Source organism: Megamonas hypermegale (assembly GCF_900187035.1).
Taxonomy (GTDB): Bacteria; Bacillota; Negativicutes; order Selenomonadales; family Selenomonadaceae; genus Megamonas; species Megamonas hypermegale.
This window is the reverse complement of sequence record NZ_LT906446.1, coordinates 1,153,427-1,211,097: the sequence shown is the minus strand read 5'-3', so window position 1 is coordinate 1,211,097 and position 57,671 is coordinate 1,153,427. Positions and strand designations below refer to the sequence as shown.

Below are 57,671 nucleotides of genomic sequence, written 5' to 3'. Positions count from 1 at the left end.
TATTCAGCCAGACATTCTCGTTTGCCGTACAGAACAAGAACTTTCTAAAGATATGAAAGAAAAATTAGCATTGTTCTGCGACGTAGATGCTGATGCTGTTATTCAGAATATGACAGCTTCTACAATTTATGAAGTACCTTTAATGATGCAAAAAGAAGGTCTTGATAAAATTGTTTTAGAAAAATTAGAAATGGATTATCGCCCAGCTCATATGGAAGAATGGGAACGCATGGTTCATCGCATTAAAAATCCACAATCTAAAGTTAAAATTGCCGTTGTTGGTAAATATGTAGAACTTCCAGATGCTTATATTTCTGTAACAGAAGCACTTCACCATGCAGGTATTGCAAATTCTACAGAAGTAAAAATCAAATGGGTTAACTCCGAAACATTAGAAAATGATGATGTAGACCTTTCTGAAGTATTTGCAGGTTGCAAAGGTATCCTCGTTCCAGGTGGTTTCGGCGACCGCGGTGTTGAAGGTAAAATCTTAGCAATTAAATACGCTCGTGAAAACAACATTCCATTCCTCGGACTTTGCCTCGGTATGCAGTGCGCAGTAATTGAATTTGCTCGTCACGTATGCGGCATGGAAGATGCACATAGTACAGAATTCAGCTCTGACACAACTCATCCAGTAATTGCACTCATGTCTTCTCAGCTTAAAGTTGTAGACAAAGGTGGCACAATGCGCCTTGGTTCATATCCTTGCCAAGTAACTCCAGGCACAAAAACATTTGAAGCATATGGCAGTGAACTCATTCATGAACGTCATCGTCATCGTTTCGAATTCAACAATGATTTCAAACAAGCACTTACAGATGGTGGCATGGTAATTGCTGGTGTTTGCCCAGATAATGGTTTAGTAGAAATCGTAGAAGTGCCAAATCATCCTTGGTTTGTAGCTTCTCAGTTCCATCCAGAACTTAAATCTCGTCCAAACAAACCACAGCCTTTATTCCGTGAATTTGTAAAAGCTGCTTTAAACTTAGGTAAATAATTAAGATTAAAATAAACAATTAGGGACTGTACTTATTTGTGTACAGTCCCATTTTTGACATACGAGTGAGAGGTTTTTATATATGAATATATTTTTTCCCGCATTAGCACAAGAGCCTATATTAAATGATATTTATAAGTATTTTGGGCAAAAAGACGGTCAAAATTATATTTACGGTATATCTGGTTCACAAAAACATGCAATAATAGCTGCATGTTATGATAAATATCCTAAAACAACTATTATTATTACACGAGATAGAGAGAGCATTGATGAATGGACAAGTGATTTGACATCACTTTTAGAAAATGTAGATGTTTTAGAATTGCCAGCACTTGATATGATGAATGTAACAGCAAGTGCTAAAAGTTTAGAACTTAAGGCACGGCGCATGCAAGTTTTGGGAAAATTAACGCGACAAGAAAAAGCTATAATTCTTGTTTCAGCGCAAGCTGCTATGCAAAAAGATATGTCGCGTCAGGATTTTGAAAATTCTAGCATTCAATTAGAAATTACAAAAGAATACAATTATGGCAAACTTTTAGAAGAATTAGTAGTTTTAGGTTATGAACATACAGATAGAGTAGAACAATTAGGTCAATTTAGTGCACGTGGTGGAATAGTGGATATTTATCCTATTAATTTAGAAAGACCACTACGTATAGAGTTTTTTGATAATGAAATAGAATCAATTCGTGAATTTGATATCGATACACAGCGTTCGTTAAAAAATATTGCTAAATGTGATATATTGCCACTTATGCGCACTGATTCATCAGGAACGCCAACATTATTTTTATCATATTTGCGAGAAAATTGTACAGTAATTCTGGATGAACCACTTCATTTAAAAGACACTGTTATGGCCAATATTAAAGAAAATCCAGAAATAAAAAATTCTGTATATGATTGGAATGATATATTAAAAGCATCACAAAAACATAATTTATTATTTATGTCGCTTATGATGCAACGTATTCCAGATACAGAAATGGAAAATCTTGTCAGTGTAGCAGTAAAATCAACAGCGCCATTTCAGCGTCAAATGAATTTATTGTGTGAAGAATTAAAAAATTGGTTGGAACAAAAAAGCAAAATTTTAATTTGCTTAGGTGATAGAGAAAAAATAAAATATTTACAAGATATATTAGAACAGAATAATATACCAGTATCGCATAGTGAAAATCCTACCAAATTATCAGATAAAATGGTAACCTTTATGGTGGGGTCAATTTTAAATGGGTTTGAATTTCCTCAATCACATTTAGTAGTAATTTCAGAAAAAGATATTTTAGGAAGACAAAAGAAAAAATTAAAACCACGCCAATCAAGTAAAAATACAGCTAAGATATCGCATTTTCGAGATATTAATATCGGTGATTATGTAGTGCATGTAAATCACGGTATTGGTAAATATATGGGCGTGGAAACTTTAACAATTAATAATGTTCATCGAGATTATTTGTATATAAAATACAGTGGTACTGATAAATTATTTGTGCCTACAGACCAAGTGCATTTAATACAAAAATACATTGGTGCTGAAGGAGAGGTACCACGCCTTTCTAAGATGAATAGTACTGCTTGGAAAAGAGCAAAGGCAAAAGCTAAAGCTTCAGTAGAAAATATCGCTAAAGATTTAATAGATTTATATGCACAACGAAAAAGTGGAAAAGGTTTTGCTTTTGCGGCTGATACACCATGGCAGAAAGAGTTTGAAGATGCTTTTCCATATGAAGAAACGCCAGACCAACTTAGAGCTATCCGCGAAATCAAAGAGGATATGGAAAAACCTGTTCCGATGGATAGATTACTTTGTGGTGATGTAGGTTTTGGAAAAACTGAAGTAGCTATTCGTGCGGCATTTAAAGCGGTGATGAGTGGAAAACAAGTTGCTGTACTCGTGCCGACGACTGTTTTAGTTCAACAGCATTATAAAACTTTTACTAACCGTTTTAAGGGCTTTGGGCCTAATGTTGGCATAATTTGTCGTTTTAATAGTCCGAAAGAACAGAAAAAAACATTAGAAGATTTGGCTATGGGTCAAATTGATGTACTAATCGGGACGCATGCTATTTTAAATGAGAAAAAAGTTAAATTTAAGGATTTAGGTCTTTTAATTGTCGATGAAGAACAACGCTTTGGCGTAAAACAGAAAGAAAAGATTAAACGCATTAGTAAAAATATTGATGTATTGTCTTTAAGTGCTACCCCAATTCCACGTACATTACATATGTCTTTAGTTGGGGCGCGTGATATGAGTATTATTGAAACACCACCACAAGAGCGTTTTCCTGTGCAGACTTATGTAATAGAAAATAATGATATGATTATTCGTGATGCTATAAAACGTGAAGTTCGCCGTGGAGGACAGGTATATTTTATTTATAATCGCATAGAAACTATTGAAAAAATGTATTTGCATTTATCTTCGATGTTGCCAGATGTAAAAATTGGTGTGGCACATGGTCAAATGAGTGAAGAAGAATTGGAACGTGCTATGCTTAATTTCTATGAAGGTAAATATGATGTGCTTGTTGCTACTAGTATTATTGAAAATGGTTTAGATGTGCCAAATGCCAATACTATCATCATTTACAATGCGGATAATTTTGGTTTGTCGCAATTATATCAGATGCGTGGTAGAGTAGGTCGTTCAAAACAAATGGCATTTGCCTATTTCATTTATCAAAAAGATAAAATTTTGTCAGAAACAGCTGAAAAGAGATTGCAGGCAATTAAAGAATTTGCTGAACTCGGTTCAGGTTTTAAAATTGCTATGCGCGATTTAGAAATTCGTGGAGCAGGCGATTTATTAGGGGCGCAACAACACGGACATATATCCAGTGTCGGTTTTGAAATGTATTGTCGTTTATTAGAAGAAGCTATAGAAACGATAAAAACAGGTAAACCACCAAAAGAAAAAGTTGAACCAGTTATAGAGCTTAAAATAGATGCATATCTTGATGGCGGTTATATAAGTGATGCTATGAATAAAATAGAAATATATCAGCGTATTGCTGCTATTAGAAATGAAGAACATGCTGTTCATTTAGAGGAAGAACTTATCGACCGTTTTGGTGAAATGACAGAACCTGTTAAAAAGTTGATGCAAATAGCGCGTATAAAAAATTATGCACGTGATTTAGGTATAAAATCTATCGCTGAAAAAACGGCATTTGTAGAATTTACAATGATTGATGCACCGAATATAAATCCACAAAATATAATTGAATTAAAAAACCATTTTGGCAGTTTAATGCGAATGTTGCCAGAACAAAATATCATACAGATAAAGATTACAAAGCTTAATAAAAATAAATTATTGCATGTAGTTACAAAAGCTTTAAAAATACTTGTAGGAAAGACTGATGACGAGGTAAACAAAACTAAAGGAGGAAAATAATAGATGAAAAAATATGAAGCAATTTATCAAGATTTATTGAATATGATTGAATCACATAAGATAAAAGCAGGTGAATTATTGCCGAGTGAATTTCATCTAAGAGATTATTATAAAGCTTCAAGAGATACAGTTAGAAAAGCTTTAATGATGTTATCGCAAAATGGGTATATTCAAAAATCACAGGGCAAAGGCTCTATTGTACTTGATATAACTCGTTTTAATTTTCCAGTATCAGGACTTATAAGTTTTAAAGAATTAGCTTCGACGATATCGGGCAAAGTAGAAACAATTGTGAATTGTTGTGAATGTATTGAACCTGACGAAGAGATAAAAAAATTATTGATGTTAAAAAATGATACGAAAGTTTGGTATATTGAACGTATTCGTCGTATAAATGGCGAAGCAGTTATTTTTGATACAGATATCTTAAATGCTGATATAGTACCATATATTAATGAACAAATAGCACAAAATTCTTTATATGATTATTTAGAACATGAATTAGAGCTTAAAATTGGTTATGCAAAAAAAGAAATAACGTGTCGACCAGTTACTTCAAAAGACCAAAAATTAATGGATTTAAAAAATTATGATATGATAGTGAATATAGCATCATTCGTATTTCTAGAAGATACGACATTGTTTCAGTATACGATTTCACGCCATAGACCGGATAAATTTCGCTTTAATGATTTTGCCCGTCGTACACATAATTGATTTTATTGATAATAAAAAAGACTGTACTTTTGAACTGCACCCCAAAAGTTGGACAAAAAAAACAACTTTTGGAGGTGCAGTTTTTTTATGACTAAATACTCAAATGAATTTAAAGTTAAAGCAATTAAAATGGTTTTAAAAGGAGATTCTATTTATCATGTAGCTAAAATTCTAAACATGCCAAACACAGCTTCTCTTTGCAGATGGATATTTCATTATGAAAATGGTGGCATCTCACAACTTCTTCATAAAAATCGTAAATATACTCCTATCTTTAAGCAAAAAGTTATTGAATATAAATGGCTACATCATTTATCATTAAATCAAACAGCAGCCAAATTTTCCATTCCTAATACTGGTACAATTTCTACATGGGAAAAGTTGTATAGTTCTTATGGATTTTCTGGTTTGCTTGCTAAGAAACGAGGTAGACCATCTATGAAAAAATCTAAATCTAAAAATAAGGTTAACAAACCTAAAAAAGAACTTTCTTATGTTGAACAATTAAAACAAGAAGTTTATCAATTAAGGATGGAAAATGACTTATTAAAAAAGTGGCATGCCTTAATGAAGCAATGGGAAAAGGAAGGAAGACATTAGTTTTAGTAATTGCTAAATTAAGGAAAAAATATACTCTAAAAGCCCTATTAAACTATACAAAATTAGCTAAAAGCACATATTATGATGCATTAAAAAAATTATCAAAAGAAGACAAATATAAAGGATTAAAAACATTAATTCATAATATTTGTAATAAAAATCATGGAAGATATGGATATAGAAGAGTAACTATGCAGTTGCATAAACAAGGAATAAAAGTCAATCATAAAGTATTTATGAGATTGATGAAAGAAGAAAATTTAACATGCAAGATAAGAGCAAAGAAATATAAATCGTATAGAGGGCAAGAAGGGAAAATAGCTAAAAATATATTAAATAGAAATTTCAAAGCATCAAAACCAAACGAAAAATGGGCAACAGATGTAACAGAATTTGCATTATGTAATGAAAAAATATATTTATCACCAATAATAGATTTATATAACGGAGAAATAATAAGTTATAAAATATCGAAAAGACCAATACTAAAGCAAGTATTAGATATGGTAAAAGATGCAACAAGAAAGATAAAAGAAACAAAAGGAATAATTCTACATTCAGACCAAGGATGGCAGTATCAGAATAGAAGATATCAGGAGTTATTAAAAGAAAAAGGCATTATCCAAAGCATGAGCCGAAAAGGAAATTGCTTAGATAATGCCGTAATAGAAAATTTCTTTGGTTTGCTAAAAAGCGAATTATTCTATTTAAAAAAATTTAAATCCGTTGAAGATTTTATAAAAGAGTTAAAATCTTATATAAAATATTATAATACAAAACGGATAAAGATAAAACTAAAAGGACTTAGTCCCGTAGAATACAGAACTAAGTCTCAATTAGTAGCTTAATTAATATGTCCAATATTTTGGGTGCATATCACTTTTTGTACAGCCTTTTTTGTTTGCTTATTTTATCCATTTACCGCATGGTGCGTTTGTGATGATATTATTGTTATCTACGACGAGTTGACCGCGTAAAAATGTCTTTATTGGCCAACCTTGAATTTCTCTGCCAGCAAAAGCGGTAAGTGGTTGTTTACTGTGCAGTTTATTGTTTTCAATGGTATCGATTTTTTGCATATCGACTACTACCATATCAGCGTCTTTGCCAACAGTAAGACTGCCTTTATCTTTTAATTTATAGATAGTAGCAGCATTTTTAGCTAAGACTTTGGCGATGAATGGCAATGTTATTTTGCCACGATTAACTTCGTTTAACATTAGTGGCAACATGGTTTCTACACCACACATGCCGGCAGGGATGGAAAAGAGAGGCCCTTGTTTTTCTGAAATCAAATGAGGTGCATGGTCAGAAGCCATGAAGTCAACTGTTCCATCGAATAAACCTTGCCACAATGCCAAGCGGTCTTCTTCGTGTTTTATTACAGGGTAAACTTTCATTATTGGACCGACTGTATCATAATCTTTGCTGGATAAGAATAGATATTGCGGGCAAGTTTCGGCCGTTATATGCACTCCTTCAGCTTTTGCCTTGCGGATTATATCAACGCCCATTTTTGAAGTTAAGTGCAAGATGTGCAGATGAGCACCAGTTGCTTTAGCAAGTAATGCCGCTGTTTGAATAGTCAATGCTTCAGCCAGTGCAGGGCGAGAGTCTACGAGTGCTTCATAATCTGTTCTGCCGGATTGTTTTAATTTATCTGTAAGTGTTTGGATTAATTCGTTGTTTTCGGCATGAATGGCAATTATCTTACCTGTTTTAGCCATTTCGGAAAAGAGCTCATAAACTTCGCCATCACCAGGTGGTAATACCACATCTGTATCTTTAGGGTCATAATTGTAAATCAATGCTTTTGTCTTAGCATTGATGGCATATCCCCAGAAAAATTTGACAGCACTTACACCAGAGGAGCAAAGAGCAGGCAATTCATCTAAATTTAATTTGCCTAAAGCTAAGCCCCAAATGCCGTAATCAGCATACGCTTTTTTGCTGAAATAATCAGCTTTCCACTGTAAATCTTTTGCAGATAATACAGATGGATTTGTATTTGGCATATCAAATACAGTCGTCACGCCACCAGCTATGGCTGCTTGTGTGCCAGTTATGAAATCTTCTTTTTGCGTCACTCCAGGGTCGCGAAAATGGCAATGCGTATCAATACAGCCTGGCAAAATATATTTGCCATTGACGTCAAAAATCTGTCTAGCTTCTTTATCATCAGTTGATATTTCAGCTATTTTTTCATCTTTTACGTAGATATTGCTGCGAAAAACTTCTGTATCGGTTACGACAAAGCCATTTTTTAAAGCTAAATCATACATAAATACATTCTCCTTATTGTGTAGATTATTATTAATGATATTGAAAATTTTATTTTGATTTTGTATTTTATCTTATTATGCCAAATAAAATTCATTTTGGCTATAAAAAAAGGAATACCCTCATCGAGTATTCCTTTTTGTAATTTATTACTGTGCTTTTGTTTTGATTTCTTCAAGTAAATTGTTTATGAATGTATCTGTATCCATTGTAACAGTTTCTTTTTCACGACGTTTGCGAACAGAAATGTTTTTGTTTTCTAATTCGTTTTCGCCGACAATTATGCTGTAAGGAACTTTTTTAACTTGAGCTTCACGGATTTTATAACCGATTTTTTCATTTCTATCATCAACTTCTACGCGGATGCCGAGGTCAAACATTTTGCGTTTGATTTCATAAGCATAATCTGTATATTTGTCGCTGATAGGTAAGATTTTAACCTGTACAGGAGCAAGCCAAGCAGGAAATGCACCAGCATAGTTTTCAATCAAGATACCGATAAAGCGTTCGATACTTCCGTATACAACGCGGTGAATCATTACAGGACGATGTTTTTGACCATCTTCACCGATGTATGTGAGGTCGAATTTTTCAGGCATGAGCATATCAAGCTGAATTGTACCGCATTGCCAAGTACGACCGATGGAGTCAGTTAAATGGAAGTCGATTTTTGGACCGTAGAAAGCGCCATCGCCTTCGTTGATAACGTATTTTAAGCCACGATGTTCAAGTGCGTTTTTAAGTGCATTTGTAGCGAGTTCCCAAACTTCATCAGAACCCATGGAATCATCTGGGCGTGTGCTGAGTTCAGCATGGTAAGTCAAACCGAATGTGCTGTAAACTTGGTCGAATAAGTCGATAGTTTTTTGAATTTCGCCTTCAATCTGGGAAGGAAGCATGAAGATATGAGCATCATCTTGAGTGAAGTTACGAACACGCATTAAGCCGTGTAAAGCACCGGATAATTCATGACGATGAACAAGACCGAGTTCGCCAAGACGAAGTGGTAAATCACGATAGCTGTGTTGCTGAGTGAGGTAAACGAGCATACCGCCTGGGCAGTTCATAGGTTTGATAGCGTAATCTTCACCATCGATTTTAGTGAAGTACATATTTTCTTTGTAGTGGTCCCAGTGACCAGAAGTTTCCCAAAGTTTGCGGTTCAAAATCATTGGAGTTTTAATTTCCTGATAACCGAATTTGCGATGAACTTCACGCCAATAGTTGATGAGTTCGTTTCTGATTACCATTCCGTTTGGATGGAAGAATGGGAAGCCAGGGCCTTCTTCATGTAAGCTGAATAAATCGAGTTCTTTACCAAGTTTACGGTGGTCACGTTTTGCAGCTTCTTCGAGCATTTTTAAATATGCGTCTAAATCTGCTTGTTTTTCAAATGCTGTACCGTAAATACGTTGGAGCATTTTATTTTTTTCATTGCCGCGCCAATAAGCACCAGCTACGGACTGTAATTTTAAAGCTTTTACTTTACCAGTAGAAACAACGTGTGGGCCAGCACAGAGGTCTGTGAAATCGCCTTGTGTGTACATTGTAATCATAGCGTCTTCTGGTAAATCGTTGATTAATTCAACTTTATAGATTTCACCTTGAGCGTTAAAGAAATCGAGTGCTTCTTGGCGAGTTACTTCTTTGCGCACGATTGGAAGATTTTCTTTAACGATTTTTTTCATTTCTTTTTCGATTTTAAGTAAATCTTCATTGTTAAGCTGATGGTCCATATCGAAATCATAGTAAAAACCATTATCGATAGCAGGGCCAATTGCTAATTTTACATTTTTATCGCCATAAAGACGTTTTACAGCTTGTGCCATGATATGAGCAGCACTATGGCGGAGTGCCCAGCGGCCGTCAGCGTCTTCAAAAGTCAAGATATCGATTTGATGGTCGCCATCGATAACAGTAGTTAAATCTCTAGTTTCACCATCAATTTTGCAAGCAAGAGCTTTTTTAGCTAAAGAATTGCTGAGATTTTTTACAAAATCAAGAACAGTAGTACCTTCTGCAACTTCGCGAACGGCACCGTCTTTTAATGTAATTTTTGCCATTATAAAATAACCTCCTAAAAATAAAAAAAGCCCCATCCCTAAAGGGACGAGACTGTTACTTCGCGGTTCCACCCTGTTTGTTATATAATATAACCAACTCGAAATGATAACGGATACTCTCCGGCAAAACTTACTATTATTTCAGCTTTGCAGTTTGAAAGTGGTAATTATAAAAGATAATTTAAGAAGCTCACAGCAAATGCTTCTCTCTCTGAAAACATGGCTTTTATAATCATGTCTTTCGCATTACTTTTTATTTATTGAACGTATCCTCATTATAATCAACAGAGTTAGTCATGTCAAGGAATTTTATCTATAATAATAGTAAATAATTGTGGTAGGAAGTGAATTATAAATGAATGAAAAACGAGCAAAACTTTTAACTATAAAAGATGATTTAAATATATTAGTGGACTTTTTAGCGAAGCGAGATATAGAAAGTTTGACTTCAAATGCTTTAGAAGAAAAATATAAGATTTCGCAAGTGGATTTATTGATTTTATTTGGCGGTTGCATACCAGAAGGCATTGAAGTTTTTCATGCGGCATATGAAAATAATTTTGCTAAAAATTATATGATTGTTGGCGGCGCAGGGCATACAACGGATATTTTGCGCAGTAAAATGCAATTGGTTTTACATGATTTTGATGTAGCGGATAAGAGCGAAGCGGAAATCATGATGATGTATTTAAAGCAAAAATACGATATGCAAGATGTGATTTTAGAAACGAAGTCGACTAATTGTGGCAATAATGTAATAAATGCACTTGATTTAGTGAAACAAATGCAGTTAAACGTTAAATCAATTGTATTTATACAAGATACTACGATGCAACACCGCATGGAAGCAGGTTTTAGAAAATATTTAAAAGATGATGTTAAATTGATTAATTTTGCGGGATATAAAGTGTATTTTACAATAAAAGATGACAAGCTCATGATTGAAGATAATGATTTATGGGGTATGTGGGATAAATATAAATACATGGAGCTATTATTAGGGGAGATACCGCGTTTAAGAGATGATATCAATGGATATGGGCCAAATGGAAAAAATTTTATAGCGCATGTAGATATACCGCTGAGAGTGGAACAGGCTTTTTTGAATTTAAAGCAACAGTTAAATGTGCAGATTAGAAAAGCAAATGAATTATTTGCCACTAAATAATTGAATATAACTAAAAAAGATAGTAACTATTTGATTGATAGCTACTATCTTTTAATTTTTTATTCGAGAATTTCGGTCAAAGCGTCGACTAATTCGTCATTTTCTTCGCGTGTTCTAACTGCAAAGCGAACGTAATTTTCATCAAGTCCAGGATAATTAGCACAGTTGCGAATTATGATATTGTATTTTAAGAGTTTTTCACGCAATTGAGTTGCTGTGAGCCCTGTTTTAGAGATATTGACGAGAATGAAATTTACAGTAGGTTCATAGACCTTTAATTTATCTAAAGTGGAAAGTTCCTCATAGAGATAATTTATTTCTGTGCGCGTATAAGTGCGACTGCGTCTTTGATATTTTTTATCATCGAGTGCAGCCATTCCTGCCGCTTGAGCAAGTGAATTTACATTCCAAATATCTTTAGCAGCGTAAAGTGGGTCTAAAACTTCGTGGTCAGTAGCGGCAAAGCCGAGGCGAAGTCCAGGAATGGCATAGAATTTTGTTAATGAATGAAGCACGAGCAAATTGTGATACTTTTCAACGAGTGGAAGTACAGAAAATGCTTCACTTGTCTTTATAAAATCCATGAAGGATTCATCGACAACGACAAAACAGCCATTGTTTTCAGCATGTTCGATTAAAAGCTCCATATCTTCTAGCATGTACAAAGTGCCAGTAGGATTGTTAGGATTGCCGATGAACAATAAATCATTGCCTTTGATATTGACGATTATATCGCGCATTGGTGAATTGAAATCGAGTTTTTCATCGAGCATAGCGTAGTGGATATCAGCACCGGCTGAACGAGCAGCGCGTTCATATTCACTAAAACCTGGTGATACAATCAATGCATTTTTAGGTTTTAAGATATGGCAAAGTGTGTAGATAATTTCTACAGCACCATTGCCGACGATGATTTTATCGCTAGCGATATTGTAGGTTTCGCCGATTTTTTTGCGTAAATCTTCAGCGTTAGGCTGGGGATAATGAATGATATTGTCTAAATCTGCTAAAATAGCATTTTTTATATTGCTAGATAGACCGTAAGGATTGATATTAGCGGAAAAATCCATTATTTCGTTTAAATTATTTTCGCGAATGACAGATTTTATATCACCGCCGTGTTCAAATTTTTGCATTAGTTATTCACCTTTTCTATAAAAATTCCGCCTGAAATCATATTTACTAAGTTTAAATAGTTTAAATTAAAGCAATCACTTAAAATTTTCTGGCGACATTCTTCTACTAATTCAGCATCTGTATCTTGGTTGAATAATACGCCGATAACTGTACCGCTATGAGCTACATTCACGCCGACTGCATCGTAATTTTCCGAGATAATCATGATGTCTTCTAATTGTCTTTTATAGAGAATTTTTTGATTGGCATAAGCGCTCATGGCAGCGGCACGCCCGATATATGATGTATTTTTTTCTTTGAAGCCTAAGCGCAATAAATCGAGTGCTTCAATAATTGTTTTTTCATTTTGTTGGTATAATTTTTTTAAACCGCGTCTTCTGTTAAATGAAAGCGTATCTATTTTACCACCGCAATCAAACATCAAGATTTTAAGCTTAGGAGCTAAACCGAAATGTTCTAATATATCGCCGTTTAAATGATTAAAGCGAACGATGCCCTTGCAAAATACGCCATCCGTTGGCTCAATGGATGTAGAAATTTTGGCGATTTCATCTTCTGTCAATTTTTTACCGCAAGAAAGTGCAGTCAATTGGCAGATTGCGGCGATATCGGCACTGCTAGAAGCCATGCCCTTGCCAGCGAGAAGCTGTGTCATCAAGCAAAATTTGTTAAATGATTTTACTTTTAAATAATCAAGTGTTTTAGTGCGTGCTAATTTAGCTTTGTAAGGCAGATAAGAAAAATAACTAGACATGCTAGCTTTAGCATACATATCAATGGGACAGGTAACTAAAAAAGGTACATCATTTATCATGCCTTGAACGAGTTCACCACAGGAACCAGGGATTTTTATACTGAAATTCATTAAATATTTTCTCCTAGATTAACCAATAATAAATTTATCTTCAGGGTAGCGGATTTTTGGTTTCTTTTTGCGGATAACGAGTGCCATGCCGAAAGAAATAATACCGATACGTCCCATGAGCATAACGAAAATAATGACAACACGACTTGAAGGCTTCATTTCATTAACTGTGCCAGTAGGAAGCCCTACAGTCGAGAACATGGATACAGCTTCAAAGAAGATTTTGCCAAGTGGGATATCTTCTGTTAAACATAAAAACATTGTAGTCAAAAAGACGACACTAGCACTGACAAAAAAGATGCTTAAAGCTCTAAATATGACGATTGGCGGAACGGTGCGTTCAAAGATTACAACATCATCACGACCACGGATTAAAGACCAGATAGCGGCGAAGATAACGGCAAGTGTAGTAGTCTTTATGCCGCCGCCAGTGGAAGCAGGTGAACCGCCAATGAACATCAGAAACATGATGAATAATAAAGTCGGTTCTGTCAGTGAATTCATGTCGAGCATGGAAAAACCAGAAGTACGGGACATGGAAGCCAAGAAAACACTAGCCATGACTTTTTCAAAAATATTGAATGGCGCTAAAGTGTTTTCATTATTGTACTCTAAGATAAAGGTAAAAACTGTACCCATTAAAATTAAAATAAAAGTTGTGGCTAAGACAATTTTTGTATTGATGCCGAATTTTTTCCAATAACGTTTTTGAAATATATCCAAAAGAACGGCAAAACCAAGCCCGCCACAGATTACTTCTAATAATAAAACAATATTAAAAATTGGATTTAAAATGTAATTAGAAATATTATTGCCGCCTAAAATATCAAAACCAGCATTACAAAAAGCCGATATAGCATGCCAAAAACCGTAATAAATAGCAGTAAAACCATAGTCAGACCAAAAGACCATAGTTAAAATAATTCCGCCGACAAATTCGAAGAAGAAAGTCATTTTTACGATGACTATTACAAGGCGAACAACTCCAGCTACAGACCAGCGTTGAAGCGATTCTTGAATTAATAATCTGTCGCGAAGTTGAATTCTCCTGCCCATGATTACGGCTAAAATAGTAGTGATTGTCATTATGCCAAGTGCGCCGATTTGCACTAATATAATGACTACAATTTGCCCGAAAGTGGAAAAATTATTGCCCATATCGAAAATGGAAAGCCCCGATACACAGACAGATGAAGCTGACATAAATAGAGCATCAATAAAAGTCAGTGAAGGTATTCCCTCCACAGAGATAGGAAGCATCAATAAAATAGTACCTATCAAGATGATTGTGCCATAACTAAGCAATACAATCTGATAGGGATTTAACTGTCGAAATAATTTCATCATAATAAATCAAACCAAAAAGAAATATTTAGCCTACGCCGATGCGTTCAGAAGGATAACCGATATGTGGTTTTTTCTTATTGCGCATAGCGATAGCCATCAAGAAAGTCAATACACCGACACGACCTATCAACATCAATAAAATTAAGACGAACTTGCCATAAATTGTCATCTCTGGCGTTATTCCCGTAGATAAACCAACCGTTGCGAGCGCAGAGGTTACTTCAAATAAAATGCGAATAAACGAGAAATCTTCTGTTAAACATAAATACATGGTAGCGACGACTACAAAAGAGGCAGCTATATAAAAAATCGTCAAAGATTTTATGATAAGGTCATATTCGATGCGTCTACTAAATAAAAGTACATCATCTTTTCCGCGAATAATGGAATTGACTGTAGAAACGATGATAGCGATAGTTGTCGTTTTGATACCACCACCGGTAGAACCAGGTGAAGCACCAAAGAACATTAAAATAATGATAAAAAATAAACTAGATTCATGTAATGCTCCAGTATCCATCAAGGTATATCCAGCTGTACGGGAAGTTGCAGACAAGAAAAATGCACCTAATGCTTTATGTCCTAAATCCCAATTGCCAATTGTATCAGTATTGCCGTATTCCAAGATGAATAAGACGACTGTACCGATTACGAGTAAAATGACTGTAGCTGTTAAGACGACTTTAGTATGCAACGAAAATTTTTCCCAACTGTGTTTAGTGAGAATTTCTTCTGTAACGTTATAGCCGATACCGCCTATTATGATTAAAAAAGCGATTGTAAGGCAAAATAATGGATTGGTATTATAATGGAAAATATTTGTTCCTCCAAAAATATCAAAACCAGCATTACAAAAAGCGGAAATCGAATGCCAAAAAGCCATATAAATTCCTTTAAGTCCATAATCAGGATATAGGCAAAATGATAATAATATACCACCGATAAATTCAATTGCCAATGTAGTCTTTACGAGCATTTTTATCAATTTAACGATGCCACCTAAGGTTAATTGATTTAAAGACTCTTGTGCTACTAAACGGCTGCGCAACTGAATGCGTCTGCCAATCAATACGGCTAAAACAGTAGTTATGGTCATGACACCAAAACCACCTATTTGAATTAAAATAATTATGATTGTTTGGCCAAAAGTAGAGAAATATGTACCTGTATCTACAACGATAAGGCCTGTAACGCATACAGCAGAAGTAGCGGTAAATAATGCATCTATAAAAGATAAACTACTACCAGTTTGTGAAGAAATAGGAAGCATTAATAGAAAAGCCCCGCATAAAATCAAGCTAGAAAAACTGATTGTTAAAACTTGATAAGGGCTTAAATTTAGTTTCATGATAATAAAGACCTCTAATTGTTATTTGCTAATTTGTTAATTTTAAAATCCAAAAAGCTACAGCACCGATAATACCACCAACAATAGAGCCGTTTAATCTAATCCAAATCATATCTGTTTCAACTTTGTTATAAACGAGTTCATTTAATTGTTTGTCTGAAAGCCCTTCAAGGAATTTACGAGCTAATTCTAAGATAACATCTTCACCTTTTAAGGCTGTGCGATGTAAAACGTCCATGATGAAACGATTGATTTTAGCTTTAAATTCATTGTTGGTATTTAATTTATCAATGCAATTATCAATTTCAGTAGAGAAAATTTCCTCTATAGCGAGATGAAGTTTATTGCTTTCATCGCTATTAGATAAGAGATAATCGCAGAAATTTTTAATGGAATTATAGAGAATTTTTTCTAATGTACCGCTGGTAACAAAATTATCACGCAGATTATTAAGGCTGTTTGTCCATTCTTCATTTTCATGGATTTGATGCAATAAATTATTGTATAAATCAACAAGAGATGAATAGAGTTCACTATCTTTTTGTGAAGCTTCTTCTAAAATTTTAAGTAAACGGCGATGTATTATTTGCGCTAATTCTTCTGGGTCAAGTGTATTAGTAGCTAAAGCGATAGAAAGCATGAAACTACTCACACCGCCTTTTGCGTATTGTCTTTGGTACGCTTCAATAAAGTTTAAAATACGCTTTTCTCCATCTTCATCAGTAAAATAATTGCGCAAGAGAGAAACTCCCTTATCGACAGCCATTTGACTGTTTTGTGTTGTTGTCAATACGTCAATTAATTTAGATGAAAGTTCAGACATGGATTCATTCATGACTGTTGTAGATAATTTAGAGCAGTTATTATGAGCAATGGCTTTTAAATCGAACTTGCGAATTTTTTCAACGATAAATTGCATTATCGTATGCACAAGGTATTTTTTATTTTCAGGTTGTCTAAGCCAGATAAGCCCTTTTGATAATAAATCAGCATTGCAAATGCGTTTGTAAATCTTTTTCTTAGATAAAAATTCTGTCTGCAACATTCTTATACAGGAGTTGATGAATTGCGCTCTGCGTCTTGGCAAAATAGCAGTATGGAATGGAAAGCCTAGAGGTTTTTTAAATAATGCTGTGACAGCAAACCAGTCAGCAATACCACCGACAAGAGCAGCTTCAGCACAAAACAATAAAAATTCTAAGACTAAATTATTAGGAAAGACAATGCGAAGTCCTAAGAATATTAAAAATAAGACAAAGACAATACATAAAACCTTGTCTGCTGTATTAAATTTATTCATATACCACACAGCCTTTCTACTACAAAGGATAATACGTATAATCCCATGCCAGCAATGGCGCCGACGATAGAACCGTTTATCCTAATCATCTGCAAATCATCACCGACGCGTTTTTCTACAAGTTCAACGAATTCGTCTTGTGAATATTTCATGAGTTCGCCTTTGAGATAATCGAGTACCCATTGTGAATTATTTTGAATGAAATCGCTTAATTTTTGCATAAACCATTCATTAAGGCGTTGTTGTTTTGCCTTATCTTGAGCTAAATCATCAATAGCATTATCGATGAAAGTATCGACCTTAGCTAAAAGGTCATTCTTATTTTGTTCGTTTTTACAGAAATTATCGATTAAGACAGTTAAATTATCGGTGAAATCAAATTTCTTGACGAAAAAATAATGTTCTAGTTGTGCAACTTTTAATTTGTAGCCATCTCGTTTACCGAGTAGTTCAATCTTATTAGAAAGCAAAGTCTTTAAGCGAGAGCGTTCAGCACTATCGTAATCAAGTAATTTATCACTGTAATCATTTACCAAATTCATGAGCTTATTAGTTAAGTTATCACTGGATAAGTTAATCATATCGAACATCAATTCACGCATGGATTTATCTTTTGTGTATTCTTTGCGAATGATGTCTACATTGCGTTCAATTAAATCAGTGACAAATTCAGATTTGATTAAATCAGGTGCAACAGTGCGAACTAATTTTATTAAGCTATCAAGCAGTTTATCCCCAGCTGGTGTGTTTAAGAAGTCGCAGAGAAATTGAACGAGAAATCTTGCCATATTGAAATTTTTGCGACGGCTTTTTAATGCTACAGCTAAGGATTTAGCGATTTTAGGTGTATCCAAAGTGCTGATGACTTGTAGTATTAATTCTCTTATAGCAAATTTTAATTTGCCACGACCACCTAATTTATTGGCATATTCTACAACCATAATAGCCATATCGTAATTTTTTAGATTGCTGATGATATATTGAGGATTTAAAAGGTCTTTGCCAATAAAGATAACAATTTCATCCATAATACGTTCGCGATTACGTGGTAGAATTTCTGTGCGATAGGAAATAAATCCTAACGGTTTACGAAATAGTGCTGTAACAGCAAACCAATCGGCTAAACCACCGATTACAGCAGCCAAAAAACCGTGATTTATGAGATTTCCCCAAAAGGAATCGAGTGAATATGTACTGATAAAGCCTATTGCCATCAGACATAAAACCAAAGTGGCTTGCGTTTTTCTTGACATAAAAACCCTCCTTTATAAATAATATAACGTTATTATACCGCAAAAATAGATAGCAGTGTATTTTTATTTAGAAGTGTTTTTATTTTATATTTAAATTTAAAGATATAATAAAATTAAAATATTAATCATAATATTATTATCATATCATAATGGATGATAGATTTTTAGTTAATAAGTTATAGAGTAATTTAAAATTATATGCCTTTTTGGTATAGCATAGAATAAAATATAAGTATTGGATATAATTAATTATTTTATTTATAATAAAAACTGTAAAAACAAATAAATGATGTATTAAAAAATTATAGCATAGACATATATGCTCATAAAGTAAATATCTTTATTTTGTTTATTTACAAGTAAAAATTAAACAAAGAAAATTTTAAATATTGAATAAATAGGGGTGACTGAAATGAAATTAAAAAAAGGTAAAAATTTAGCGAGAGCTTTAGCTTTATGTTTAGCATTAGGTGTAGCCGGTATGGGAACAACGGCAATGGCTGCTACATATGATGCGACAAATGGCCCAGACCCTACGTATCAAGCAGATATGAGCCGTGGCGCAGATAATTTTTATAAAAGTGATAAGGTAAATGTTCAAAAAGTAAGTTATAACAATCAATATGGCATGAAGATTGTAGCTAATTTGATAACACCAAAAGATATGAAAGCTGATGAAAAATATCCAGCTATTGTTGTCGGCGCTCCAATGGGAGCAGTTAAAGAACAAAGTGCTACACTTTACGCTACAAAATTAGCAGAAGATGGATTTGTAACTTTAGCTTTTGACCAGTCCTTCTGGGGCGAAAGCGATGGAACACCTCGCCAATCTGTTGATACTAATGTTTATGATGAAGCATTTAGCGCAGCAGTCGATTATTTAGGAACACGTTCTTTTGTCGATAGAGAAAGAATTGGTGCACTTGGCATTTGTGGCAGTGGTAGCTTCTCCATAAGTGCAGCTAAAATTGACCCAAGAATAAAAGCTATTGCCACTGTAAGTATGTATGATATGGGCACAGCAAATAGATGGGGACTTAAACATTCTCAGACTTTAGAACAGAGAAAAGCTATTTTAGAGCAAGCAGCTCAACAGCGTTATGTGGAATTTGAAGGTGGAAAAACTGAATACACAAGTGGTACAGCTTATGTAATTGATGAAAATTCTCCAGCTGTTGCTAAAGAATTCTTTGATTACTACCGCACACCAAGAGGATATAGCGCAAATACTACAACACAGCCTACACTCACTAGCAATGTTAAATTCATGAATTATTATCCATTCAATGATATTGAAACGATTTCTCCACGTCCAATGCTCTTTATAGCAGGAGACCAAGCTCATTCTCGTGAATTCAGTGAAGAAGCATATAAATTAGCAGCAGAACCAAAAGAGTTATATATTGTACCAAATGCAGGTCATGTTGATTTATATGATAGAACAGATGTAATTCCATTTGATAAACTCGATGCATTTTTTGAAAAAAGTTTAAGTAAATAAGATAATAAAATTGTTTTAGGAAGATTAAAAGGCTCAAAACATAATAGAGTGTTTCGAGCCTTTTGTCTGTGTCTAAAATAATTTATATGCAATGCTCAATTTTAATATAAGAGAAAGGAATTTATTATGCTTATTTTTATATTGACATTAGGTGTATTTAGCATAATCAATACGGAGATGGGAGTTATTGGGATATTACCGCTTATTGCTAGCAATTACGGTGTTAATATCTCCACTGCTGGGCTTTTAGTCAGCTTGTTTGCCCTAGCTGTAGCCGTTTCAGGACCAACACTTCCATTGTTATTATCTCGCTTTAATCGCAAATTTATAATGATTATGGTATTGGCAGTTTTTTGTATTTGCAATGTGATTTCAGCATTTGCAACTGATTTCAACGTAGTTTTAATCACGCGTGTATTGCCAGCATTTTTCCATCCAGTATATGTATCACTTGCTTTTGCAGTGGCTTCTTCTTCTGTTGATAAGAGTGAAATTCCTAAAGCTGTTGCAAAAGTCATGATTGGTGTATCAGCTGGCATGGTGCTCGGTGTGCCGATTGTAAGTTATATTGCTAGCATAACTTCACTTGAAATAGCGATGTTATTTTTTGCTTTAGTAAATGGTATAGCATTAATAGTAACGATTATATTCGTTCCATCAATGCCAGTTAAAAGCCATTTATCATACGGTACTCAGCTTGGCATTTTAAAAGAAAAAAATGTATGGATGGCTATTGTTGCTGTAGTATTTTTAAATGGCGGTATTTTTGGTGTATACAGTTATTTAGCAGATTATTTAGAACGCGTTACGAATTATTCAGCAGAAATCATCAGTATTGCTTTGCTCGTTTATGGTCTTGCCAATATAGTGGGAAATATAATAGCAGGAAAACTTTTGACTGATAGAGCTGTCAGCGTAGTCATGGCTTTCCCATTAGCTTTAATCTGCATATATTGCTTCATGTTCTTTATGGGAGATATGTCTTTATCCATGGCAGTTATAACTTTGCTTTGGGGAATACTCGCAGGCATTGGTGCAAATATCAATCAATATTGGATAACACTTTCCGCACCACATGTGCCAGATTTTGCTAATGCGTTATTTTTAGTTGCGACAAATTTGGGTACATGTATAGGGGCTGCTGTTTGCGGTTACTTTATTGATGGAATAGATATTTCTTATGTAGTGTTTGGCGGTATAATTTTCTTAGGTATCAGTTTCTTATTCATCAATATCGGTGCTAAAAATCAAAGAGAAAATATCAAGGCAATTTTGAGCAAAACTGCATGATGATTTTAAACGATTATTTATAAAAATTTAAAGGAGGGATTGTCATGGATTGGTCAAAGAGTAAATTATCACGGCGTAAATTTATTCGCTTGGCAAGTGGTGCAGTAGTTGGCATTTCTGCTTTTGGCATCATGGGTTGTAGCAAAGGTTCAGTGGAGCAAATGACAAGTTCACAAAATAGTAGTGGAGAAACTTCATCGGATTATACACCTGTTTTTCCTCGCCATGAAGCGTATGGCAAAGGTATTGGCGCTAAACCAGGCAGAGTGGCATGGACGCATGACGCAAATTCAGTCAAATGGGATGGCAGTGGTTATTGGTGGGATTTAAGTCATTTTGATGAACCTGCTATTTTGCAGATGACTCAAAAAGGCATTGCTACACTTGCAGGAGTAACTACAGCTAAAGAAGGTTGGGATATTTTATTTAAGGCACATAATGATTTGTGTGGCAAACAAGGTGGCTATAGTGAAGGTCAAAAAATTGCTATAAAAGCAAATATAAATGGCGCGGCAGAATTTGATGATGATTACAGTGGTCGTTCACATCATAGTTATACAAATCCAGTGGCATTAAAAGCGTTGCTCATATCTTTAGTACAAGATGGCAATGTAAAACCAGAAAATATCACGGTTTTTGATGTTACGCGAATTTTCCCGGATTATATGCAGCAACTTTGTCAAGATGGTGTGACAAAAGGTGTGAATTTTGTTTCTCGCATAAATGGTGTAGCTGATATGAATGCACCGATTGTATGGACAACACATGAAAGTGATGTCATAAATTATTTGCCTACATGTGTCACAGAAGCGGATTATTTAATAAATTTAGCCACGTTAAAAGGTCATGATTATGGTATAACACTTTGTGCTAAAAATCATTTTGGTTCATTTATCAATGATTATAGATTGCGAGCACCGCAACAAGCTCAATTACATGGCAATGTGAGCAGACAGAAAATGGGAGATTATTCTGTGCTGACTGATTTGATGGGCAATTATCAATTAGGCGAAAAGACTATGTTATACATGTTTGACGCGCTCATCTGTCCATCAGGAAATACTGTCGATATAACAGCAGAAAATTCAACTTGGAAACAAGCACCGTTTAACAATAGCTTTACAGCAAGTTTATTTTTCTCTCAAGACCCTGTAGCTATAGACTCAGTCGGAGCAGATTTTTTAATGAATGAACCGACAGTCATAAATAACAATAGCGCTTTAAAAAATAATCCTGATGTAGAAAATTATTTGCATGAAGCGGCATTGATTGATAACGCACCATCAGGCACAACGTATTATAATGGCAATGGAACGATTATAAAAAATCTCGGCGTACATGAGCATTGGAACAATCCACAAGAGAAAAAATATTCCCGCAATCTTGGCAAAGCAGAAGGAATTGAATTGGTTTATATTGGTGTATAATATATAAAATATATAGCCTTGCTCATTTATCATTATTGTGATATGATATCAAATGTATAAATTGATAAAGACGATGATGAAGACAGTAGGTTGAAAAAGAACACTACAGAGAGCCGAGTAAAGCTGAAAATCGGTGTAAGTATTTTTCTTCTGAATATCACTTCTAAGTTACAGGCTGAAATTATTGAATGAAATAAAATTAAGCTGAGTCGGGTCCTTCCGTTAAAGAGGTTGCATATGTTGGTATGTGAAATAGGTGGTATAATGACAGCGCAGCTTTCATCTTATTTTAGATGAAAGCTTTTTTTATTATATTGCAAAGCTCTTTCCTATTTTGGACGGAGCTTTTTTCATATGCTGAAAAAAGTTATATTTTGAAGGAGGAAATGCCCTGTGTATAACAAGGTAGATACCAATCTTAATTTCGTTGACCGCGAAAAACAGATTGAAAAATTCTGGGAAGAACATAAAATTTTTGAAAAACAAGTTCATCAACATGATGATGCTGATGTATTTACTTTCTATGATGGACCACCAACAGCTAATGGTAAACCACATATCGGTCACGTTTTAACTCGTGTTATTAAAGATATGATACCGCGTTATCAAGCTATGAAAGGTCATAAAACAATTCGTAAAGCTGGTTGGGATACTCACGGCTTACCAGTTGAATTGGAAGTTGAAAAATCCCTCGGTATCAACGGAAAAGAACAGATTGAAGAATACGGTATTGAACCATTCGTAAAAAAATGTAAAGAAAGCGTTTGGAAATATGAAGGCATGTGGGAAGAATTTTCCAAAGCTGTAGGATACTGGGCAGATATGGATGACCCATATGTAACTTACCATAATGATTACATTGAATCTGTATGGTGGGCACTCAAAGAAATCTGGAACAAAGGACTCTTATACAAAGGTCATAAAATTGTACCTTATTGCCCACGCTGCGGAACTCCACTTTCTTCACATGAAGTGGCACAGGGATATAAAGATGTAAAAGAAAAATCTGCTTTCGTTCGCTTTAAAGTAAAAGGCGAAGATGCGTATTTCCTCGCATGGACAACAACACCATGGACATTACCTTCTAACCTTGGCTTGTGCGTAAATCCAGAAATTACTTATGTAAAAGTAAAACAAGGCGATTACACTTATTACATGGCAAAAGAACTTTGCGATAAAGTTCTCGGCGAAGATTATACAATCGTTGAAGAAATGCCAGGTAAATCCCTTGAATACAAAGAGTACGAACCTCTTTATCCATATGCTGTAGGCAAATTAAAAGGTAAAAAAGCATTCTTCGTAACTTGTGATGATTATGTAACAACTACTGATGGTACTGGTATCGTTCACTTAGCACCTGCATTTGGTGAAGATGACTCCCGCGTTTGCCATAAATACGATATCGGCTTTGTACAATTCGTTGATGCTAAAGGTTGCATGACGGATGATACTGATTGGCCAGGCGTATTTGTAAAAAAAGCTGATCCAAAAATTTTAAAAGACCTCGAAGAAAAAGGTTTACTTTTCGCTGCACCTGTATTTGAACATAGCTATCCACATTGCTGGCGTTGCGATACTCCACTTTTATACTATGCTCGTGAAACATGGTTCATTCGCATGACTGCTGTTCGTGATAAACTCATCGCTAACAACAATACAATTAATTGGATACCTCCAACAATTGGTAAAGGTCGTTTCGGCGATTGGATTGAACACGTTCAAGACTGGGGCCTTTCCCGTAACCGTTATTGGGGCACACCACTCAACGTTTGGGAATGCGAATGCGGTCATCAACATGCTATCGGTTCCATTGAAGAATTAAAATCCATGTCCGATAATTGTCCAGATGACATTGAATTACACCGTCCATTTATCGATGCTGTAACAATTAAATGTCCAAAATGTGGCAAAGAAATGCACCGTGTACCAGAAGTTATTGACTGCTGGTTCGACTCTGGTTCCATGCCATTTGCACAGTGGCACTATCCATTTGAAAATAAAGAACTCTTTGAAGAACAGTTCCCAGCAGACTTCATTTCTGAAGCTGTTGACCAGACTCGTGGTTGGTTCTATTCCTTATTGGCTATTTCTACACTTCTTTTCGATAAAGCACCGTACAAAAATGTTATCGTATTAGGACATGTACTCGATGCTCAAGGTCGCAAAATGAGTAAATCCAAAGGCAATGCAGTAGAACCAATGAAAGCACTTGCAAAACATGGTGCTGATGCAATTCGCTGGTACTTCTATGAAAATAGTGCACCTTGGCTTCCAAATCGTTTCCATGATGCAGCTGTTCAAGAAGGTCAACGTAAATTCATGGGTACACTTTGGAACACATATGCATTCTTTGTACTCTATGCTAATATCGATAAATTCGATGTATCTAAATACACACTTGAATATGATAAATTATCCGTTCTCGATAAATGGTGCTTATCTCGTCTTAATACAGTAATAAAAACAGTAGACGAAGACTTAAACACTTATAAAATCACTGAAGCTGCTAAAGCTTTAGAACAGTTCGTTGATGAACTCTCCAACTGGTATGTAAGAAGAAGTCGTGAACGTTTCTGGGCAAAAGATACAGACCAGAACAAAATCAATGCGTATATGACACTTTATACAGCACTCACAACTGTTATTAAATTAGCAGCACCAATGATACCGTTCATGACAGAAGCTATTTATCAGAACCTCGTTTTAAATACAGAAAAAGATGCTCCAGAAAGTGTACATCTTTGCGATTATCCAGTAGCTAACGAAGCATATATTGATACTGAATTAGAAAAAACAATGGATTTAGTATTAAAAGCTGTAGCTCTTGGTCGTGCTGCTCGTAACGAAGCTAATATCAAAAACCGTCAGCCAGTTGCTCTCATGTACATCAAAGCACCATTTGAACTCAACGAATATTATACAAAAATCGTTGCTGAAGAATTGAACGTTAAAGAAGTTGAATTCAAAGATGATATGGACGAATACTTAAACTATGAAATCAAACCACAGTTTAAAGTTCTCGGTCCAAAATATGGCAAACAGATGAAAGAAATTGCTGCTGCACTTGCTAAATTAAATGGTCATCAAGCAAAAGCTGAACTCGATAAAAATAAATGCTTAAAACTCGCTCTTTCTACTGGTGAAGTAACACTCGTTCCAGAAGATTTAGATGTAAAAATGACTCAGACTGAAGGTTTTGCAGCACAGCGCGATGGCGGCGTAACTGTAGCTATTTCCACAGTATTGACTCCTGAACTTATTGAAGAAGGTTTCGTACGTGAAATCATCAGTAAAGTACAGACAATGCGTAAAGAAAATGGCTTTGAAGTAACTGACCGCATCACAGTATTTGCACAAGGCAATGAAAAAATTGCTAAATTCATGCAAGACAACGCTGAAGCAATTAAGAAAATCACATTAGCTGATGAACTTGTTTATGATAAATTAGACGGTTTCACAAAAGAATGGAATATCAACGGCGAAAAAGTAACACTCGGCGTAAAATAAAATCCAAAATAAAAAGCAGGCATTTAATGATATGCACCCAAAATATTGGACATATTAATTAAGCTATTAATTGAGACTTAGTTCTGTATTCTACGGGACTAAGTCCTTTTAGTTTTATCTTTATCCGTTTTGTATTATAATATTTTATATAAGATTTTAACTCTTTTATAAAATCTTCAACGGATTTAAATTTTTTTAAATAAAACAATTCGCTTTTTAGCAAACCAAAGAAATTTTCTATTACGGCATTATCTAAGCAATTTCCTTTTCGGCTCATGCTTTGGATAATGCCTTTTTCTTTTAATAACTCCTGATATCTTCTATTCTGATACTGCCATCCTTGGTCTGAATGTAGAATTATTCCTTTTGTTTCTTTTATCTTTCTTGTTGCATCTTTTACCATATCTAATACTTGCTTTAGTATTGGTCTTTTCGATATTTTATAACTTATTATTTCTCCGTTATATAAATCTATTATTGGTGATAAATATATTTTTTCATTACATAATGCAAATTCTGTTACATCTGTTGCCCATTTTTCGTTTGGTTTTTCTGCTTTGAAATTTCTATTTAATATATTTTTAGCTATTTTCCCTTCTTGCCCTCTATACGATTTATATTTCTTTGCTCTTATCTTGCATGTTAAATTTTCTTCTTTCATCAATCTCATAACTACTTTATGATTGACTTTTATTCCTTGTTTATGCAGCTGCAAAGTTACTCTTCTATATCCATATCTTCCATGATTTTTATTACAAATATTATGAATTAATGTTTTTAATCCTTTATATTTGTCTTCTTTTGATAATTTTTTTAATGCATCATAATATGTGCTTTTAGCTAATTTTGTATAGTTTAATAGGGCTTTTAGAGTATATTTTTTCCTTAATTTAGCAATTACTAGAACTAGTGTTTTCCTTCCTTTTCCCATTGCTTCATTAAGGCATGCCACTTTTTTAATAAGTCATTTTCCATCCTTAATTGATAAACTTCTTGTTCCAATTGTTCAACATAAGAAAGTTCTTTTTTAGGTTTGTTAAGTTTGTTTTTAGATTTTTTCATAGATGGTCTACCTCGTTTCTTAGAAATTAAGCCAGAAAATCCATAAGAACTATACAACTTTTCCCATGTAGAAATTGTACCAGTATTAGGAATGGAAAATTTGGCTGCTGTTTGATTTAATGATAAATGATGTAGCCATTTATATTCAATAACTTTTTGCTTAAAGATAGGAGTATATTTACGATTTTTATGAAGAAGTTGTGAGATGCCACCATTTTCATAATGAAATATCCATCTACGAAGAGAAGCTGTGTTTGGCATGTTTAGAATTTTAGCTACATGAGAAATAGAATCTCCTTTTAAAACCATTTTAATTGCTTTAACTTTAAATTCATTTGAGTATTTAGTCATAAAAAAACTGCACCTCCAAAAGTTGTTTTTTTGTCCAACTTTTGGGGTGCAGTTCATAATATGCCTGCTTTTTTTATAAATCTAATATGCGGATTTCATTTCCATGTGGCAATAATAAGTTATATAAGTCTTCAAATTTCATAAAGACAGTGGCGGTATTTTCCATTGGGTGCATGCCGATTGTTTGATTTTGTAATTCACTATCGAAAATCATTAAAATATTTTTATCTTTATTATTTAATATAGCGAGTGGTGTTACACTGCCAGGTTTTACTTCGAGCATTTGTTCCATTGCATCTTGCTTGGCAAAACTCAATCGTTTACTTGGAATTTTAGCACTTAATTCTTTAAGATTTATCTGTTTATGCACAAATAATGATACGAGATAATAATTTTTCTTTTTAGCATCACAGAGAAATAAATTGCGAATGACTTTATCGTGATTAGGTAAATCAGATTTATCGCCTTCTTCTACAGAAAAGATAGGCGCATGTTCATATTTTATAAAATTTATGTGTTTATCAGTAAGATATTGCAAGATTTCAGCTTTATTCAAAATAAAAACTCCCTTAGATTTTATAGATAAAAATAGTATATCATAATGAAAATATAAGATTGTTATTTTATTGAAGAAAATTTTTTATTAAGATGGCATTGAAAAAATTTAAACGCGTAAAGGCATCATCTAAATTAGTATTAGTGATTTCTTCAATGCGCTGTAATCTGTATTTTATAGTATTGCGATGTATGAATAATTCTTCGGCTGTTTGATTTAAATTGCAATTTTTACTTAAATACACATCTAAAGTTTTTATTAAATCAGTATTGTATTTTTCATCATAAGCTATTAATTTAGATAATATGTTGCTTACGAAATTTTCGAGTAATGTTTTATTGTTAATATCATAAAATAGTTGATATAAACCTAGTTGTTCATAATAACGAATGGTATTTTGTTTATTTTGTTTGATTGCAAGATTTATACATTTAGAAGCTTGTTCATAGCTTAGTTTGCATTTGCTCAAAGATTGTTGTTTTGTTCCAATGCCGATATTTATAATATAATTAGGATAATTTTCATTGATATAAGTTAATGTTTCATTAAAAATAGCGTTTAATGTATCAGTAGATGCATTGGTGACATTCATAAGACCGATGATATTTTTAGTATATCCAGAGTATAATATTGGAATTTGTTCATTTTGGAATAGCGTATGAATAAATTGACAGATTGTGTCTTTATCAACATCATTCATTTTAAAAGAATTTTTATTTTGAGGTAAAAGAAAATTAATTTCAAAAAATTGTAAAGAGCCATCAAAAGAAAAATTGATTTCAGGATTTTGATATTTTAAGTAATCAATAGATAAATTATTATTAAAAATAATACTAAACAATAAATCTTTGTGTTTATCGTTTATTAAATTAATACTGGCTATAGCATGGCCTAATTCTTCAAAAATATCAACAAGAGGCGTATTCCATGGTATTAGAAATAGCGGGAAATGTTTTTGATTGCTTAAATCAATGACAGATTGAGGGATTTGTTCGATATAGCCTGTTCCTGTAAGTAAAAGCGCACCAGACATATTTAAGGAAATAGCTTCCTTTAAAAAATTATATAGGTCGAAATTCTCTTCATGAATGACCATTTTACTTACGATTAAAAGTTCACCACCGTGTACCCATTTTGCAAGATGAATAGATTCTGCTTTATAGCTCCAACGAATGACTCTGTGTAGTCCTTTATTTCCAGCAATTATTTTCATTTTAGATAAAGATGATAGTTTAAATAAATCTTTACATTGAAACATAATGGATACCTCCAATAAAAGTTAATATATGTCAAAAATTATAGCATATGTTGCACAGTGTTATCCTAGATTAATAGTATCAAGGAAATGATTTTGTCTATTATGCACAAAAACTAGGTTGAATATTTGTTTAAATAGCTGTTTTTTGTGTAAATAGGATAAAGTTTGTTGACTTCTAATTTGCCAATAGATATAATATGAACATCAAGAAAATAATATAAGATATAAACAACGGAGTTTATACATTAAAATAATTACAATATGAGTTTGTGATTATTTTAGGTATAAACTTTTTTTAGTTTAAGGAGGTATTTATTATGGAAACTTGGGTAATTATGCTTGGATGTCAGGCTTTTACAGCTATATTGTCTTTAGGCGTAGTATTAAATTTTATGTATAAGAAAGAACCTTTAGATGCAGTTGATGTTCAAATGAAAAAATATGATAAACAAATTGAAATGAAAGAAACACATGTTATGGGAGTTTAGTAATTGAATAGTTTGGAGTTAATAATAAACAATGGAGTTTATGGAATATAGAAGTTGAGATATCATCTATCAATGGATATATTCTGTAAACTCTTTTATTTTTTTCAAAGGAGAGGCTATAATGACATTACAGGAATTATCAATAATATTCTTTTTTGGATTTTTAGTTTTTGTAGGAATAGTAGCATATTTCTCTAGTAAGCAAAAAGCAGCTGGTGTATCTGCTGATGTTGAATATTATTTAGGCGGACATAGTACTCCTACAGTAGTATTAGCCTTTTCTTATGTAACATCCTCAATCAGTGCTGCGTGTTTTATGGGTGACCCAGGAATTATGTCTACAGTAGGATGGCCATATTATTGGGTAGTTATTGCTATTGTACCAGGGTTAATCATTCCAGCTGTATTGCTTATGCCAAAAATGAGACAGCAAGCAGAAAAACTTGGTTCATTGACCATTCCAGAATATTTGGGACAAAGATATAATAGTACGGCATTACGTTTGATAATTGCAGGCGTTATATCAGTTTTCTATATTTTCCCACTAGTTGCACAATTTAAAGGAGCAGCTGTTTTGCTAGAATCTTTTACCGGTATTTCTTTTAACATGGGATTAGCTATTATAACAGTTGTAATTATTTTTTATGTTATCGTTGGCGGTTTAAGATCCGTAGCATGGACTGATTTTGTTCAAGGTTTGCCAATGCTGGTTATCAGTATTGTATTATTAGTTGTTTCATTGAATGCTGTTGGTGGATTTACTGGTTTAGAAGAAAAATTATCACAAATTGACCCGAATATGTTGAAAGTTGTTCAGGATGAAGCACCTGATGCTCAAATGTCTTTATCTGGTGTTTTGGGAAATTTTGTTTTTTGGTGTGTTATTTTTATAAGCCAACCATATTTATGCTCTCGTTTTTTAGCTATACCAAATGTAAAAAGAAAAACAATTGGAACATTTTTAATCACAGCTTTAATTTTAAGTGTTATTTACAATAGTTTTTATATTGCAGGTTTAACAGGTAGAGTATTATTTCCAGATGTTAAAGCAGACTATTTAACTGTAACAATGGCAATAAACCTTTTACCTACAGCAGTTGCAGCTTTTATGATGATTGGTATTTTTGCAGCTATGATGTCTACAGCAACTTCTGTTTTATTGGTAATTGGTCAGGCAGTAGGTAGAGATTTCTATTCTAAAACTATAAATAAAAATGCTACACCAGAAAAAGAAGTTTTAGTTACTAGAATTGCGATTGTAGTAGTAGCATTTATCTGTTTTGCATTTAACTATGTTGACCCACCAGAATTTTTATCCGTTGTATTGTACTTAGGATTGAGTGGAATAGGTTCCTGTATTGGTATTCCATTATTTGCAGCTATTGTTTCTAAAAAATCTACTAAAGAAGGAGCAATAGTTTCATCTATTGTTGGACCAATTGCTTATATCATTTTCAACTATGTAGTTGGTTTCAACTTCTGGTTTGCAGGCTTGATGGCTATTGTTGTAGCTGCTATCTGCATGATAGTGATTTCTACAGTTATTAATAAAAAAAATAAAGCTTTAATTAGCAATGTAATAGAAGCTAAATGATAATTTGTTAGTTTATTAAAGGAAAGAGGAATTTATATGTCGTATTATATGCATGATTTAACTTGGCCAGAATTCAATGATAAGAAAGATAAAGTAGTTATTTTACCAATCGGTTCAACAGAGCAACACGCTTTACATCTTCCTTTATGTACAGATGCTAAAATAGCAGAACAATTTTCCCTACATTTAGCAGAAAAAATAGATGGAGTAGTGATGCCGACAATCGTTTATGGTTATAAATCAAAACCCTTAAGCGGTGGCGGTCCATTATTTCCAGGAACAATAGATTTAAATGGTAGCACTTTAATTTATTTAGTTCATGATATATTGATGGAATTAGTAAGAGATGGATTTACAAAAATTTTCATTATGAATGCACATTTTGAAAATGAAGCATTCGTAGTTGAAGCAATGGATTTAGTCAATAGAGAAACAAATGGAGCAGCAACAATTGTTGAGTCTAATTGGTGGGACCCAATGCCTGAAGATGTGATAGATTTGATATTTGATAAAGTTCCTTTCCCTGGTTGGGCATTAGAACATGCAGCTGTAACAGAAACATCTTTGATGTTATATTTTGCACCGCAACTTTGCAGAATGGATAGAACAGTAGATGTGGTATCAACAAATGCATTGCCTTATTTTAGATATCCATTGAAAAAAGATGATGTGCCAGAATCAGGCGCATTAGCAAGTTGTGCTTATTCTAGTGCTGAAAAAGGTAAAATAATAGTTGATAAAGTTTTACCTGAATTGGTAAATATCTGTAAAAAAGAATTTAACATCTAAGATTTTTGATAGCACGTAGGAGATAATATATCATGAAAACTTTGTTTATAAATGTTCGTTTAAAAGACATAAAAGATTTACAATCTATTTTAGTTAGTGATGGCAAATTTGAAAGAATTGGCAAAATCGAAGTACAAGAAGATTATAATGTTATTGATTTAAAAGGTAATTTAGTAGTACCTCCATATGTAGACCCGCATATACATTTGGATTATGTGTTTACTGCTAAAGCTGAAGGAGCAACTAACAAAACAGGAACATTATTTGAAGGAATACAACGCTGGAGCGAAACAAAATCTAAATTTACAAAAGAAAATATAAAATATAGAGCTAAAAAAGCTATAAAAAAAGAAGTACTAGCAGGAGTTCAGTATATTAGAACACATGTAGATGTAACTAATAAAAATTTTGAAGCATTAGAAGCTATTTTAGAGTTAAAAGAAGAATTAAAAGATATTGTAACAATTCAAATAGTATCTTTTCCACAAGAAGGAATGTATGCATATAAAAATGGCGTAGAATTAGTTGAAGAAGGTTTAAAAATGGGGGCAGATTGTGTAGGAGCAATACCTCATTTTGAATATGCCAAAGAATTTGGTGAAAAATCTATTCATAAAGCAGTTGAATTAGCTTTAAAATATGATCGCTTAATAGATGTTCATTGTGATGAAACAGATGATGAACAATCTCGATATGTAGAATTATTAGCAGCGCTCACCTATATGGAAGGAATAGATAAAAAAACTACAGCAAGTCATACTTGTTCATTAGGTTCAGCCAATAATGCCTATGTTTTTAGATTGATGAATTTATTATGTAAAACAAAGATGAATTTTATTTCATGTCCTACAGAAAATATCTATCTCCAAGGTCGTCAGGATACATATCCAAAACGCAGAGGATTGACAAGAGTAAAAGAATTAAATGATAATCATATAAATGTTTGCTTTGCTCAAGACTCCATATCAGACCCATGGTATCCTTTAGGAAATGGAAATATGATGAATATTTTAGACCATGGAATTCATATTTGTCAGATGATGTCTTTTGGTGAAATTGATAACGCTTTGGATTTAATTACAATAAATGGAGCTAAAACCATGAATTTAGATGATGTTTATGGAATTGAAATTGGAAATGATGCTAATTTTATTGTTATTAATGCTAAAAGCGAATTTGAAGCAATTTGTGAACGTGCAGGTGTATTAGCCTCTATTAGAAACGGAAAGTACTTGTTTGATAAAATTCCAGAAAAAGTAAATACTGATATTGAATTATTATCTTAATTTAAAATAATAATGTTTACTAAAACAAAAAAGCTGTAATGGTTGAGTATTTCTCAATTATTACAGCTTTTTTGTCATATCGTGCCAAGTTTTAATTTTTTTGCAGGATATATAGATTAGAACATCAAATGTTACGGTTAAATAGAAATACTCAAACTAAAGAGTATTCAAATACAATATATGTTATTATTTATGAATTTATTATATCTGAAAAAAATATACATTACAATTTTTTTTGTAACTATAGAGTTGACATGAATAAAAAATAAGAGTATTATAAACATAAAAAGAAAGAAGGTATTTCATTAATATGTTACTTTTATTTTACCTGTTTATTAAAGATATAAAAATTAATATTAATATTAATCTTTAATGTTGGTGAAAGTATATAGAAAATAATATACATATATTATTTTCTATATACTGATTAATATATTATTGAAATATTTATATAATCAAAATGAAAGGAGAAATTTAATGAAAATTTATCAGATTCGCTTAAAATTATTTCTTTTAGAAAACGTAGCTGCAAATAAAATTCAAGAAAAGATAACAGCTTTTATTGATTCAGGTTTTAAAACTGATGAAAAGTGGCTAAATTTTCATGAACAGAATAGTTACAAAAATTATTGTTATGACCAGTTGTTTCCGTTAGAAGAAGATAAACTTTATAAGAAAGAAAAAATTTATACTTTGACTATACGCACTGTTGATTTAGAATTGGCGAAGTATTTCAAGCTGGTATGCGTTGACAACCATACGAAAGAAATCAAGGGACTAGTAGCGGAAATAAGAGTGTTACCTAAAAAAATTCTTGAAACAGTATATACTATTACGCCTGTGATTGTTAAGACTGAAGACGGATATTGGAAGGATGCCATAAAATTTACGGAGTTCGAACAAAGATTGAAAGTTAATTTAATCAAAAAATGGAATGCGTATCATAATGAAAAAATTGATGAAGATTTTGATTTGTACACAATGATTGAATTGAAAAATAAAAAGCCAATTGCTATGGAATATAAAAATATAAAGCTGTTGGGCGATAAAGTTCAGATACAAGTAGCAGATAATAAGCGTGCGCAAGATTTATGGTATTTTGCCTTAGGTGTTGGTTTAGGTGAGATGAATTCTCGTGGCTGTGGGTTTTTAAATTATCGTTGGTTATAACTCTATATAAAAGAAAGGAGGAATTTTATGTTTGAAGAATGTTTAGATGTATTTAAAAGAGAATTAGAAGATGATAGTAATCTTATCTTAGATGAATATATACCAGCAGATGGCTCATATATAATTGTGGATAACAATGGTAAGATAAAAAAATATCAAGATATAAAACTTGATAAGAAAAAACGAGGAACGAGTGAGGCTGTAGTAAAAGGTAGTTATTTTGAAGAGATATGTTTTTATGATTATCATAGTAAATTGATTTCTATGAATAAGCCAGTAGATAGTAAAAAAGTAATTCATTCTAATAATTATTTAGCATTTGCAGTGAAGAAAGAAAGTATTACTTCTAAATTAACAGAAGCAATTATTGATAATTATTATGATACTTTAAAGAATCCTCTAGAAAAAAAATATAAGAAATCTAAAGAAGCAAGTAAAATTTATCAAAAATTTGAGGAAGAATATGCTCCTGTAAATATAAAAATATTGGAAAAATGTAGAAGTTGGATAAAACAGCATATCTTTTCTATTGATAAATTAGTACAAATTGATTTAGGAAAAAAGGATTATCTTAAAATTTTCTTTGAAGTTTTTGAAGTAGGTGAAGAAGATAATAAGAAGAATAGAGAGTTATTTATTCAAGAAGATAATAGATACATTTTTCCTAACATCTATAATAGTAATGATTATAATGTAGAAGTTGAGGGAAAAATACAAGGTATTCCAGATAATAATATGGGTATGAATGCGAAAAAACCATTTTTAGCTATAAAAACAAGAAAAACACCTGCTGGATATTTAGTGGATGAAAAAAAGGCGATTTTACAAAAACAATTTTTTGAATATCTAATGAATTTAGCTTCTAGTGGTAAAAATAATGTTTATATCGATACGAAAAACTATAGAATTAAAGCATATAGCGACCAAGACGAACGTGATGATTTTGATGAAATGGCTTCAGGATATTATTTACGTATTCAAAAGGGTAAGGAATTAGAAATTCAGGTTCAAGATAATTTAGTGGATTATCAAAATAGATTAAAGTTAAATTTTGAATATATAAAATTTATCAATATTGATAGAAAAGAAGATAAACTTCCTGAATTTGCTAAAAGATATGGAATTTACTATAAGCGAACAAATGTAGGTAATTTAATTAATGAAATATTTTTTTCAAAATGTTTAAGAACAAATTATTTTATGGATATAAGTGCTATAAATGTTAAAGATAGTACTTTGAAACAAAATATTATTATGTATCGTAATGCAATTTTTGATTGGGTTTATAAAGGAATAGATAATAATTTTAGTATAGTAGAAGAAAAATTTGCGTTATCATTGATAAAAAATTCGATACAAAGTGATGATAAATATAAATTAAGAGCTAAATCTCAGTTAAATTTACATTGGTCATTAAAAGATTATTTTTTTAAAACGAAAGGTAAACAAGGAGGAAATACTATGGTTGATACTGCAATAAAAGTCAGGGAAAATGTAAAAGAAAAAGTTTTATCTAAAAATGAAGTAACGATGCCTAGCAATGATGAAGAGTATTATTATGCTGTGGGACAATTATTGTCATATCTTATTTTTAAAAGTAGAGCAGGTAAGAAAATGCAATCTATGGTAAATCCAGTACTTAATGCTAAACGTGATAATGTTATAAAAATGAGATTATTCCAATTGTATAAAAAATATAATTATGATATATCTATTTACAATTATCATATGAAGAATTTATATGCTATGATTTTAGGCTATAAACCAAAAAACAAAGTAAATCAAGAAATGATTTTATTTGGTTATTTAGATGAAAATATATTATTAAAAAGTAATGCAAAAAATGTTTCAAATGAGAACTAATATAGTTTTAGGAGGATATAAAAATGGAAAATAAAACTATGAATAAGCGTGTATATGGTATTTTAGGTATTTCTTCAATCATGGGTAATTGGAATGCAGATTTTTCAGGTTATCCAAAATCAACAAGTGATGGTAATGTATTTGGCAGTGATAAAGCGTTAAAATATCCAATGAAAAAAATGTGGGATAATGAAGAACAAAATGTTTTATACATTAAATCATTAGCATTTGGAGAAAAAGGAAAAGATGGTTCTATAGGTTTAACACCTAGAACTTTAAAAGAACGTTATGAATTATTATTTGGTGAAGATGATTTAAAAGATGTAAAAAAAGTTTTGACTAATTTAATGACAGCAGTAGATGTAAAAAATTTTGGTGCAACTTTTGCAGAATCTGGCTGTAATATTGCAATTACTGGTGCAGTACAAATCGGTCAAGGCTTTAACAAATATATTGATACCAATGCAGAAGAACAAGATATTTTATCTCCATTTAAAGATGCAAAAGCAAAAGAAAAGAATGAAGTAAAAGCAAAAGCTAAAGCTAAAGCAAATAATTTATCAGAAGATGATATTGAAGTAAAAGATGCTCAGAACTCTACATTAGGTACAAAAATTACAAGTAATGAAGCACATTATTTTTATCCATTTGTAATTAATCCACTTGCTTATAAAGAATTAATAGAATTAGGTGTTACAGAAGGTTATACAGAAGAAGATTATCAAAACTTTAAACGCACAGCATTGGTATCTGCTACAGCATTTGCAACAAATTCTAAAGTTGGTTGCGAAAATGAGTTCGCTGTATTTGTAGAAACGGAAAGCAATGCTTATTTGCCTAATTTATCAGAATATGTAACTTTTGCAAAAGATGAAGATAAAAATATCATAGATTTGAAGAATTTGGCGGATATATTAAATGATATGAGTCAGCAGATTAAATCTGTAGAAATTTATTACAATCCATATACTACAAAATTAATAAATGACGATATAAAAGATGCTAAGCATTTTAATATCATAACCTCTAAAGAGGTGTAATAAATGGAAATTTTAAAATTTAAACTCAGTGGAAAGAGTGCTTTTTTTAAAAAGCCAGAAGTAAATACGTATTGTTATTTCACTTATGGCAATATTCATAGAGTAGCTTTACTAGGTATCTTAGGGGCTATTTTAGGATATAAAGGTTATAGTCAAATGCAAGATATTTTGTCGAATAAAAAGAAAAAAGGCAAATTAGAGCCATCATATCCAGAATTCTATGAGAAACTAAAAGATTTAAAGATTGCTATTTTGCCATTAAATCCTAAAGGTGTTATTACTAAAAAAATACAGATTTTTAATAACTCTGTTGGATATGCTTCCAAAGAACAGGGCGGAAATCTGATTGTAAAAGAACAATGGCTTGAAAATCCTAAATGGGAAATTTGTATTTTGCTAGATTGTGAAGAAGCTATAAAAATCAAAGAAGCTATACAAAATCATAAATGCGAATTTTATCCATATTTAGGAACAAATGACCATTTTGCAGATATCAAGTATTTAGGCGTAGAAGAAGCGAAAACTATAGAAGATGATATGTATAGAATTGATAGTTTTGTCTTTAAGGATGATGTAGATATATTAGATTTAGAAAAAGAAGAATTAGAGGATTGGAAATCTCAAGAAAAACCTATGCCTAAAGGAAATTTTAAATATGAAGAAGCTTTGCCATATAAGATAAATGAAATAACAAATAATTATGAATTTCAAAGATTTATTTATACTGGAAAGTTAGTAGAGTTGCAAGAAGACAGAAAGGTATATCGTATACAAGATAAAAATAAAAAAGAAATAGAAGATAAATACATTATATTTTATTGATTAAGTGTATTTAACTGATTAATGGAAACAAATGTTGTAAAAATTTTTGGCTAGAAGGTGATTAAATTGGATTATAAGATTTTAAATGATTTGATAGAAAATGTAGATAAATATAAAGCACATAGAAAACCTAAAAATGAAGAAGAAAAAGATGGTGAACAAATATATGAAACATTATTAGAACATACAAGAAGAACAGAACGTTGTTTTAATGAATTTTGGAAAGCAAAAAAATGTGATGATGTTTTAGATAGATTTTGCGATGTTTTATGGCAAGACAAAGTGATAAAGAAAAAAGATATAGAAGAAGCTAAGATTATATTAAAGGAAATGATAGAAGCCATTCCAATTTTTCATGATTTAGGAAAAATTAATCCGAATTTTCAAATTGAAAAAATGGAAAATAAAGAGATTATTAAAGACAAAAATTTTATAGGAACAAAACATTCCTTTATTTCAGCGATATTATATTTATCGTATTTTAGAAATAACATAATGAAAAAAATAAAAGGGAGAAAAATAAAAGGTCTACTTAAAGAGTTTATATTATATCATGCATATATTATAGAAAGACACCACAGCGGTATAAATAAAATTAATGATTTTATTGGAAAAATTAATTTTAAGATAAATAATAATAGTGAACAAGTAATTAAAGAGTTACCGATTAGTAAATTAATAGAAGCTATAACAAAAAGTAAAATATATTTGAATGATTTATCTTTAGAGGAAGGTGATACTGATATTATAATTGCATCATTTGAAGATACAAAATTCATGAATAAAAATGGTAAACAACGAAATAGAGAACAAGGAATATATATTTGCATTTATATAAGATGGTTATATTCTTTGTTAGTTGCAAGTGATTATTATGCGACTTCAGAATTTATGAATAATGGTTCTTTTAATGAAGTTGAAGATTTAAATAATGTTCAAGATTGGATAAATATTTATGAGAATACAGGTTTAATGGAAAGTATTCGTAAATATCAAAATGAAATTTATCCTATGTCTATAGAGAATTTAAATAAAGCTACAAATATAAATATATTACGCAGTGAAATTTTTTGTGAAGCTGAAGAACAAATAAAAAATAATTATCAAGAAAATATATTTTATTTAGAAGCTCCTACTGGCAGTGGAAAAAGTAATACAGCAATGAATTTAAGTTTTAAATTGATGTCTTTGAATAAAGACTTATGTAAGATTTTTTGGATTTATCCTTTTAATACTTTAGTAGAACAAAACTTAGATACATTGGAAAATATTTTTGGAAAGAAAGAGAATATTATTTCAAAAATTGCTGTAATAAATTCATTGACACCGATAAAATTAAAACATGTAGATTGTAAGGGAAATACAATATCTGAAAATGATGAAGCTGATGAGAATAGTGAAAAAAGTGTTTATAGACAATTTTTATTAGATAGGCAATTTTTAAATTATCCTATGATTTTATCAACACATGTTAGTTTATTTAATACTATATTTGGAGAAAGTCAACAAAATTTATTCGGTTTTTATCAATTAATAAATAGTGTGATAGTACTAGATGAAATTCAAAGCTATAAAAATAGTATATGGACAGAAATAATATGTTTTTTGAAACCATTAGCAAAGTTATTTAATATGAAAATTATTATTATGTCAGCTACATTACCTAATTTAGATAGATTATCGCAAGGTCAATCAGAAGCAATATTTTTACTGAAAGATTCTAATAAATTTTTTAAAACAGATTGTTTTAAAAATCGTGTTCAATTAAATTATGATTTATTAGATAATCAATCTGATGATAAATTTGTTCAACTAAAAGAACACTTAAAGCAATATTTAGATAAAAATAAGAAAATTCTAATTGAATTTATAAAGAAGCGAACTGCTAATGATTTTTGGATGAATTTGGTAGAAGATGAGTATTTTGCAGAAAAAAATATAAAAATTGAGTATTTATCTGGTGATGATAGTTTAGCTGAACGTAAAAGAATTTTAGATGAAGTAAAGAATACAAAAAAAACTATAATCTTGATAGCAACGCAAGTTATAGAAGCTGGTGTGGATTTAGATATGGATATTGGTTATAAAAATATATCTAAGTTAGATAGTGAAGAACAATTCATAGGTAGAATAAATCGTTCATGTAAAAGAAAGGGAATAACATATTTCTTTAAGATTGATGATGCTAAAACTATTTATAAAAATGATATTAGAGTAGATAGTGAATTTACGGTAGAAGAAGAAAATATGAGAGAAATTCTTATTAATAAAAATTTTGGTGATTATTATAATAAAATTTTAGATGTAACTAAAAAGAATAATAAAGCAACTTTTAAAGATTTTTTAGAGAATATAGCTGATTTAAATTATGAACGTATTGCTAAGAATATGAAATTAATTGATGAAAATAAAAATATAGTACAGGTTTATTTAGCAAGAACGATTAAAGATGTTAATGGAAACGTAATAAATGGTAAAGAAATTTGGCAACAATATATAAATTTATTGAAAATGAGATATTCTATGGATTATGCAGAGTGGAAAGTAAATATGTCTATAATAACAAGTAAAATGAATTATTTTATATATCAAGTCAATAAAGCAAATTTAGAATTAAAGGAATATAATGATAAAATGGGTAATATAATTTATATAGAAGATGGAGATAAATATTTTAAAAAAGATAAATTTAATAGAGAGATGTTGCAAGGTGTTGGAGGTATAGATTTTATATGAGATAAAGAAGGTATCAAAAATGAAAGTGAACGGAACTTTGATGAATTATTATATTCATTGTCCTAGGCAATGTTATTTATTTGGAAATCGGATAAATTTGGAAGATAATAGTGAAGATGTAAAGATTGGAAAGGTACTTCATGAAGAAAGGGCAGAAGATAAGAATACAGAAATAGCTTTAGGAAATATTAAATTAGACAAATTGACTAAGGAATATCTGATAGAAGTTAAAAAATCTGATGCTGATGTTGAAGCTTGTAAATGGCAATTACTGTTATATTTGAAAATATTGAAAGATAAAGGAATTGTGCGGAAAGGAAAATTAGAATTCATTGAAAAGAAAAAGACTCCTAAAAAAACAATGATTTTAGAATTAACTCCAGAGTTAGAAATTATATTAGAAAAACATGTAAAAGCCATTGATGAATTATTAAAATGTGATGAAGTACCACCGGTTTTAGACAAAAGTAGTTGTAAAAAATGTGCATATTATGAGTATTGTTATATTTAGATTTGTTCGGAGAAAGACGTGATATTATGGGCAATACAAAATGTATTACATCTATGGGAGAATTGAGCAGAAAAGATAATTCATTGTATTTTAAAAATGATAAAAGGCATTCACATATTCCTGTAGAAAATATTAAAGAAATTTATTGTTTTAATGAAGTGAGTATTAATAGTAAATTATTGGATTTTTTGGCACAGAAAAATATAATAGTTCATTTCTTTAATTATTATGGTAATTATAGTGGTACTTTTTATCCAAGAAAAAAATATATGAGCGGGAAATTGTTAGTGAAGCAAGTCGAAAAATTTAATACAGACCGTTTGACTGTAGCAAGAGCGATTGTAAAAGGAATTGGTATTAATATTTATGAAGTGCTGTATCACTATTATAAGCATGATAAAAAAGAGGTAAAAGAAATATTAGATTGGATAAAAACACAATTTTATTCAGCTGTAAATGAAGTAAAATCTATACCAGAATTAATGGCTTTTGAAGGCGATTTATGGCTTAGATTTTATAGTACATTTAAATATTTTTTACCTGAAGATTTTGTTATGAACAAACGAGTAAAAAGACCACCAGATAATCCTATAAATGCATTGATATCTTTTGGCAATACTTTATTATATACAAAAACAATATCAGCTATTTACAGAACGCATTTAGACCAGAGAATAAGCTTTTTGCATGAGCCATTAGAAGGACGATTTTCTTTGAGTTTGGATATTAGTGAAGTTTTTAAGCCAGCTATTGTATTTAAAACTATTTTTGATTTGGTAAATAATAGAAAAATACGAGTAGAAAAGCATTTTGAAAGAAAAGTAAATTATTGCATATTAAATGAAGAAGGCAGAAATATATTTTTAGAAGCTTTTCAAAAACGCATGGAAATGGTAATGCAACATCCAAAGTTGAAAAGAAAAACATCATATCATTCAATGTTAAAAATAGATTGTTATAAGTTAATAAAATTTATCACAGAAGATAAGGAGTTTGTACCATATTCATTGAAAGCGGGATATTGATAGATGCGCAAAAAAATAAATTATAATTATGCTTTTGTGTTTTACGATGTAAATGAGAAGAGAGTGCAAAAGGTATTTAAGATATGTAAAAAATATTTATCACATTTTCAAAACTCGGTATTTAGAGGAGAAATAACACCATCAAAATTAATGAAATTAAAATTGGAACTACAAAAAGTTATAGTAGATGAAGAAGATTTTGTTTGCATAATAAAGTTAATGAATGATGATGTATTTGGTGAAGAGTTTATAGGTAAAAAAGATGTAGAAACTGGAGAAAGTTTGTTTTTATAGACTAAATTTTACCAGGCATAAAAATAAGCATATGCCAATAAACCCTTATAAATAAAAGCGTTATGGCTCATTTCTTTCATTGGAAAGATAAATGCATTATGCCTGGTAAATTTTACTTAGAATGTTGAAATGTCAAGGTTTTTGAGCTATATTATAAAATATAAAGTCTTTAAAGACGAGGGATTAACAGTAACAAACGTTGTTTTTGAATACGCTTGCTTGCATATATGGGTATTCGATAGATTGGATTAACAGTAACAAACGTTGTTTTTGAATATAAAACTTCCAGTTATAAATAATTTACTGTTTTCTATGATTAACAGTAACAAACGTTGTTTTTGAATTTTACAATCGCTTGTGTGTCGATTACTGTTTGCATAGATTAACAGTAACAAACGTTGTTTTTGAATGAAGCTCATCTCTAAACATATTTTTTGTAACTGCGGATTAACAGTAACAAACGTTGTTTTTGAATGGAGCATACAAGTCTGCACCTGCCATTCGTGGCTGAGATTAACAGTAACAAACGTTGTTTTTGAATTCGAGTATTGTTAGTTTTCCAAACTTTTTATTTATTAGATTAACAGTAACAAACGTTGTTTTTGAATATAAACTTCATCATGTTTCCTGTTGTTCCATTTGTAGATTAACAGTAACAAACGTTGTTTTTGAATATGAATGTAAATAATAATATTTATAGGCTATAGCTTCTGATTAACAGTAACAAACGTTGTTTTTGAATGGAACTAAATGAACAAGAACGAAACACAATGCTACAGATTAACAGTAACAAACGTTGTTTTTGAATGCTGTATCAAGTGGCTTTGAATTCGGCAAAACTTGCGATTAACAGTAACAAACGTTGTTTTTGAATAGGAGTTAAGAAAAGACATCGGCTTAAGTCAAACAGGATTAACAGTAACAAACGTTGTTTTTGAATTGAAATAACACCTCTCTTTAATTTTATACTGTTTATGATTAACAGTAACAAACGTTGTTTTTGAATTAAATATTAAATGCAATTTTGGCGGATTTTAAAACGGATTAACAGTAACAAACGTTGTTTTTGAATGCTATTACATGGAGTAAAGAAAAATTCGTGGATGACGATTAACAGTAACAAATGTTGTTTTTGAATATGGTAGTATTTAGTTTTATCTAGCCAATAAAAATTGATTAACAGTAACAAATGTTGTTTTTGAATGACGGTGAAAAGTTTATTATTCCAATAACACCGCGCACCGATTAACAGTAACAAATGTTGTTTTTGAATAAAATATGAGCATTTAATAATGTATATATATAAAATGATTAACAGTAACAAATGTTGTTTTTGAATACAAGAGGGTGATTTTTTATAATAGTTTTATCGGGATTAACAGTAACAAATGTTGTTTTTGAATAGGAACACCATAAGAAATTGGGAACTTGGAATAAGAAATTAATAGTAACAAATGTTGTTTTTGAATTGTTAATATTTGATATGTTAATGACTGATGAAAATTAGATTAATAGTAACAAACGTTGTTTTTAAATCTCCAACGAACCTGATAAGTATTTTTACTGCCTAGTTGCGATTAATAGTAATAAAGTTGTTTTTGAATAAAAAATAAACTGGTATTATTTATACCAGTTTAAAATTAATAAATATTGTTTTTAAATGAAGTTTTATATTAATTTTTGCTTATATCTATCCATTCGATAGCTTTAGAATATTTTTCAAGCTCTGGAATAGTTAATTTTATGGCACTGTTTCGGCTACCACAGGCTGGATAAACGATATCAAATCGTTTTAGGGATATATCAAGATATACTTTTACGCCATCTTTTGGTGCAAATGGGCAAACGCCACCGATTGGAAAACCGGTATAGGTTTCTACCTCATCACCTTTTAACATCGTAGCTTTTTTGTGAAATTTTTCTTTAAATTTATGATTATCTATTCGTACATCACCAGCCATTACCACTAAAATTGCAGTATCGTTTAATTTGAATGACATTGTTTTAGCGATACGTGCTTCTTCGCAATTTAATGTTTGAGCAGCTTCAGAAACAGTTGCGCTAGAAGTTGGAAATTCCATGACTTTATCTTCCATATTAAATTGTTTAAAATATGCTTTTACCTTATCAATTGACAAAATAATCATTCCTTTATTGTGTTTTTGTTGTAATATTGTAAACAATATGATATCATGTAAAAAATAAAAAAGCCACTGACAAAAAAGTCAGTGGCATATTTTATGGAAATTAAGCTTCTTTATTAACTACAGCGTTTAAGTCTTCCATGAGCTGGTCAACGTCGATACCGTGAGCAGTAGCACCTTGTTCAATATTTTCAAAATGAGCAGCAGCACAACCGAGGCAACCCATACCAGCATTTATAAATACTTCTACAGTTTCAGGATAGTTGCTTACAACTTCCATGATACCCATGTCTTTAGTTAAAGTCATTTAAAAGTCTCCTTCTATAAATAATTTATTTACATGGGAATTATATCATATTTTATTAAGTTTGGATATACTAATTGATAAATTTTATAGTTAGAGTTAAAATAAGTAACTGTGCAAAAAAAGTTAATAGCAAGGAGTTAAAGAAGGTTTTGGAATATGGATTTTATAGCTTTTTCGTGGAATAGTGTAAATGTATATTGGTATGGTATCGTAATGGCAGTAGCTGTAATTTTAGGATTAGCGATTAGCTGGATTAATGTATGGCTACATAAAGAAAACTTCGATATCATAATCAAAATCATGGTTTGGGGTATTCCTTGCAGTATTGTAGGCGCTAGAATTGTTTATGTAATGCAAAATATGGATTATTTTAGTAAGAATTTAAGCGAGATTTTTTGTTTATGGCAAGGTGGATTATCTATATATGGTGCATTACTTGTATTTTTTGCCGTTTGTGCTATCTGTTTAAAGGTCAATCAAATGCAAATTTTATATTGGTTGGATTTAATTATGCCAGCTATTGTTTTTGGTTTAGTTATCTTGCAGATAACAAATTTTATGATGCAATTTTCAGTAGGAACGCCGCTCAGTGTAGATATTCCAAATGACCATACCCCTGCAGAGTATATTGAATATAAATATAGACCATCTGGTTTTGAAGGATATTTATATTTTCAACCAGTTGCTTTTTATCAGGCAGCGATTAATTTTGGTATTTTTATTTTGACAGTGCTTTTAACATTGATAAATCGATTTTTTAAATTATTGAGTAACGGAACGATTTTTTTATTGGCATTGTTCTTGATTGCATTATCTCGTTTTTATTTGGGGTTTATGTATTTGAGTGTAGATAAAGATGTTATTTTATATCCAGTGCAGTGGATAGCATTGCTTGTAATGATAGTTACTGTTATATTTTATATAGGAAATAAATATCGTCGAGCAAAAAGATTTTAAGGAAAGAGAGTAGAAAAATTCATGCTAAAGAAAAGTATTTGGTATAAGCTGATTTTAGTTGTAATGGTTTTATGTTTACCACTATTGGTGTCGAGTCCTAAAATTGTGCCAGCATCAGCGGCTGAAAATGAAGATAATATATCAATTACCGTTTTAAATTATCATAAAATAGATGATATGAATATATCCTTATCTGTTTTGCCTGCTGATTTTGATAGACAAATGGCTTATTTAAAGGAACATGGATATAATACCATCAATAGCCAACAGTTATATGATTATTTATCAAATGGGGCAGAACTTCCGCCTAATCCTATAATGATAACTTTCGATGATGGTTATGAAGATAATTATGTCAATGCTTATCCAATTTTACAAAAATATGGTTTTACTGGCACGATTTTTGTCATAACGGATTTTGTAAGTGCACAGCCAAATTATTTGACTTGGGACCAGATTAAAGAAATGAAAGCTCATGGCATGGATTTTCAGTCACATACAGCAACTCATCAATCAATGACAGGACTTAGTGAAGATCAACTTCGTACAGAACTTGTCAAATCTAAGCAGACACTCGACCAACAGTTAAATCAAAATACATTATTTATAGCTTATCCAACAGGTACGTATAATTTATATATTGCAAAATTAGTTGATGAAGCAGGTTATAAAGGTGCATTTACAATTAAATATGGCAATATAGATAAGGATAGTAATATTTATGCATTGGAACGTGTGCCTATTTTCCATACGGAAAATACTTTCTTATCATTCTATGAAAGAATGCATTATATTCCTGTTTTTGAACGTTTAGGTTGGTATAAAAGCTAATGATTTTAGTGTAGAAAAGTATTTTCTATTGAAATAAATTTTAATGCCTGTTAAAATTATATAAATAATTATTATTTATATATAAGGAATTTAGAGATGTGGTGAGTTAGTGGAATTTGAACATATCAGTGTTCTGCCAAATGAAGTTATTGAAGGATTGAACATAAAACCAGATGGAATTTATGTGGATTGTACTTTAGGGGGCGCAGGTCATTCTTCGCGAATAGCTGAAAGATTGAGTGAAAAAGGTCATTTAATCGGGATTGACCAAGACGATGATGCTATAAAAGCAGCAACACAGAGATTAAGTCAGTATAAATGTAAAATAGATATTGTTCATAGTAATTTCAAAGATTTAGAACAAGTTTTAAATGATTTGAATATAGAATTTGTCGATGGGTTTTTATTCGATTTAGGCGTTTCCTCTTATCAGTTAGATGAAGCGGAACGAGGTTTTTCATATATGCATGATGCTGAATTAGATATGCGTATGGATACGACAGCAAAATTTTCAGCATATAATGTAGTCAATGAATATGATGAAGAAAAATTAAATTATATTTTTAAGACTTATGGAGAAGAACGCTGGGCAAAACGAATTGCACAGTTTATCGTGCAGTATCGTAGAGAAAAACCGATTGAAACAACAGGACAGCTAGTGGATATTATTAGAAGAGCAATACCTGCGGCTGTGCGAAAAAAAGCTACAGGACATCCAGCAAAGCGAATTTTCCAAGCCATTAGAATTGAAGTAAATAATGAGCTTGGTATATTGGAAGAAACATTTCACACGGCTGTTAATCATTTAAATAGTGGTGGTAGAATAGCCGTTATAACTTTCCATTCTTTAGAAGATAGAATTACTAAAAATGCATTCAAAGAAATGGCAAGAGGTTGTATCTGTCCACCGCATTTGCCAATTTGTGTATGCCATCATAAAGCACAGATAAAACTTTGTGGCAAAGCTATTAAGCCATCTATGGAAGAAATGGAGAAAAATTCGCGTTCAAAAAGTGCTAAATTGAGGATAGCTGAGAGATTATAATTTCAGGAGGGATAAATTATGTTAGCGCAGCGTAAAGAGTCCGAATGGGAGAATGTGCAAGCATTACCAAAGAAGAATAAAATTAGAAAAACAGTTAAACAGAGAAGGCAGGAAAAGAATTTGAATAATGCGCTGCGTACTAGATGTATGATATTGTTTGCTATTACTACAATAATGGCAGTCTTTTTCATTTTGCGTAGTGGGGTAGCTGCAAGTGAAGCTTATCAACTCAATCAAATGAAAAGACAGGCAACAGTTTTAGAAACGGAAAATTCTAGATTACATTTAGAAATAGCTCATTTAAAATCTCCTGAAAGAATTCAGCAAATAGCACAACAAGAATTGGGTATGATTTTGCCAGATAAATTTTTCTTCTCAAATACGAGTAATTAATGATTAAGCCATATTTTCTTTGAAAAAAGAATTTATGGCTTAATTTTTTTGTTATATACATTAATACATAAGTGAGCTATAATATAGGTTGATTTATATAGTCATTAAGAATAATAGTTTTGGGAGGATACAAAATGACCATTGAACAGCTGGTGTCTGTATTAAAAGATGTAGAAGTATTGGGAGATACAAGTAAAGAAATTGAATTCATCGCGCATGATTCGCGTCGTGTACGAAAAAACACTTTATTTGTATGTATTTCCGGTACCAGAGTAGATGGAAATAAATTCATTCCGCAAGCTGTTGACGCAGGAGCATGCGCTGTTATGACAGAAAAAGATGTAACAGTTCCAGAAGGGATTACTGTTATAAAGGTAAAAAACATTCATAAAGCCATGGAACTTTGTGTACCATATTTCTGGGGCTATCCGGGTAAAAAAATGCGCATGATTGGTGTGACTGGAACAAACGGCAAAACAAGCAGTACGTATATGTTGCGTGATATTTTGCGCAATGCTGGCTATAAAGTTGGCGTTATCGGCACAATTAAAATCATGATTGAAGACGAAGAGTTGCCAATTCATAATACAACTCCTGATGTAATTGATTTGCAAGAAACTTTAGCTAAGATGTATGAAAAAGGCATGGATTATGTTGTGATGGAAGTTTCTTCTCATGCGCTTGATATGAACCGTGTAGCAGGTTGTGAATATGATACAGCAATATTTACAAATTTAACCCAAGACCATTTGGATTATCATAAAACAATGGAAAATTATGCTTTAGCAAAAGCTAAATTATTTGATAGCTTATCTGCACCAGATTTAGTGAAAACAGGTAAAACAGCTGTCATCAATATTGATGATGAACTGGGCAGTAAGACAATGATTGAACATACAAAATGTGATTTGATTACGTACGGTATAAAACATAAAGATGCTACTTTAAAAGCTGAAAATGTAGAAATAAAGGCATCTGGTGCTTCTTTTGAAGTAGAATATAATAATGAAGTTATGCATTTTGATTTAAAAGTTACAGGTATGTTCAATGTGTATAATATTTTAGGTGTAATTGGTGCAGCTTTGGCAGAACATATCAATCCTGCTATCATAAAAGAAACCTTAGAAAATTTTGAATCTGTAGCTGGTCGTTTTGAATTAGTTCGTCAAGGACAAGATTTCAGCGTAATTGTCGATTATGCGCATACACCAGATGGTTTAGAAAATGTGCTTAAGACAGCGCGCGAAATCGCTAAAAAACGTTTAATCGTTGTATTTGGTTGCGGTGGTGACCGTGATAGAACAAAACGTCCAATTATGGGACGCATTGCAGCACAGCTTGCTGATGTCGTAATCGCTACATCAGACAATCCACGCACTGAAGACCCAGAATTTATTTTGTCAGAAGTAGAAGCTGGTGTGCTTCCAGCATTACATGGTAATTTCCATGAAAAAATTACAGATAGAAGACACGCTATCTTCCGTGCTATTGAATTGGCACAAAAAGATGATATCGTTTTAATAGCTGGTAAAGGTCATGAAAATTATCAGATTTTAAAAACAGGAACAATTCATTTTGATGATAAAGAAGTTGCAATTGAAGCGATTAGGGGGAAATTAAATGGCTGATTTTCAATTTACTTTGACACAAGTTATGCAAGTAACTAATGCTGTTTTGAAGAAGATAACTTCAGCATCAATTTTTGGCGGTGTTACAACTGATACGAGAAAAGTTGAAGAAGGTATGTTGTTCGTAGCGCTTAAAGGTGAAAAATTTGATGGACATGATTTTATTGCTGAAGCAGCTAAAAAAGGTGCAATCGGTGCTATTGTAAATAAAGATTATGATGTATCAAGACTTGAAGATGTAGAAATTGATATTTTAGCTGTTAATGATACGCTCAAAGCATATCAGGATTTAGCAAAATTATGGCGCAGTAAATTTTCTATTCCAGTGATTGGTATAACAGGCTCTAATGGTAAGACAACTACAAAAGATTTAACTGCTGCTGTACTTTCTGGTAAATGGAATGTGTTAAAAACACAAGCAAATTTCAACAATGAAATAGGCTTGCCTATGACTTTATTACAGCTCAATAAATCATACGATGTTGCTGTTGTAGAAATGGGCATGCGCGGACTCGGTCAAATAAAATTATTGACAGATATTGCTAAACCAACAATAGGTGTTATCACAAATGTTGGTGAAACTCATATGGAACTTTTAGGTTCTATAGAAAATATCGCTAAAGCAAAAAGTGAAATGGCACAGGCAATTGAAATTGATGGTAAAGTCGTTTTAAATGCTGATGATGAACATGTAGCTAAAATGCACGAAGTTACAAAAGCACGTCCTATATATTTTGGAATAAATCATGCGGCTGATGTAAAAGCTTTCAATGTTAAAACTGTAGGCGAAGGCAAGACAGAATTTGATGCATTTATAGGCGAAAATATGGCACATTTTACACTTAATATGCTTGGCATTCACAATGTATATAATTGCTTAGCTGCTTTAGCTGTAGGATATGCTTGTGGCCTTACAATTGAAGAAATGCAAAAAGGTTTAGCTTCCTTTAAACCGACTGCTATGCGCTTTGAATATAAAAAAGTTGGCGATTTCAACGTAATCAACGACGCATATAATGCTAGCCCAATGTCTACAAAAGCTGCATTGAGCAATTTAGCAAAAGTAACTGATGGACGTAAAATTCTTGTCATGGGTGATATGTTTGAACTCGGCAGTGTAGAAGTAAAAGCACATGAAGATATAGCTGTTCAAGCAAAAGAAGCTGGCGTATCCATAATCGTTACAAGAGGTACGCTCACTCAAAATACTGCACGTAAAGCACGTGAAATCGGTATACCAGAAGTTTATGAATGTGCAAATCATGAAGAAGCAGTTGCAACACTGAAAAAAGTATTGCAGAAAGATGATACTGTATTATTTAAAGGCTCTCATGGCATGCATATGGAAAAAATAATTGAATTACTGGAGAATGAATATAAATGATGGATATTTTTAATATCAATATGTTTGGGGCAGCAATTGCTGCTGCCCTCATAGTATTAGTTATGGGTCCTTTTTTAATACCTGAATTACATAAATTAAAATTTGGACAAAGTATTCGTGAAGAAGGCCCAAAAAGTCATCAGGTAAAATCTGGTACACCTACTATGGGCGGTATCATGATTATTGCTGGTATTACTATAGCGACTTTGATTTTTGCTGATTTAACTATTGAAATGGGCTTAGCTTTATTTGTTATGCTCGGTCATTTCGTATTAGGATTTTTAGATGATTATATTAAAGTAGTTTTAAAACGCAATCTTGGTCTTAAAGCAAAGCAAAAATTTTTGGGACAACTTGTCATTGCATTAATCGTAACGTATATAGGTGTAAATTATACAGGCCTTACACAAGATGTATGGATACCATTTATCGGTAAATCATATGATATTGGCTGGTTTTATTATGTACTTGTAATCGGTGTGCTTGTTGGTACGACAAACGCTGTTAATTTAACTGATGGACTTGATGGCTTGGCTGCAGGTTCAATGGCTGTAGCTTCACTCGGTTTTGTAGCTGTTTGCTTGTATTTTGGCAAAATCAATTTAGCTATTTTTAGTTTTGCTTGTTTCGGTGCTTGCGTAGCCTTTTTGAAATTTAATTATCATCCTGCAAAAGTATTCATGGGTGATACAGGCTCTTTAGCGCTCGGTGGTGTTTTGGCGGCACTTGGCATTTTAACTAAAACAGAATTATTGCTTATCATCTTGGGTGGTTTATTCGTTATTGAAACTTTATCTGTTATAATCCAAGTAACTTCATTTAAAACAACAGGTAAACGTGTATTTTTAATGAGTCCTATTCATCATCATTTTGAACTTAAAGGTTGGTCTGAAACACGTGTAGTATGGAGCTTCTGGACAGCAGAACTCGTATTTTGTGTATTGGCTATGCTCACATTGCATTTTAGCTAGATTAATGAATTATTTTGTTATTATATGATTGATTAACAATAATATATCATTTGACGTTGATTAAAGGCATGGATAAGTAATATTATTATAAAAGTGTATTTTGAATATCTGATATAATTAAATAAAATTTTTCGAGGTAGATAAAAAATGGATTTGACTGGTAAAAAAGTTATTGTAGTTGGTGCTGGTATCAGTGGTTTTGCAGCTGCTAAATTGGCCAAAAAACTCGGTGCTACTGTAATCATGAGCGATGCAAATGAAAATGTAGACCAAAAACATGATTTAAAACCACTTAGAGATGCAGGAGTAGAAATAGTATTAGGCAAACAGACAGAAGCTTTATTTAAAGATGCAGATTTAGTGATTATTTCTCCTGCTGTACCGCGTCACATTCCTATTTTTGAAAAAGTAGGACAGAGTGTGCCAATCATAAGTGAAGTTGAATTTGCTTATAAATTAGCTAAAGCACCTATTTTTGCTGTAACAGGTACAAACGGCAAGACGACAACAACAATGTTATTGGGCGAACTTATGAAAACTATTTACGGTAAAAATAATGTCGGTGTAGGTGGTAATATTGGTACACCGCTTTGTGAAGAATGCTATCGCATCGGTGAAGATGGTTGTATCGTAGCAGAAATTTCCAGTTATCAAATGGAAGCTTCCAGTGAATTTACAACAAAAGGTGCGGCTATTTTAAATGTTACACCAGACCATTTAGCTCGTCATAAAACAATGGATGTTTATCAGGCAGAAAAAGAAAAAGTATTCGCTCATCATACGAAAGATGATTTTCTCGTATTGAATTATGATGATGAACGCACTCGCTCCATGGCACAACGTGCTAAAAGCACCATTTGCTTTTTCAGCAGTAGCCAGGAATTAGAGGAAGGTGCATTTGTTAAAGATGGACAACTTGTAATTCGTTGGCATGGCATGTTGCATGCAATTTGCAAAGTAGATGAAATGCAGATAAAAGGTGCTCATAATATTGAAAATGCACTTGCAGCAGTATCACTTGCATTTTTAGCAGGTGGCGATACAGTTAAAATGGCACAAGTATTAAAAGATTTTGCTCCAGTAGAACATCGTATTGAACCGGTTAGAACTTTAAACGGTGTAACTTACTACAATGATTCTAAAGCAACAAATCCAGAAGCAGCTAATAAAGCTATTGGCACATTTGAACATATTATTTTGATTGCTGGTGGCGATGATAAAAAGACACCGCTTGATGAATTTTATGCACTTGTAAATGAACATGTAGATAAATTGATTTTAGTAGGCGATGCTACAGCTCGTTTTGAAGCAGAAGCTTTAAAACATAAATATCCAGCTGTAAATATCTATAAAGCAGGTTATTCAATGGAAAAAGCTGTAGAATTAGCACATGATATGGCAAAAGCACCACAAGTAGTACTTTTATCTCCAGCTTGTGCAAGTTTTGATATGTACGATGGTTATGAAGCTCGTGGTCGTGATTTCAAACGTATCGTAAATGAATTGAAATAAATCGAAAGAGGAAAATAGATGAGAATAATTGTATCCGGTGGTGGCACAGGTGGTCATATTTATCCGGCAATTACTTTGATAAATAATATAAAAAAATTAGTACCTGATGCAGAATTTTTGTATGTAGGTACAAAAAAAGGTTTAGAAGCGGATATTATACCACGTGAAAAAATTCCTTTTGCCACATTAGAAATAAGTGGTTTTGAACGCCATTTGACTATGAAAAATTTTGCTGTTTTAGGCAAAGCTTTAGGAAGTATGGTCAAAGCGCGTCAAATAGTTAAAAGTTTTAAACCAGATGTTGCTGTAGGTACTGGCGGTTATGTATGTGGTCCTATTTTAATGGCTTCAGCACTTATGGGAGTGCCAGCACTCATACAGGAACAAAATGCAATACCTGGTGTTACTAATAAAATTTTAGCTAAATTTGTAAATAAAATAGCTGTTGGTTATGAACGCGCTGCTAAACATTTTTCTGCTGAAAAAACAGTTTTTACAGGCAATCCAATTCGTGATGATATCTTATTGAGCACACGCGATGAAGGACTTATGGAATTTTCCTTAGACCCGTCTAAAAAAACTGTCTTAGTTTCAGGTGGTAGCCGTGGAGCGCATAGCATTAATAAAGCAATGCTAGAAGTTCATAAACATTTTGCTAATAATTACCGCGTGCAAATCATGCATGTTACAGGCAAAACAGAATATGATTTTGTAATCGATGGCTTGGAAAAAATGGGCATTGATTGGCAGAAGACGGATAATCTTTCAGTATATCCATATTTGTATGATATGCCAAAAGCTTTGGCAGCAGCTGATATAGCTGTTTTCCGTGCTGGAGCTACAAGCCTTGCTGAACTTACAGCGCGTGGTGTACCTTCTGTTTTAATTCCATATCCATTTGCAGCAGAAAATCATCAAGAATTCAATGCGCGTGAATTGGAAAAAAATGGCGCTAGTAAAGTTATTTTAAATAAAGATTTAACTGGCGAAAAATTGATTAAAACATTAGAAGAAATGTTATCTAGCGAAAATAAGTTACAAGAAATGGCTGAAGCTAGTCGCAATATGGGTAAACCAAATGCAGCTCAGACTATAGCTGAAATGATTGTAGATTTAGCTAGAAATAAAAGATAAATAGATAAGGGGTGTCTTATTAGGTGCTTGAAAATATAAAGAAATTACATTTTGTTGGTATTGGCGGAGTAGGCATGAGTGCCATTGCCGAAGTAATGCTCGATAAAGGATATGAAATTTCTGGTTCTGATTTAAGTGATTCAGAAGTTGTAAAAAAATTACGCTCTAAAGGTGCAGTTATTTACAAAGGACATAATGCTTCTAATGTAGAAGGCAAAGAAGCTATCGTATTATCTTCTGCTATTCATCAAGATAATCCAGAACTTGTACAAGCAAAAAAACTTGGACTTAAAATATTCCATCGTTCCGATATTTTAGCTTACTTATTAAACGCAGTAAAAGGCATCGCAGTAGCAGGTGCACATGGTAAAACTACTACATCTTCTATGATTAGCGTAGTTTTAGAACATGCCAAAGTGGACCCAACAATCATAATCGGTGGTTTTGTTGATTATTTAGACGGCAATGCAAAACTCGGTAAATCTGATTATCTCGTAGCAGAAGCAGATGAAAGTGATGGTTCATTCCTAAAATTTTATCCACATATATCTGTTGTTACAAATATTGAAGATGACCATATGGACCATTACGGTTCAATGGAAAACATCATTAAAGCTTTCGTGCAGTTTATACAGAACTTGGATAAAGAAAATGGCTTAGCTGTACTTTGCTTTGATAATGAAAACATCAGAAATATCGCGCCAAAAGTTGACCGCAAATACATTTCTTATGCTTTAGAACATGAAGCTGATTACACAGCTACAGATATTATGACAGATGGACCGCATACAACATTTAGTGTGGTATATAAAGGTGAAAATCTTGGTAAAGTCACAGTTAATGTACCAGGTCGTCACAATGTATTAAACGCTTTAGCTACAATCGCTGTGTGCAGACAACTCGGCTTATCCATGCAGGAAATTGCTGATGGTTTTGCTGCATTTGCAGGCACAAAACGCCGTTTCCAAACTAAATTCAGAAATAGTGATGTATGGATTGTAGATGATTATGCACATCATCCTACAGAAATTCAGACAACTATTAAAGCAGCAAAACAGACAAAACCAAATCGTTTAGTCGTAGCATTTCAGCCACATCGCTATACAAGAACTAAGCTTTTACGTGAAGAATTTGGCTCTTGCTTTAAAGGTGCAGATGTTTTGATTTTGACAGATATCTATGCAGCTAGTGAAGACCCTATCCCAGGTATCAGCGGAAAAACTATAGTTGATGAAGTTAAAAAACAGACTGGTGTTGATGCTGTGTATATTGAAAAATTAGCAGATATAGCACCTTGGTTGAAAAATAATACGCAAAAAGGCGATTTAATCATCACTATGGGAGCAGGAAATATTTATACTGTTGGAGAAACTTTAGCTGATGAGTTTAAACATGAATAGAGGAGTTTTAAAGATGAATTTCAATAAAATTATCGTATTGATGGGTGGCCCATCTAGCGAAGCAGAAATTTCCAGACTTACAGGTAATGCTATTTTAAAAGCACTTAAAAATAAAGGTTATAATGCTGAAGGTATGGAATTTGTACCAGAAACTTTAGTAGAAGATATTAAACGCAGTAAATGTGATATAGTGTTTAATGCTGTACACGGAAAGTACGGTGAAGATGGTAAAATAGCAGCAGCCCTTGATATGATTAATATGCCATATACAAGCAGTGGCGTATTATCCAGTGCTGTAACTATGGATAAAGTTGCAACGAAACATTTATTCCGTTCGGCTGGTATATCTACACCAAAAAGTAGATTTTTGCGCAAAAGAGATTTAAATAATAATTTAACTGATGAAATTATAAAAGAATTTTCTTTGCCTGTTGTCGTAAAAGCGGCTTCTCAAGGTTCTAGTATCGGTGTGGAAATCGTAGAAAAAGCAGAAGAATTAAAAGCAGCTTTAGAAAATTCCTTTAAATACGATGATGTAATACTCATAGAAGAATTTATCAAAGGTAGAGAACTTTCCATTCCTGTTTATGGCAATGATGAAAAGAAAACTTTACCGATTATCGAAATCACGACAAATTCTGGCAGATATGATTATAAAAGTAAATATACAAAAGGTGAATCACACCATATAATTCCAGCTCCACTCAGTGAAAAAGTAACTGCAGAAGTTCAAAAATTATGTATTGATGCTTGTACTGTAGCAGATTGTAAAGGTATGGTTCGCGTTGATGTAATGCTCAGTGAAGATGATATTCCATACGCTTTGGAAATTAATTCTGTACCGGGTATGACAGAAACTTCATTAGTACCAGATGCAGCTCAATCAATAGGTATTGATTTTGCTACATTAT

46 protein-coding genes, 1 CRISPR repeat array and 1 other annotated feature (2 of these 48 running past the window's edge) are annotated in these 57,671 nt (G+C 32.1%); of the genes, 33 read left to right on the top strand and 13 right to left on the bottom strand.

Features of this window, described 5'->3' with window-relative positions:
- The 5 genes from CKV65_RS05715 to CKV65_RS05695 form a co-directional block, all read left to right on the top strand.
- A protein-coding gene (locus CKV65_RS05715; protein WP_027890076.1) for a CTP synthase crosses the window boundary here: on the top strand, nt 1–1,000 show its 3' portion. It extends 608 nt beyond the left edge of the window; only the last 1,000 of its 1,608 coding nucleotides appear in the window; its start codon lies beyond the left edge, outside the window; the stop codon is at nt 998–1,000.
- Between the two features lie 82 nt (nt 1,001–1,082).
- The gene (gene mfd, locus CKV65_RS05710) at nt 1,083–4,406 is read left to right on the top strand and encodes a transcription-repair coupling factor (protein ID WP_027890075.1); all 3,324 of its coding nucleotides are present in this window, start codon (nt 1,083–1,085) and stop codon (nt 4,404–4,406) included.
- A 3-nt stretch (nt 4,407–4,409) separates the two neighbouring features.
- On the top strand, nt 4,410–5,123 hold the full coding sequence (treR, locus tag CKV65_RS05705) for a trehalose operon repressor (protein WP_027890074.1): 714 nt from the start codon (nt 4,410–4,412) through the stop codon (nt 5,121–5,123).
- An 87-nt stretch (nt 5,124–5,210) separates the two neighbouring features.
- Entirely contained in the window at nt 5,211–5,723 is a 513-nt protein-coding gene (locus CKV65_RS05700; protein WP_095197697.1) for a helix-turn-helix domain-containing protein, read from the top strand.
- Nucleotides 5,699–6,571, top strand: a complete 873-nt coding sequence (locus tag CKV65_RS05695) for an IS3 family transposase (protein WP_095197696.1) — start codon at nt 5,699–5,701, stop codon at nt 6,569–6,571. The genes CKV65_RS05700 and CKV65_RS05695 overlap by 25 nt, the downstream gene beginning before the upstream one ends.
- Nucleotides 6,572–6,628: 57 nt before the next feature.
- Here CKV65_RS05695 and allB read toward each other — a convergent pair whose 3' ends face one another.
- Nucleotides 6,629–8,005 (bottom strand): allantoinase AllB, encoded by a 1,377-nt coding sequence (gene allB, locus CKV65_RS05690; protein WP_027890520.1) that lies wholly within the window; start codon nt 8,003–8,005, stop codon nt 6,629–6,631.
- A 147-nt stretch (nt 8,006–8,152) separates the two neighbouring features.
- The gene (thrS, locus tag CKV65_RS05685) at nt 8,153–10,066 is read right to left on the bottom strand and encodes a threonine--tRNA ligase (protein ID WP_027890519.1); all 1,914 of its coding nucleotides are present in this window, start codon (nt 10,064–10,066) and stop codon (nt 8,153–8,155) included.
- Nucleotides 10,067–10,105: 39 nt separating this feature from the next.
- Nucleotides 10,106–10,322: a binding site (T-box leader), on the bottom strand.
- Nucleotides 10,323–10,421: 99 nt separating this feature from the next.
- Between thrS and CKV65_RS05680 the strand changes: the two genes are divergently transcribed.
- Nucleotides 10,422–11,234 carry a YdcF family protein gene (locus CKV65_RS05680; protein WP_027890518.1) on the top strand — a complete coding sequence of 271 codons (813 nt, stop codon included), beginning with the start codon at nt 10,422–10,424 and terminating at the stop codon, nt 11,232–11,234.
- A 59-nt stretch (nt 11,235–11,293) separates the two neighbouring features.
- On the opposite strand, the gene cobD is transcribed toward CKV65_RS05680, so the two are convergent.
- From cobD to CKV65_RS05650, 6 genes are read right to left on the bottom strand one after another with little or no spacing between them, the layout of a single operon-like run.
- On the bottom strand, nt 11,294–12,370 hold the full coding sequence (cobD, locus tag CKV65_RS05675) for a threonine-phosphate decarboxylase CobD (protein WP_027890517.1): 1,077 nt from the start codon (nt 12,368–12,370) through the stop codon (nt 11,294–11,296).
- Nucleotides 12,370–13,236, bottom strand: a complete 867-nt coding sequence (locus CKV65_RS05670; protein ID WP_027890516.1) for a GHMP family kinase ATP-binding protein — start codon at nt 13,234–13,236, stop codon at nt 12,370–12,372. The genes cobD and CKV65_RS05670 overlap by 1 nt, the downstream gene beginning before the upstream one ends.
- Nucleotides 13,237–13,254: 18 nt before the next feature.
- Complete coding sequence (locus tag CKV65_RS05665; RefSeq protein WP_027890515.1) at nt 13,255–14,583, bottom strand: TrkH family potassium uptake protein; 1,329 nt, start codon at nt 14,581–14,583, stop codon at nt 13,255–13,257.
- A 25-nt stretch (nt 14,584–14,608) separates the two neighbouring features.
- The gene (locus CKV65_RS05660; RefSeq protein ID WP_051177638.1) at nt 14,609–15,931 is read right to left on the bottom strand and encodes a TrkH family potassium uptake protein; all 1,323 of its coding nucleotides are present in this window, start codon (nt 15,929–15,931) and stop codon (nt 14,609–14,611) included.
- Nucleotides 15,932–15,959: 28 nt separating this feature from the next.
- On the bottom strand, nt 15,960–17,231 hold the full coding sequence (locus CKV65_RS05655) for a DUF445 domain-containing protein (protein ID WP_027890513.1): 1,272 nt from the start codon (nt 17,229–17,231) through the stop codon (nt 15,960–15,962).
- The gene (locus CKV65_RS05650) at nt 17,228–18,484 is read right to left on the bottom strand and encodes a DUF445 domain-containing protein (RefSeq protein ID WP_027890512.1); all 1,257 of its coding nucleotides are present in this window, start codon (nt 18,482–18,484) and stop codon (nt 17,228–17,230) included. Before CKV65_RS05650 ends, CKV65_RS05655 begins: the two co-directional genes overlap by 4 nt.
- 412 nt (nt 18,485–18,896) lie before the next feature.
- Between CKV65_RS05650 and CKV65_RS05645 the strand changes: the two genes are divergently transcribed.
- From CKV65_RS05645 to ileS, 4 genes are all read left to right on the top strand, one after another.
- Nucleotides 18,897–19,985 (top strand): alpha/beta hydrolase, encoded by a 1,089-nt coding sequence (locus CKV65_RS05645; protein WP_027890511.1) that lies wholly within the window; start codon nt 18,897–18,899, stop codon nt 19,983–19,985.
- 126 nt (nt 19,986–20,111) lie between these two features.
- Nucleotides 20,112–21,275: an MFS transporter gene (locus CKV65_RS05640; protein ID WP_036254868.1), complete on the top strand. Its 1,164-nt coding sequence runs from the start codon at nt 20,112–20,114 to the stop codon at nt 21,273–21,275.
- 44 nt (nt 21,276–21,319) lie between these two features.
- Nucleotides 21,320–22,702, top strand: a complete 1,383-nt coding sequence (locus CKV65_RS05635; RefSeq protein ID WP_036254866.1) for a DUF362 domain-containing protein — start codon at nt 21,320–21,322, stop codon at nt 22,700–22,702.
- 393 nt (nt 22,703–23,095) lie between these two features.
- Entirely contained in the window at nt 23,096–26,209 is a 3,114-nt protein-coding gene (gene ileS / locus CKV65_RS05630; RefSeq protein ID WP_027890508.1) for an isoleucine--tRNA ligase, read from the top strand.
- 58 nt (nt 26,210–26,267) lie between these two features.
- On the opposite strand, the gene CKV65_RS05625 is transcribed toward ileS, so the two are convergent.
- From CKV65_RS05625 to CKV65_RS05610, 3 genes are all read right to left on the bottom strand, one after another.
- A protein-coding gene (locus tag CKV65_RS05625; protein WP_423250136.1) for an IS3 family transposase occupies nt 26,268–27,622 on the bottom strand; the annotation gives its coding sequence in 2 pieces (ribosomal slippage) (nt 26,268–27,125 and nt 27,128–27,622; 1,353 coding nt in all).
- 73 nt (nt 27,623–27,695) lie between these two features.
- The gene (locus CKV65_RS05615) at nt 27,696–28,178 is read right to left on the bottom strand and encodes a prolyl-tRNA synthetase associated domain-containing protein (RefSeq protein WP_027889732.1); all 483 of its coding nucleotides are present in this window, start codon (nt 28,176–28,178) and stop codon (nt 27,696–27,698) included.
- Nucleotides 28,179–28,245: 67 nt separating this feature from the next.
- The gene (locus CKV65_RS05610) at nt 28,246–29,436 is read right to left on the bottom strand and encodes a PucR family transcriptional regulator (RefSeq protein WP_027889733.1); all 1,191 of its coding nucleotides are present in this window, start codon (nt 29,434–29,436) and stop codon (nt 28,246–28,248) included.
- Nucleotides 29,437–29,753: 317 nt separating this feature from the next.
- Between CKV65_RS05610 and CKV65_RS10780 the strand changes: the two genes are divergently transcribed.
- From CKV65_RS10780 to cas2, 12 genes are all read left to right on the top strand, one after another.
- Entirely contained in the window at nt 29,754–29,924 is a 171-nt protein-coding gene (locus CKV65_RS10780; RefSeq protein ID WP_155909556.1) for a hypothetical protein, read from the top strand.
- Nucleotides 29,925–30,045: 121 nt separating this feature from the next.
- Nucleotides 30,046–31,518, top strand: a complete 1,473-nt coding sequence (locus CKV65_RS05605) for a sodium:solute symporter family transporter (RefSeq protein WP_027889734.1) — start codon at nt 30,046–30,048, stop codon at nt 31,516–31,518.
- A 36-nt stretch (nt 31,519–31,554) separates the two neighbouring features.
- A complete protein-coding gene (locus CKV65_RS05600) occupies nt 31,555–32,307 on the top strand; it encodes a creatininase (RefSeq protein ID WP_095197693.1) in 753 nt (250 codons plus the stop codon).
- A 32-nt stretch (nt 32,308–32,339) separates the two neighbouring features.
- The gene (codA, locus tag CKV65_RS05595; RefSeq protein WP_027889736.1) at nt 32,340–33,593 is read left to right on the top strand and encodes a cytosine deaminase; all 1,254 of its coding nucleotides are present in this window, start codon (nt 32,340–32,342) and stop codon (nt 33,591–33,593) included.
- A gap of 477 nt (nt 33,594–34,070) precedes the next feature.
- Nucleotides 34,071–34,763 carry a CRISPR-associated endoribonuclease Cas6 gene (gene cas6 / locus CKV65_RS05590; RefSeq protein WP_027889737.1) on the top strand — a complete coding sequence of 231 codons (693 nt, stop codon included), beginning with the start codon at nt 34,071–34,073 and terminating at the stop codon, nt 34,761–34,763.
- Nucleotides 34,764–34,790: 27 nt separating this feature from the next.
- Nucleotides 34,791–36,626, top strand: coding sequence for a hypothetical protein (locus CKV65_RS05585; RefSeq protein WP_027889738.1), 1,836 nt, complete (start codon nt 34,791–34,793; stop codon nt 36,624–36,626).
- Between the two features lie 23 nt (nt 36,627–36,649).
- Nucleotides 36,650–37,666, top strand: a complete 1,017-nt coding sequence (locus tag CKV65_RS05580; protein ID WP_197695379.1) for a type I CRISPR-associated protein Cas7 — start codon at nt 36,650–36,652, stop codon at nt 37,664–37,666.
- A 3-nt stretch (nt 37,667–37,669) separates the two neighbouring features.
- Complete coding sequence (gene cas5b / locus CKV65_RS05575) at nt 37,670–38,488, top strand: type I-B CRISPR-associated protein Cas5b (protein ID WP_027889740.1); 819 nt, start codon at nt 37,670–37,672, stop codon at nt 38,486–38,488.
- A 66-nt stretch (nt 38,489–38,554) separates the two neighbouring features.
- Complete coding sequence (locus CKV65_RS05570) at nt 38,555–41,224, top strand: CRISPR-associated helicase/endonuclease Cas3 (RefSeq protein ID WP_027889741.1); 2,670 nt, start codon at nt 38,555–38,557, stop codon at nt 41,222–41,224.
- Nucleotides 41,225–41,243: 19 nt separating this feature from the next.
- The gene (locus CKV65_RS05565) at nt 41,244–41,735 is read left to right on the top strand and encodes a CRISPR-associated protein Cas4 (protein ID WP_027889742.1); all 492 of its coding nucleotides are present in this window, start codon (nt 41,244–41,246) and stop codon (nt 41,733–41,735) included.
- A 2-nt stretch (nt 41,736–41,737) separates the two neighbouring features.
- Nucleotides 41,738–42,760, top strand: a complete 1,023-nt coding sequence (gene cas1b, locus CKV65_RS05560) for a type I-B CRISPR-associated endonuclease Cas1b (RefSeq protein WP_197695378.1) — start codon at nt 41,738–41,740, stop codon at nt 42,758–42,760.
- 3 nt (nt 42,761–42,763) lie between these two features.
- Nucleotides 42,764–43,054 (top strand): CRISPR-associated endonuclease Cas2, encoded by a 291-nt coding sequence (cas2, locus tag CKV65_RS05555; protein WP_027889744.1) that lies wholly within the window; start codon nt 42,764–42,766, stop codon nt 43,052–43,054.
- 181 nt (nt 43,055–43,235) lie between these two features.
- Nucleotides 43,236–44,590: direct repeats of the CRISPR family, unit length 30 nt; unit sequence GATTAACAGTAACAAACGTTGTTTTTGAAT.
- A gap of 137 nt (nt 44,591–44,727) precedes the next feature.
- Here cas2 and CKV65_RS05550 read toward each other — a convergent pair.
- Together CKV65_RS05550 and CKV65_RS05545 are read right to left on the bottom strand one after the other, a co-directional pair.
- Nucleotides 44,728–45,201 carry a YbaK/EbsC family protein gene (locus tag CKV65_RS05550; RefSeq protein WP_479691169.1) on the bottom strand — a complete coding sequence of 158 codons (474 nt, stop codon included), beginning with the start codon at nt 45,199–45,201 and terminating at the stop codon, nt 44,728–44,730.
- Nucleotides 45,202–45,301: 100 nt separating this feature from the next.
- A complete protein-coding gene (locus tag CKV65_RS05545; RefSeq protein WP_027889746.1) occupies nt 45,302–45,505 on the bottom strand; it encodes a DUF1858 domain-containing protein in 204 nt (67 codons plus the stop codon).
- A gap of 156 nt (nt 45,506–45,661) precedes the next feature.
- On the opposite strand from CKV65_RS05545, the gene CKV65_RS05540 reads away from it, so the two are divergent.
- The 11 genes from CKV65_RS05540 to CKV65_RS05490 form a co-directional block, all read left to right on the top strand.
- Nucleotides 45,662–46,462 carry a prolipoprotein diacylglyceryl transferase gene (locus CKV65_RS05540; protein WP_027889747.1) on the top strand — a complete coding sequence of 267 codons (801 nt, stop codon included), beginning with the start codon at nt 45,662–45,664 and terminating at the stop codon, nt 46,460–46,462.
- 21 nt (nt 46,463–46,483) lie between these two features.
- Nucleotides 46,484–47,293 carry a polysaccharide deacetylase family protein gene (locus tag CKV65_RS05535; RefSeq protein ID WP_027889748.1) on the top strand — a complete coding sequence of 270 codons (810 nt, stop codon included), beginning with the start codon at nt 46,484–46,486 and terminating at the stop codon, nt 47,291–47,293.
- Nucleotides 47,294–47,402: 109 nt separating this feature from the next.
- Nucleotides 47,403–48,338, top strand: coding sequence for a 16S rRNA (cytosine(1402)-N(4))-methyltransferase RsmH (rsmH, locus tag CKV65_RS05530; protein ID WP_027889749.1), 936 nt, complete (start codon nt 47,403–47,405; stop codon nt 48,336–48,338).
- An 18-nt stretch (nt 48,339–48,356) separates the two neighbouring features.
- On the top strand, nt 48,357–48,731 hold the full coding sequence (gene ftsL / locus CKV65_RS05525; RefSeq protein ID WP_027889750.1) for a cell division protein FtsL: 375 nt from the start codon (nt 48,357–48,359) through the stop codon (nt 48,729–48,731).
- Between the two features lie 134 nt (nt 48,732–48,865).
- On the top strand, nt 48,866–50,359 hold the full coding sequence (locus CKV65_RS05520; RefSeq protein ID WP_027889751.1) for a UDP-N-acetylmuramoyl-L-alanyl-D-glutamate--2,6-diaminopimelate ligase: 1,494 nt from the start codon (nt 48,866–48,868) through the stop codon (nt 50,357–50,359).
- Nucleotides 50,352–51,743, top strand: a complete 1,392-nt coding sequence (locus CKV65_RS05515; protein WP_027889752.1) for a UDP-N-acetylmuramoyl-tripeptide--D-alanyl-D-alanine ligase — start codon at nt 50,352–50,354, stop codon at nt 51,741–51,743. Before CKV65_RS05520 ends, CKV65_RS05515 begins: the two co-directional genes overlap by 8 nt.
- Nucleotides 51,740–52,714, top strand: coding sequence for a phospho-N-acetylmuramoyl-pentapeptide-transferase (mraY, locus tag CKV65_RS05510; RefSeq protein ID WP_027889753.1), 975 nt, complete (start codon nt 51,740–51,742; stop codon nt 52,712–52,714). The genes CKV65_RS05515 and mraY overlap by 4 nt, the downstream gene beginning before the upstream one ends.
- Nucleotides 52,715–52,861: 147 nt before the next feature.
- Complete coding sequence (murD, locus tag CKV65_RS05505; RefSeq protein ID WP_027889754.1) at nt 52,862–54,226, top strand: UDP-N-acetylmuramoyl-L-alanine--D-glutamate ligase; 1,365 nt, start codon at nt 52,862–52,864, stop codon at nt 54,224–54,226.
- 18 nt (nt 54,227–54,244) lie between these two features.
- On the top strand, nt 54,245–55,360 hold the full coding sequence (gene murG, locus CKV65_RS05500) for an undecaprenyldiphospho-muramoylpentapeptide beta-N-acetylglucosaminyltransferase (RefSeq protein WP_027889755.1): 1,116 nt from the start codon (nt 54,245–54,247) through the stop codon (nt 55,358–55,360).
- Between the two features lie 23 nt (nt 55,361–55,383).
- Nucleotides 55,384–56,760, top strand: coding sequence for a UDP-N-acetylmuramate--L-alanine ligase (murC, locus tag CKV65_RS05495; RefSeq protein WP_027889756.1), 1,377 nt, complete (start codon nt 55,384–55,386; stop codon nt 56,758–56,760).
- Nucleotides 56,761–56,773: 13 nt separating this feature from the next.
- Nucleotides 56,774–57,671, top strand: the 5' portion of a protein-coding gene (locus tag CKV65_RS05490) for a D-alanine--D-alanine ligase family protein (protein WP_027889757.1). It continues 35 nt past the right edge of the window; the window shows 898 of its 933 coding nt (coding positions 1–898); the start codon lies at nt 56,774–56,776; its stop codon lies off the right edge, out of view.

Bases quoted from the DNA above. Each gene is read 5' to 3' on its own strand.
- CKV65_RS05605 (WP_027889734.1), top strand. From the start codon at position 30,046: ATGACATTACAGGAATTATCAATAATATTCTTTTTTGGATTTTTAGTT.
- CKV65_RS05600 (WP_095197693.1), top strand. From the start codon at position 31,555: ATGTCGTATTATATGCATGATTTAACTTGGCCAGAATTCAATGATAAG.
- CKV65_RS05585 (WP_027889738.1), top strand. From the start codon at position 34,791: ATGTTTGAAGAATGTTTAGATGTATTTAAAAGAGAATTAGAAGATGAT.
- cas2 (WP_027889744.1), top strand. From the start codon at position 42,764: ATGCGCAAAAAAATAAATTATAATTATGCTTTTGTGTTTTACGATGTA.
- CKV65_RS05665 (WP_027890515.1), bottom strand. From the start codon at position 14,583: ATGATGAAATTATTTCGACAGTTAAATCCCTATCAGATTGTATTGCTT.
- mfd (WP_027890075.1), top strand. From the start codon at position 1,083: ATGAATATATTTTTTCCCGCATTAGCACAAGAGCCTATATTAAATGAT.
- cobD (WP_027890517.1), bottom strand. From the start codon at position 12,370: ATGCAAAAATTTGAACACGGCGGTGATATAAAATCTGTCATTCGCGAA.
- mraY (WP_027889753.1), top strand. From the start codon at position 51,740: ATGATGGATATTTTTAATATCAATATGTTTGGGGCAGCAATTGCTGCT.
- CKV65_RS05535 (WP_027889748.1), top strand. From the start codon at position 46,484: ATGCTAAAGAAAAGTATTTGGTATAAGCTGATTTTAGTTGTAATGGTT.
- CKV65_RS05520 (WP_027889751.1), top strand. From the start codon at position 48,866: ATGACCATTGAACAGCTGGTGTCTGTATTAAAAGATGTAGAAGTATTG.
- treR (WP_027890074.1), top strand. From the start codon at position 4,410: ATGAAAAAATATGAAGCAATTTATCAAGATTTATTGAATATGATTGAA.
- CKV65_RS05640 (WP_036254868.1), top strand. From the start codon at position 20,112: ATGCTTATTTTTATATTGACATTAGGTGTATTTAGCATAATCAATACG.
- CKV65_RS05680 (WP_027890518.1), top strand. From the start codon at position 10,422: ATGAATGAAAAACGAGCAAAACTTTTAACTATAAAAGATGATTTAAAT.
- murD (WP_027889754.1), top strand. From the start codon at position 52,862: ATGGATTTGACTGGTAAAAAAGTTATTGTAGTTGGTGCTGGTATCAGT.
- CKV65_RS05545 (WP_027889746.1), bottom strand. From the start codon at position 45,505: ATGACTTTAACTAAAGACATGGGTATCATGGAAGTTGTAAGCAACTAT.
- cas6 (WP_027889737.1), top strand. From the start codon at position 34,071: ATGAAAATTTATCAGATTCGCTTAAAATTATTTCTTTTAGAAAACGTA.
- CKV65_RS05610 (WP_027889733.1), bottom strand. From the start codon at position 29,436: ATGTTTCAATGTAAAGATTTATTTAAACTATCATCTTTATCTAAAATG.
- CKV65_RS05565 (WP_027889742.1), top strand. From the start codon at position 41,244: ATGAAAGTGAACGGAACTTTGATGAATTATTATATTCATTGTCCTAGG.
- cas5b (WP_027889740.1), top strand. From the start codon at position 37,670: ATGGAAATTTTAAAATTTAAACTCAGTGGAAAGAGTGCTTTTTTTAAA.
- CKV65_RS05635 (WP_036254866.1), top strand. From the start codon at position 21,320: ATGGATTGGTCAAAGAGTAAATTATCACGGCGTAAATTTATTCGCTTG.
- thrS (WP_027890519.1), bottom strand. From the start codon at position 10,066: ATGGCAAAAATTACATTAAAAGACGGTGCCGTTCGCGAAGTTGCAGAA.
- codA (WP_027889736.1), top strand. From the start codon at position 32,340: ATGAAAACTTTGTTTATAAATGTTCGTTTAAAAGACATAAAAGATTTA.
- CKV65_RS05540 (WP_027889747.1), top strand. From the start codon at position 45,662: ATGGATTTTATAGCTTTTTCGTGGAATAGTGTAAATGTATATTGGTAT.
- CKV65_RS05700 (WP_095197697.1), top strand. From the start codon at position 5,211: ATGACTAAATACTCAAATGAATTTAAAGTTAAAGCAATTAAAATGGTT.
- CKV65_RS05550 (WP_479691169.1), bottom strand. From the start codon at position 45,201: ATGATTATTTTGTCAATTGATAAGGTAAAAGCATATTTTAAACAATTT.
- CKV65_RS05650 (WP_027890512.1), bottom strand. From the start codon at position 18,484: ATGTCAAGAAAAACGCAAGCCACTTTGGTTTTATGTCTGATGGCAATA.
- murG (WP_027889755.1), top strand. From the start codon at position 54,245: ATGAGAATAATTGTATCCGGTGGTGGCACAGGTGGTCATATTTATCCG.
- CKV65_RS05580 (WP_197695379.1), top strand. From the start codon at position 36,650: ATGGAAAATAAAACTATGAATAAGCGTGTATATGGTATTTTAGGTATT.
- CKV65_RS05670 (WP_027890516.1), bottom strand. From the start codon at position 13,236: ATGAATTTCAGTATAAAAATCCCTGGTTCCTGTGGTGAACTCGTTCAA.
- CKV65_RS05515 (WP_027889752.1), top strand. From the start codon at position 50,352: ATGGCTGATTTTCAATTTACTTTGACACAAGTTATGCAAGTAACTAAT.
- allB (WP_027890520.1), bottom strand. From the start codon at position 8,005: ATGTATGATTTAGCTTTAAAAAATGGCTTTGTCGTAACCGATACAGAA.
- CKV65_RS05645 (WP_027890511.1), top strand. From the start codon at position 18,897: ATGAAATTAAAAAAAGGTAAAAATTTAGCGAGAGCTTTAGCTTTATGT.
- ftsL (WP_027889750.1), top strand. From the start codon at position 48,357: ATGTTAGCGCAGCGTAAAGAGTCCGAATGGGAGAATGTGCAAGCATTA.
- CKV65_RS05655 (WP_027890513.1), bottom strand. From the start codon at position 17,231: ATGAATAAATTTAATACAGCAGACAAGGTTTTATGTATTGTCTTTGTC.
- CKV65_RS05660 (WP_051177638.1), bottom strand. From the start codon at position 15,931: ATGAAACTAAATTTAAGCCCTTATCAAGTTTTAACAATCAGTTTTTCT.
- CKV65_RS10780 (WP_155909556.1), top strand. From the start codon at position 29,754: ATGGAAACTTGGGTAATTATGCTTGGATGTCAGGCTTTTACAGCTATA.
- CKV65_RS05695 (WP_095197696.1), top strand. From the start codon at position 5,699: ATGGGAAAAGGAAGGAAGACATTAGTTTTAGTAATTGCTAAATTAAGG.